This is a genomic window from Nocardia sp. NPDC055029 (assembly GCF_053608525.1).
The window spans coordinates 10930-67526 of sequence record NZ_JBSGVQ010000034.1; the positions used below are offsets into that span (position 1 = coordinate 10930).

Annotated in this window: 53 protein-coding genes and 1 pseudogene (1 of these 54 running past the window's edge); 19 read left to right on the top strand and 35 right to left on the bottom strand. The window is 69.8% G+C overall.

Going from position 1 to position 56597, the window contains the following annotated elements; translation table 11 throughout:
* Positions 1-176: 176 nt before the first annotated feature.
* The 7 genes from ACWF9G_RS25410 to ACWF9G_RS25440 all read right to left on the bottom strand — a co-directional run bounded on the left by ACWF9G_RS25410 (position 177) and on the right by ACWF9G_RS25440 (position 7455).
* Positions 177-2624 (bottom strand): primosomal protein N', encoded by a 2448-nt coding sequence (locus ACWF9G_RS25410; RefSeq protein ID WP_452518346.1) that lies wholly within the window; start codon positions 2622-2624, stop codon positions 177-179.
* Between the two features lie 14 nt (positions 2625-2638).
* Positions 2639-3850: a methionine adenosyltransferase gene (gene metK / locus ACWF9G_RS25415; protein WP_378847045.1), complete on the bottom strand. Its 1212-nt coding sequence runs from the start codon at positions 3848-3850 to the stop codon at positions 2639-2641.
* Positions 3851-4053: 203 nt separating this feature from the next.
* On the bottom strand, positions 4054-5271 hold the full coding sequence (gene coaBC, locus ACWF9G_RS25420; protein WP_452518348.1) for a bifunctional phosphopantothenoylcysteine decarboxylase/phosphopantothenate--cysteine ligase CoaBC: 1218 nt from the start codon (positions 5269-5271) through the stop codon (positions 4054-4056).
* Positions 5272-5299: 28 nt separating this feature from the next.
* Positions 5300-5620: a DNA-directed RNA polymerase subunit omega gene (gene rpoZ / locus ACWF9G_RS25425; protein ID WP_378847075.1), complete on the bottom strand. Its 321-nt coding sequence runs from the start codon at positions 5618-5620 to the stop codon at positions 5300-5302.
* On the bottom strand, positions 5607-6191 hold the full coding sequence (gene gmk, locus ACWF9G_RS25430) for a guanylate kinase (protein WP_189023620.1): 585 nt from the start codon (positions 6189-6191) through the stop codon (positions 5607-5609). The genes rpoZ and gmk overlap by 14 nt, the downstream gene beginning before the upstream one ends.
* A 5-nt stretch (positions 6192-6196) precedes the next feature.
* Entirely contained in the window at positions 6197-6517 is a 321-nt protein-coding gene (gene mihF / locus ACWF9G_RS25435; protein ID WP_030203531.1) for an integration host factor, actinobacterial type, read from the bottom strand.
* 347 nt (positions 6518-6864) lie between these two features.
* The gene (locus ACWF9G_RS25440; protein ID WP_452518350.1) at positions 6865-7455 is read right to left on the bottom strand and encodes a TetR/AcrR family transcriptional regulator; all 591 of its coding nucleotides are present in this window, start codon (positions 7453-7455) and stop codon (positions 6865-6867) included.
* A gap of 30 nt (positions 7456-7485) precedes the next feature.
* Here ACWF9G_RS25440 and ACWF9G_RS25445 point away from each other — a divergent pair, with 30 nt between their 5' ends.
* The gene (locus tag ACWF9G_RS25445) at positions 7486-7833 is read left to right on the top strand and encodes a DUF6463 family protein (RefSeq protein WP_452518351.1); all 348 of its coding nucleotides are present in this window, start codon (positions 7486-7488) and stop codon (positions 7831-7833) included.
* A gap of 36 nt (positions 7834-7869) precedes the next feature.
* Here the strand turns inward: ACWF9G_RS25445 and ACWF9G_RS25450 are convergent, their stop codons facing one another.
* The 3 genes from ACWF9G_RS25450 to ACWF9G_RS25460 all read right to left on the bottom strand — a co-directional run bounded on the left by ACWF9G_RS25450 (position 7870) and on the right by ACWF9G_RS25460 (position 10432).
* Positions 7870-8526: a response regulator transcription factor gene (locus ACWF9G_RS25450; protein ID WP_452518353.1), complete on the bottom strand. Its 657-nt coding sequence runs from the start codon at positions 8524-8526 to the stop codon at positions 7870-7872.
* Positions 8517-9641 (bottom strand): sensor histidine kinase, encoded by a 1125-nt coding sequence (locus ACWF9G_RS25455; RefSeq protein WP_452518355.1) that lies wholly within the window; start codon positions 9639-9641, stop codon positions 8517-8519. The genes ACWF9G_RS25450 and ACWF9G_RS25455 overlap by 10 nt, the downstream gene beginning before the upstream one ends.
* A gap of 140 nt (positions 9642-9781) precedes the next feature.
* Positions 9782-10432, bottom strand: coding sequence for a DedA family protein (locus ACWF9G_RS25460; protein ID WP_452518356.1), 651 nt, complete (start codon positions 10430-10432; stop codon positions 9782-9784).
* A gap of 155 nt (positions 10433-10587) precedes the next feature.
* Here ACWF9G_RS25460 and ACWF9G_RS25465 point away from each other — a divergent pair, with 155 nt between their 5' ends.
* Positions 10588-11682 (top strand): serine hydrolase domain-containing protein, encoded by a 1095-nt coding sequence (locus tag ACWF9G_RS25465; RefSeq protein ID WP_452518358.1) that lies wholly within the window; start codon positions 10588-10590, stop codon positions 11680-11682.
* 73 nt (positions 11683-11755) lie between these two features.
* Here ACWF9G_RS25465 and pyrF read toward each other — a convergent pair whose 3' ends face one another.
* From pyrF to pyrR, 7 genes are read right to left on the bottom strand one after another with little or no spacing between them, the layout of a single operon-like run.
* On the bottom strand, positions 11756-12580 hold the full coding sequence (gene pyrF / locus ACWF9G_RS25470) for an orotidine-5'-phosphate decarboxylase (RefSeq protein ID WP_452518421.1): 825 nt from the start codon (positions 12578-12580) through the stop codon (positions 11756-11758).
* A gap of 1 nt (position 12581) precedes the next feature.
* Positions 12582-15944, bottom strand: a complete 3363-nt coding sequence (gene carB / locus ACWF9G_RS25475; RefSeq protein WP_379308313.1) for a carbamoyl-phosphate synthase large subunit — start codon at positions 15942-15944, stop codon at positions 12582-12584.
* Entirely contained in the window at positions 15944-17059 is a 1116-nt protein-coding gene (gene carA / locus ACWF9G_RS25480; protein ID WP_379308312.1) for a glutamine-hydrolyzing carbamoyl-phosphate synthase small subunit, read from the bottom strand. Before carA ends, carB begins: the two co-directional genes overlap by 1 nt.
* Positions 17056-17562, bottom strand: a complete 507-nt coding sequence (locus ACWF9G_RS25485; protein WP_189023641.1) for a PH-like domain-containing protein — start codon at positions 17560-17562, stop codon at positions 17056-17058. The genes carA and ACWF9G_RS25485 overlap by 4 nt, the downstream gene beginning before the upstream one ends.
* A gap of 13 nt (positions 17563-17575) precedes the next feature.
* Positions 17576-18874, bottom strand: coding sequence for a dihydroorotase (locus ACWF9G_RS25490; protein ID WP_452518360.1), 1299 nt, complete (start codon positions 18872-18874; stop codon positions 17576-17578).
* Complete coding sequence (locus ACWF9G_RS25495) at positions 18871-19827, bottom strand: aspartate carbamoyltransferase catalytic subunit (protein WP_379308310.1); 957 nt, start codon at positions 19825-19827, stop codon at positions 18871-18873. Before ACWF9G_RS25495 ends, ACWF9G_RS25490 begins: the two co-directional genes overlap by 4 nt.
* The gene (gene pyrR, locus ACWF9G_RS25500) at positions 19824-20456 is read right to left on the bottom strand and encodes a bifunctional pyr operon transcriptional regulator/uracil phosphoribosyltransferase PyrR (protein ID WP_229739509.1); all 633 of its coding nucleotides are present in this window, start codon (positions 20454-20456) and stop codon (positions 19824-19826) included. Before pyrR ends, ACWF9G_RS25495 begins: the two co-directional genes overlap by 4 nt.
* Positions 20457-20791: 335 nt before the next feature.
* On the opposite strand from pyrR, the gene ACWF9G_RS25505 reads away from it, so the two are divergent.
* Both ACWF9G_RS25505 and ACWF9G_RS25510 read left to right on the top strand, forming a co-directional pair.
* Positions 20792-21610, top strand: coding sequence for an SDR family oxidoreductase (locus tag ACWF9G_RS25505; protein WP_379308309.1), 819 nt, complete (start codon positions 20792-20794; stop codon positions 21608-21610).
* A gap of 248 nt (positions 21611-21858) precedes the next feature.
* Complete coding sequence (locus ACWF9G_RS25510) at positions 21859-22149, top strand: hypothetical protein (protein ID WP_379308308.1); 291 nt, start codon at positions 21859-21861, stop codon at positions 22147-22149.
* An 11-nt stretch (positions 22150-22160) separates the two neighbouring features.
* Here ACWF9G_RS25510 and ACWF9G_RS25515 read toward each other — a convergent pair whose 3' ends face one another.
* Both ACWF9G_RS25515 and ACWF9G_RS25520 read right to left on the bottom strand, forming a co-directional pair.
* Positions 22161-23096, bottom strand: a complete 936-nt coding sequence (locus tag ACWF9G_RS25515) for a MerR family transcriptional regulator (RefSeq protein WP_452518362.1) — start codon at positions 23094-23096, stop codon at positions 22161-22163.
* Positions 23097-23101: 5 nt separating this feature from the next.
* On the bottom strand, positions 23102-23893 hold the full coding sequence (locus ACWF9G_RS25520) for a helix-turn-helix domain-containing protein (RefSeq protein WP_452518364.1): 792 nt from the start codon (positions 23891-23893) through the stop codon (positions 23102-23104).
* A gap of 43 nt (positions 23894-23936) precedes the next feature.
* Between ACWF9G_RS25520 and ACWF9G_RS25525 the strand changes: the two genes are divergently transcribed.
* The gene (locus ACWF9G_RS25525; RefSeq protein WP_379308305.1) at positions 23937-24320 is read left to right on the top strand and encodes a hypothetical protein; all 384 of its coding nucleotides are present in this window, start codon (positions 23937-23939) and stop codon (positions 24318-24320) included.
* 168 nt (positions 24321-24488) lie between these two features.
* On the opposite strand, the gene ACWF9G_RS25530 is transcribed toward ACWF9G_RS25525, so the two are convergent.
* From ACWF9G_RS25530 to ACWF9G_RS25540, 3 genes are all read right to left on the bottom strand, one after another.
* On the bottom strand, positions 24489-25277 hold the full coding sequence (locus ACWF9G_RS25530; protein ID WP_452518366.1) for a MerR family transcriptional regulator: 789 nt from the start codon (positions 25275-25277) through the stop codon (positions 24489-24491).
* A gap of 29 nt (positions 25278-25306) precedes the next feature.
* Positions 25307-25813 (bottom strand): VOC family protein, encoded by a 507-nt coding sequence (locus ACWF9G_RS25535; protein WP_452518368.1) that lies wholly within the window; start codon positions 25811-25813, stop codon positions 25307-25309.
* Positions 25814-25917: 104 nt separating this feature from the next.
* Positions 25918-26820 (bottom strand): EamA family transporter, encoded by a 903-nt coding sequence (locus tag ACWF9G_RS25540; RefSeq protein WP_379308302.1) that lies wholly within the window; start codon positions 26818-26820, stop codon positions 25918-25920.
* 146 nt (positions 26821-26966) lie between these two features.
* Between ACWF9G_RS25540 and ACWF9G_RS25545 the strand changes: the two genes are divergently transcribed.
* Complete coding sequence (locus ACWF9G_RS25545; protein WP_452518370.1) at positions 26967-27857, top strand: RNA polymerase sigma-70 factor; 891 nt, start codon at positions 26967-26969, stop codon at positions 27855-27857.
* A gap of 15 nt (positions 27858-27872) precedes the next feature.
* Here ACWF9G_RS25545 and ACWF9G_RS25550 read toward each other — a convergent pair whose 3' ends face one another.
* Positions 27873-29399, bottom strand: a complete 1527-nt coding sequence (locus ACWF9G_RS25550; RefSeq protein WP_452518423.1) for an FAD-dependent monooxygenase — start codon at positions 29397-29399, stop codon at positions 27873-27875.
* A gap of 284 nt (positions 29400-29683) precedes the next feature.
* Between ACWF9G_RS25550 and rox the strand changes: the two genes are divergently transcribed.
* Together rox and ACWF9G_RS25560 are read left to right on the top strand one after the other, a co-directional pair.
* Positions 29684-31141, top strand: coding sequence for a rifampin monooxygenase (gene rox / locus ACWF9G_RS25555; RefSeq protein WP_452518372.1), 1458 nt, complete (start codon positions 29684-29686; stop codon positions 31139-31141).
* 10 nt (positions 31142-31151) lie between these two features.
* Positions 31152-31775, top strand: coding sequence for an alpha-ketoglutarate-dependent dioxygenase AlkB (locus ACWF9G_RS25560; protein WP_452518373.1), 624 nt, complete (start codon positions 31152-31154; stop codon positions 31773-31775).
* A gap of 52 nt (positions 31776-31827) precedes the next feature.
* Here ACWF9G_RS25560 and ACWF9G_RS25565 read toward each other — a convergent pair whose 3' ends face one another.
* The gene (locus ACWF9G_RS25565) at positions 31828-32403 is read right to left on the bottom strand and encodes a TetR/AcrR family transcriptional regulator (RefSeq protein ID WP_452518375.1); all 576 of its coding nucleotides are present in this window, start codon (positions 32401-32403) and stop codon (positions 31828-31830) included.
* Between the two features lie 98 nt (positions 32404-32501).
* Between ACWF9G_RS25565 and ACWF9G_RS25570 the strand changes: the two genes are divergently transcribed.
* The 4 genes from ACWF9G_RS25570 to ACWF9G_RS25585 all read left to right on the top strand — a co-directional run bounded on the left by ACWF9G_RS25570 (position 32502) and on the right by ACWF9G_RS25585 (position 39461).
* Entirely contained in the window at positions 32502-33467 is a 966-nt protein-coding gene (locus ACWF9G_RS25570; RefSeq protein ID WP_452518377.1) for a quinone oxidoreductase family protein, read from the top strand.
* A gap of 138 nt (positions 33468-33605) precedes the next feature.
* The gene (locus ACWF9G_RS25575; RefSeq protein ID WP_452518379.1) at positions 33606-35579 is read left to right on the top strand and encodes a UvrD-helicase domain-containing protein; all 1974 of its coding nucleotides are present in this window, start codon (positions 33606-33608) and stop codon (positions 35577-35579) included.
* 63 nt (positions 35580-35642) lie between these two features.
* A complete protein-coding gene (locus ACWF9G_RS25580) occupies positions 35643-36839 on the top strand; it encodes a serpin family protein (protein WP_452518381.1) in 1197 nt (398 codons plus the stop codon).
* Between the two features lie 105 nt (positions 36840-36944).
* Positions 36945-39461, top strand: coding sequence for an NERD domain-containing protein (locus tag ACWF9G_RS25585; RefSeq protein ID WP_452518383.1), 2517 nt, complete (start codon positions 36945-36947; stop codon positions 39459-39461).
* A gap of 139 nt (positions 39462-39600) precedes the next feature.
* On the opposite strand, the gene ACWF9G_RS25590 is transcribed toward ACWF9G_RS25585, so the two are convergent.
* A complete protein-coding gene (locus ACWF9G_RS25590; protein WP_379308293.1) occupies positions 39601-40176 on the bottom strand; it encodes a TerD family protein in 576 nt (191 codons plus the stop codon).
* A gap of 319 nt (positions 40177-40495) precedes the next feature.
* On the opposite strand from ACWF9G_RS25590, the gene ACWF9G_RS25595 reads away from it, so the two are divergent.
* The 3 genes from ACWF9G_RS25595 to ACWF9G_RS25605 are packed head-to-tail and all read left to right on the top strand — an operon-like array spanning position 40496 to position 43608.
* On the top strand, positions 40496-41851 hold the full coding sequence (locus ACWF9G_RS25595; protein ID WP_452518385.1) for a hemolysin family protein: 1356 nt from the start codon (positions 40496-40498) through the stop codon (positions 41849-41851).
* Complete coding sequence (locus ACWF9G_RS25600) at positions 41844-42860, top strand: hemolysin family protein (protein ID WP_452518387.1); 1017 nt, start codon at positions 41844-41846, stop codon at positions 42858-42860. Before ACWF9G_RS25595 ends, ACWF9G_RS25600 begins: the two co-directional genes overlap by 8 nt.
* Before the next feature lie 28 nt (positions 42861-42888).
* Positions 42889-43608 (top strand): PP2C family protein-serine/threonine phosphatase, encoded by a 720-nt coding sequence (locus ACWF9G_RS25605; RefSeq protein ID WP_379308290.1) that lies wholly within the window; start codon positions 42889-42891, stop codon positions 43606-43608.
* Here ACWF9G_RS25605 and ACWF9G_RS25610 read toward each other — a convergent pair whose 3' ends face one another.
* The 5 genes from ACWF9G_RS25610 to ACWF9G_RS25630 form a co-directional block, all read right to left on the bottom strand.
* Entirely contained in the window at positions 43609-44007 is a 399-nt protein-coding gene (locus tag ACWF9G_RS25610; protein WP_452518389.1) for a helix-turn-helix domain-containing protein, read from the bottom strand.
* Positions 44008-44138: 131 nt separating this feature from the next.
* Positions 44139-44405, bottom strand: a complete 267-nt coding sequence (locus tag ACWF9G_RS25615) for a YciI family protein (protein ID WP_379310269.1) — start codon at positions 44403-44405, stop codon at positions 44139-44141.
* Positions 44402-44917, bottom strand: a complete 516-nt coding sequence (gene nusB, locus ACWF9G_RS25620) for a transcription antitermination factor NusB (RefSeq protein WP_189023664.1) — start codon at positions 44915-44917, stop codon at positions 44402-44404. Before nusB ends, ACWF9G_RS25615 begins: the two co-directional genes overlap by 4 nt.
* A gap of 2 nt (positions 44918-44919) precedes the next feature.
* Positions 44920-45483, bottom strand: coding sequence for an elongation factor P (gene efp / locus ACWF9G_RS25625; protein ID WP_379088395.1), 564 nt, complete (start codon positions 45481-45483; stop codon positions 44920-44922).
* A gap of 49 nt (positions 45484-45532) precedes the next feature.
* Positions 45533-46654 (bottom strand): M24 family metallopeptidase, encoded by a 1122-nt coding sequence (locus ACWF9G_RS25630; protein ID WP_379310270.1) that lies wholly within the window; start codon positions 46652-46654, stop codon positions 45533-45535.
* Positions 46655-46829: 175 nt separating this feature from the next.
* On the opposite strand from ACWF9G_RS25630, the gene ACWF9G_RS25635 reads away from it, so the two are divergent.
* The 4 genes and pseudogenes from ACWF9G_RS25635 (at position 46830) to aroB (ending at position 51043) form a co-directional block, all read left to right on the top strand.
* A complete protein-coding gene (locus ACWF9G_RS25635; RefSeq protein WP_452518392.1) occupies positions 46830-47297 on the top strand; it encodes a prepilin peptidase in 468 nt (155 codons plus the stop codon).
* Positions 47298-47481: 184 nt separating this feature from the next.
* Positions 47482-48690, top strand: coding sequence for a chorismate synthase (gene aroC / locus ACWF9G_RS25640; RefSeq protein WP_379310286.1), 1209 nt, complete (start codon positions 47482-47484; stop codon positions 48688-48690).
* A gap of 146 nt (positions 48691-48836) precedes the next feature.
* A pseudogene (locus ACWF9G_RS25645) lies at positions 48837-49319 on the top strand (shikimate kinase); the annotation flags it as partial.
* A 608-nt stretch (positions 49320-49927) separates the two neighbouring features.
* Positions 49928-51043, top strand: coding sequence for a 3-dehydroquinate synthase (aroB, locus tag ACWF9G_RS25650; RefSeq protein WP_452518393.1), 1116 nt, complete (start codon positions 49928-49930; stop codon positions 51041-51043).
* Positions 51044-51093: 50 nt separating this feature from the next.
* Here aroB and ACWF9G_RS25655 read toward each other — a convergent pair whose 3' ends face one another.
* The 5 genes in view from ACWF9G_RS25655 to alaS are tightly spaced (at most 49 nt apart) and all read right to left on the bottom strand, a layout consistent with a single transcriptional unit that may run on beyond the window.
* Positions 51094-51540 carry a B-4DMT family transporter gene (locus ACWF9G_RS25655; RefSeq protein WP_379310273.1) on the bottom strand — a complete coding sequence of 149 codons (447 nt, stop codon included), beginning with the start codon at positions 51538-51540 and terminating at the stop codon, positions 51094-51096.
* Between the two features lie 49 nt (positions 51541-51589).
* Positions 51590-52396 (bottom strand): shikimate dehydrogenase, encoded by an 807-nt coding sequence (locus ACWF9G_RS25660; protein ID WP_452518395.1) that lies wholly within the window; start codon positions 52394-52396, stop codon positions 51590-51592.
* Positions 52389-53945: an endolytic transglycosylase MltG gene (locus tag ACWF9G_RS25665; RefSeq protein ID WP_452518397.1), complete on the bottom strand. Its 1557-nt coding sequence runs from the start codon at positions 53943-53945 to the stop codon at positions 52389-52391. Before ACWF9G_RS25665 ends, ACWF9G_RS25660 begins: the two co-directional genes overlap by 8 nt.
* Positions 53942-54508 carry a Holliday junction resolvase RuvX gene (gene ruvX, locus ACWF9G_RS25670; protein ID WP_379310276.1) on the bottom strand — a complete coding sequence of 189 codons (567 nt, stop codon included), beginning with the start codon at positions 54506-54508 and terminating at the stop codon, positions 53942-53944. The genes ACWF9G_RS25665 and ruvX overlap by 4 nt, the downstream gene beginning before the upstream one ends.
* On the bottom strand, positions 54508-56597 hold the 3' portion of the coding sequence (gene alaS / locus ACWF9G_RS25675) for an alanine--tRNA ligase (RefSeq protein WP_379310277.1). It continues 577 nt past the right edge of the window; 2090 of the gene's 2667 nt are visible here — the last part of the coding sequence; the start codon falls outside the window, past its right edge; the stop codon is at positions 54508-54510. The genes ruvX and alaS overlap by 1 nt, the downstream gene beginning before the upstream one ends.

Genomic DNA, 56597 nt, shown 5'->3' on the forward strand with positions numbered 1-56597 from the left:
CGCGGCCTGCGAATCCGACGGACACTCGTCGCCCGAGCCCACCCGGTCACCGCGCCCGCAGCCCGAGCACACGCCGGACAGCCGATGGCGACCGGGCCCGCGGCCTGCGAATCCGACGGGCGCTCCTCGCCCGAGTTCGGCCGGTCACCCACGCCGACGACCCGGGCGCGCGCCGGTCAGCCGATGTCGACCGGGTCGACCTGCACCCGTAGCGGGGCGTCGGATCGATGGGAGCTGCGGACCGCCTGGGCAGCGGTCAGGGCGCGAGCCAACGGCCCACCCGCGGACCGGCCGACCCGCAGCAGCATGCGTTCGACCTCCGCCGGAGAGTCGCTGCCGGAGAACGGTTTCCGTGCCGTCGGCGGCAGCGGAACAGGACCGAGCACCTCGGTGCCGTCGGGCAGCGCCGCCGCATCAAGGAACTCCGCGATGGAGGCGGACGTGCCGTCGACGGCAGCCAGCCGCACGGCGGGCGGGAACCCGACCTCGGCGCGGGCCTCGAGCTCGGCGGCGGCGTGGTGCACAGGGTCCCAGCGGACCAGTGCCTGGACAGTGGGCAGGGCGGGCTCCGCCATCACGATGACCTGTCCGCGCGGCCGGACCAGAGCGGCGGCGCCCATCCAGCGGCGCAGCGTGTCTTCGCTCGCCCGCAGGTCAGCCCTGCCGAGCAAGGCCCAGCCGTCGAGCAGCAGCGCCACCCCGTAGCCACCCCGCACGAGCGGTTCCGCGCCGACCGTGGCGACGACCACCTGGGCGCCCGGCTCTACGGTGTCGAGGACTTCCCCGCCACCGGAGCCCCGGATCGGCACGCCGGGAAACGCCCGGCCGAGTTCTTCGGCGGTGCGTGCCGCACCGATCACCATCGCCCGCAAGGCGCGCGCCCCGCAGGCCTGACAGCGGAAGGCGGCCTCGGTGATGCCGCACCACTTGCACTGCGGGCTCGCCGCCTGTCCGTCCGCGGACTGCGGCAGCGACAGCGGCCCGTTGCAGTGCCTGCAGCGGGCAGGCGTCCGGCATTTCGCGCAGGCCAGCGAGGGGACATACCCGCGCCGGGGCACCTGGACCAGCACCGCGGCGTTCTCCTTGAGCGCCGCGCGGGCGGCCGCGAAGGCGACGCCGGGCATCCGCACCGCCCGCGCCAGCGCATCGCGTTCCAGGGCGAAGTCGGTGTCACCGGGCGCGCTGATCCGCGGCATCACTTCGCGCAGCACCTGTCGCTCGGCGAGAAGGTCACGGGCCCAACCGGATTCGACAACGGCCTGGACTTCGGCGGTGCGGGCGAAACCGGCGGCGACGAAGGCCGCGCCCGTCTCGTGAGCACGCAGCATCGCCACCTCGCGCGCATGCGGATACGGGGCACGCGGCTCGGCGTAGGTGTCGTCGCCGTCGTCCCAGATGGCGATCAGCCCGAGATCGCGCGCGGGCGCGAACACCGCGGCCCGAGTGCCGACCACGATGCGGGCCTGACCGCGCAGCACCGCCAACCAGCGCCGGTAGCGTGCCGCGGGCCCCAGCCCCGCCGACAATCCGACAGCCGAATCCCCCACCAGCTGAACACATTCGGCGAGCAGCCGATCCAGGTCACGCTGATCCGGCACCATCAGCACCGCACTGCGCCCACCGGCCGCCACCGTCGCGGCGAGTTCAGCCAGGCGCGCCGCCCAGTCCTCGCCGGGCAGCGCCTGCCAGGCGGCGCGTGCCGCCCTGCGCTGCCGCAGCGCGCTGACGAACGCCTCGCCGTGCGTATACCGCCCCCACGCCGACGTGTCGACGCTCGGTTCCGTTACGGCGCTGGACTTTTCACCGTCCGAACCAGATGTTGTCGGCCGCTGCTCCGTCCCCGGCCGCTGCTCCGTCCCAGCCCGCTGCTCCGTCCCGGCCCGCTGCTCCGTCCCAGCCCGCTGCTCCGTCCCAGCCCGCGCTCTGTGCTCGGCACGCGATTCGGCGTTCGGCCCTTGATCGTGAGCGGACGATTCTCGCGCTGCCGGCGATCCCGATGGCACCCGTTCGCCGGGCAAGGCGTCGGTGGCGGCATCAGCCCCGGACTGCCGCAGCTGAACCCCGGACCGCTCGCTCATCGGCTGCTGACCGCGACCGTCTGCCAGTACCTTCGAGGTCGCCGATGGCGTCGGCTCGTCCACATCGGCTGCGTCGGCTGCGTCGGCTGCGTCGGCTGCGTCGGCTGCGTCGGCTGCGTCGGCTGCGTGCGCATCGGATATCGATTCCGTTGCGGCAGTGGACTTCTTGGCTGTCCCCGCTTCCGTGCGGGCATGGCGGGGTGGGATGGCCAGGCGCAGGACGTCGGCGCGGGTGCCCGCGTAGCGGGCGGCGACGGTGGTGGCCAAGCGCAGGATTTCCGGGGTGAGGACGCGTTCCGGGGAGACGACGCGCTCGAGCTTCACCATCTTGCCGGTGTGGTCGCTGCGCGGGAGCCGCTCGAGCAGGTACCCGTCGACCAGGCGGCCCGCGAAACGCACCCGGACCCGCACGCCCGGCTGCGCGATCTCGTCCAGGTCCGGTGGCACCAGGTAGTCGAAATCGCGGTCCAGGTGCGCAGGCGACAGCAGCGGGAGCACCCGAGCGATCGGGCGTCCCGCTGCTGTCGTTGTGTCGTCCGCTGCCACGCGGGCGGTGAGTCTTACAGGCCGACGGCCGCGCGCAGCTTGTCGGCGCGGTCCGTGTGCTCCCAGGGCAGGTCGACATCGGTGCGGCCGAAGTGACCGTAAGCCGCGGTCGGCGCGTAGATCGGGCGCAGCAGGTCCAGGTCGCGGATGATCGCGCCCGGACGCAGGTCGAAGACCTCCGAGATGGCGGCCGAGATGCGGACCGGGTCCACCTTCTCGGTGCCGAAGGTCTCGACGAACAGGCCGACCGGGGCCGCCTTGCCGATCGCGTACGCGACCTGCACCTCGACCCGCTCCGCCAGACCGGCGGCAACGACGTTCTTGGCGACCCAGCGCATCGCGTAGGCGGCCGAGCGGTCCACCTTCGACGGGTCCTTGCCGGAGAACGCGCCGCCACCGTGGCGGGCCATGCCGCCGTAGGTGTCGACGATGATCTTGCGGCCGGTCAAGCCCGCGTCGCCCATCGGGCCGCCGAGCACGAACTTGCCGGTCGGGTTGACCAGCAGCCGGATGTCGGAGGTGTCCAGGCTGGGCAGCTCCAGGTCACCGACGACGGCGTCGAGGACCTTCGCGCGGATATCGGGCGCGAGCAGGTTGTCCAGGTCGATATCGGCCGCGTGCTGGGTGGAGATGACGACCGTGTCGAGGCGGACCGGGCGGTCACCGTCGTATTCGATGGTGACCTGGGTCTTGCCGTCGGGACGCAGGTACGGCAGCACGCCGGACTTGCGGACCTCGGTGAGCTTGCGCGAGAGCCGGTGCGCGAGCGCGATCGGCAGCGGCATCAGCTCGGGGGTGTCGGTGGTGGCGTAGCCGAACATCAGGCCCTGGTCACCGGCGCCCTGGCGCTCGATCGCGTCGTCGGAACCGCCGACGCGCGCCTCGTGCGAGGTGTCGACGCCCTGCGCGATGTCGGGCGACTGGGCACCGATCGCGATGTTGACACCGCAGGAGTTGCCGTCGAATCCCTTTGCGGAGGAGTCGTATCCGATCTCGAGGACCTTCTCCCGGACGATCCGCGGGATATCGGCGTAGGCCGAGGTGGTGACCTCGCCCGCCACATGGACCTGACCCGTGGTCACCAGGGTTTCCACCGCGACCCTGCTGCTCGGGTCCTCCGCGAGCAACGCATCGAGGATGGAATCGCTGATCGCGTCACAGATCTTGTCCGGGTGACCTTCGGTCACGGACTCACTGGTGAATAGCCGACTACCTGTCGTACGCACAGTTATTCCCTCTCCCTCAACGGGTACTCGTTCCTTATCAAGACTATTCCAAACCACCGACGAGGTGGCGCAGTGCACACAGACTGTCCTGGACTGTTCACCGAACCGGCGAAGCCGCCCACAGACCGCGCCCGTACGCAGTACACTGCGCGACGATCATTGCAGCGCAACAGATCTCGCGAAGTAGGTGGACCGTACCTCGGTCAGCGCAGCAGCGGGACGAGCGCGTCGAGCACCCGGCTGGCCAGCAGCGCCTTCGAACCGTGATCCAGGGCCTGTTCGGTGCCGTCGGCGCCGAGCAACCAGCCGTCATTGGTGTCGACCTCGAACGCCTTGCCCTCGCCGACCGCGTTGACCACGAGCAGGTCGCAGCCCTTACGGGCCAGTTTGGCGCGGGCGTGGGTGAGCACGTCACCGTTGTCGTCCCCGGTCTCGGCGGCGAAGCCGACGATCGCGGTGCCTACGAGCCTGCCGTCGGTGCGGGCGTCGACCAAGCCGGCGAGGATGTCCTCGTTCTTGGTCAGCGGGATCACGTCGGGCTCGTCAGCGCCCTTCTTGATCTTCGCCGCGGCGACGTGGGTCGGCCGGAAATCGGCCACCGCGGCCGCCATGATCACCGCATCGGAGCCGAGCGCGTGCTTGTCGACCGCGGTCTTGAGCTGCTCGGCGGTGGTGATGTGGACCAGGTCGACGGCGGCGGGGGGCGCGAGTTCGATGGTGTTGCCCGCGATCAGCGTCACCTGGGCGCCACGCTGGGCGGCGACCCTGGCCAGGGCGTAGCCCTGCTTGCCCGAGCTGCGGTTGCCGAGGAAACGCACGGGATCGAGCGGTTCCCTGGTGCCACCGGCGGTGATCACCACGCGGCGACCGGTCAGGTCGCGGGGCAGCGCGTCGGGACGTTCGAGCAGCAGCGAGGCCAGGCCGAAGATCTCCTCCGGCTCGGGCAGCCTGCCCGGACCGGTGTCGGTGCCGGTGAGCCGGCCCGACGCGGGTTCCATGACATTGGCGCCGTGCGCTCGCAGCGTCGCGACATTGGCCACCGTCGCCGGATGCTCCCACATCTCGGTGTGCATCGCGGGCGCGAACAGCACCGGACATCGAGCCGTCAGCAAGGTGGCGGTGAGCAGATCGTCGGCGCGCCCGTGCGCGGCGCGCGCCATCAGATCCGCGGTGGCGGGGGCGATGACGACCAGATCGGCCTCCTGACCGATCCGGACATGCGGAACCTCGGGCACGTCGGCGAACACGCCGGTGTGCACCGGCTGGCCGGACAGTGCCTCGAAGGTCGCCTTACCGACGAACTGCAGGGCCGACTCGGTGGGAATCACCCGCACCTGATGGCCGGTCTCGGTGAACCGGCGAACGAGGGCACACGCCTTGTAGGCGGCGATGCCCCCGCTGACCCCGACGACAATCCGCATGGTCTCTACGCCTCCGGAAAAGAGATTGTCACTCGCCCTCGGTGTGCTCGAGCAGGTCGGAGTGGATTTCGCGCATGGCGACCGACAGCGGCTTCTCCTGCAGGCCGGGCTCGACCAGCGGGCCGACGTACTCGAGGATGCCGTCGCCGAGCTGGTTGTAGTAATCGTTGATCTGACGCGCGCGCTTGGCCGCGTAGATCACCAGGGCGTACTTGGACGACGTGCGCTCGAGCAGCTCGTCGATCGGCGGGTTGGTGAGGCCGATCGGGGTGTCGTACGCGGGCGCGGCTGCGGTGTCCGTACTCACTAGGGGAGGCTCCTGCGGGGTTAGTGGGTCAAGAACTCGAATTTGTGCTAACGAATAACGATACCAACTGCTCGCAGGCGGTCGTCACTTCGGCGTTCACGATCACCGTGTCGAACTCGTCACAGGCCGCCAATTCGACCCGGGCGGTCTCGAGCCTGCGCTCGATCACCTCGGGCGTCTCGGTGCCACGCGAACGCAGCCGTGAGACCAGTTCCTCCCAGCTCGGCGGGGCGAGAAACACCAGCAGCGCTTCCGGCATCGCCTGCCGGACCGACCGTGCGCCGGCCAGGTCGACTTCGATCAGTACAGAATGTCCGGCGGCCAGTGCTTCCCGCACCGGAGCCGCGGGGGTGCCCGATCGCTGCAACCCCCCGTGGATGTCCGCCCATTCGAGCAGTTCGTCCGCCTCGATCATGGCGTCGAATTCCGCTCGGGAAACGAAACGGTAGTCACGGCCGTCGACTTCCCCGGGCCGGGGGGCCCGGGTCGTCGCCGACACACTGAAGACCAGTTCGGGCAGGCGTTCCCGCACGCACCGCACGACCGTGGACTTACCCACGGCCGAGGGGCCGACCAGTACAACCAGCCGACCCTTCCGCGTGTGTTCGACCACCTGTATCAGGAGTCGAAGTCGAAGCGAGCCAGCAGCGCCTTGCGCTGACGGTCGCCCAGGCCACGGAGACGCCGGGTAGGGGCGATCTCCAGCTCGGTCATGATCTCGGCAGCCTTGACCTTGCCCACCTTCGGCAGAGCCTCGAGCAGCGCAGAGACCTTCATCTTGCCGAGAATCTCATCGGATTCGGCGTCGGTGAGGACCTGCTTCAGGTTGGTACCGCCACGCTTCAGGCGCTCCTTGAGCTCCGCCCGAGCACGGCGAGCGGCAGCCGCCTTCTCCAAAGCAGCGGCGCGCTGCTCGTCAGTCAGCTGGGGAAGGGCCACGGTTCCTCCGTCTCATCGTTCATTGCTAGATCTACCGCCGGTTACCCGGACGGTCTGTGCGACCGTACCCACGACGCCCGCCGATTGCGAACCCGACCCCCAGGTCAGGGCAGGATTACGGATGCCGTATGGGGCGCGCGGGCCCGATGCGGTGACCACCGATTCCTCCGCACCGATCGTACCGCCGAAATCGAAAAATGCACCCCTACCAGCGGTTTTACCGATATGGGCGATGTTAGCCATCAGGTAGCGCGCGGTGTGGTCATCAGCACGGCAAACCCGGTGATGCCCGACCAGGGACTTTCCCGAAATTCCCCGCGTGTCGCTGGATTTCGTACCGCGTGTCGTCAAGATCGGGAACGGAACCGCTCCAGAACCGCGCCGGTGGCGGTCGCGGTCACCTCGTCGATCCAGTCGGGAATCGGTGCCGCGCGGGCGATGTAATCGCGCACCAAACCGTACGGAATCGCCTTCACCGCGGCCTCGGCCAGCGCCGCCGCGCGCTCGTCGGCGGTCCCGAATTCGGTGACCACGGCAGCGAGCAGGGCCGCGTTCATCGCGTCGTTCACGGTGGCGATCTGCGCCCGCAGATCCTCGGGCCTGACATCGAGCAGTTCGTCGCGATGGAACATCTTCATCGCTCTGGCCTCGGTCGGGTTGGCGCGGCAGTACCGCGGCAGATAGGTGGCCGCGGCGAGCAGCGGTGACGGCCCGGCCAGCGCGGCGAGCAGGCCGACATGGAAGCGCCGGATCGAGCGCAACCACAGCCGGGCGAGCAGTTCGTCACGTGAGGCGAAGCGCACATAGATCGACCCCGTGTGCACGCCGGCGGCCTTGCTGATCGCAGTGATCGCGGGTCGGGTGATCGCCGGATCGACCAGCAGGTCGCGGGCCGCGTCGAGCACCTGATCGTCGGTGAAGAGACGGGGTCTTGCCACCGGCTCAGCCTAGTGGCACAGTTTATGAATATGAATTCAAGAACTGGTTTTCCGCTGGCCGGGGCCGCAGTGGTGTTCATCGCCACCGTCCACACGATCATGGGTGTCGTCCTGCTCGCTGCGGGCGATCAGGACACCGAGCTCTCGTTCTGGTTCACCACGTTCGGTGTGGTCGGGATCGGTCTCGGGGTGGCCATGATCGAGCTGGAGCGAGCGCGCGGTTTCGTGCCCGCATCGGTGCTCGTCGCGCTCGCCGTGACGACGCTGGTCGGGTTGGTGTACATGCCGGTGTCGGGATTCCTCACCCTGCTGGTGCCGCTCGCCGTCGGCGCGGCGGGCTGGTGGCGTGGGCGGATTCCCGCCTCGGCCGAGGTGTGACCTGGCCCGGTCACACCGGCAGCCCCCGATCACGGTCTAGGCGTCGACGGCGCCCGCGCGCAGATGCTGCAGGATGGCGAGAACCCGGCGATTGTGGGCCTCGCCCACGGGCAGGTCCAGCTTGGTGAAGATCGCGTTGATGTGCTTCTCGACAGCGCTGCGCGTGACGAACAGCTGCTGACAGATCGCCGCATTACTCAGGCCCTGCGCCATGAGTTCGAGCACCGCGCGCTCGCGCTCGGTCAGCCGGTGCAGCGGCGCATCGGCGCGGTTGTGCAGCAACAGCTGCCGCACCACCTCCGGATCGAAGGCGGTGCCGCCCGCGCCGACCCGCTCGACCGCGTCGAGGAACGCGCCGATCGCGGCGACCCGATCCTTGAGCAGGTAGCCGATGCCGCCGGTGCCGGTCAGGAATTCGGCCGCGTGCCTGCGTTCGACGTACTGCGAGAGCACCAGGACCGCGATCCCCGGCTGGTCCCGGCGGATCTCGAGCGCCGCCCTGATGCCTTCGTCGACGTGATCGGGCGGCATCCGGACATCGGCGATGACGAGGTCGGGCGGGCGGACCCGCACCGCGGCCAGCAACTCGGTCGCGGTGCCGACGGAGTCCACGATTTCGTGTCCCTCGGCGGTCAGCAGCTGAGCCAGGCTCTCGCGCAGCAGCGCGGAATCCTCGGCCAGGGTTATCCGCACGGAACCTCCACGGTGACGATGGTCGGACCGCCCGGCGGGCTGTCCACCCTCATCGTGCCGTCCAGCGCGGTGACGCGGGTGGCGATGCCGGCCAGCCCGTGGCCGCCGGGGTCGGCGCCGCCGTTCCCGTCGTCGCGCACACGCAGGCGCACGAGCGGCCCGTCGCGTTCGACGCCGACGGCGATGGTCTCGGCCCCGGAATGCTTGATGGCGTTGGTGATCGCCTCGCTCGCGGTGAAATAGCAGGCCGATTCGACCGGTCGCGGCGCACGTTCGGTGAGCGCGTAGTCGAGCCGGGTCGGCAACGGTGTCCGGTCGGCCAGGGCTTCGAGCGCGGCGTGGAGTCCGTCGCGGGCGAGCATCGCCGGGTAGATCCGCCACGACACCTCCCGCAATTCGTCGAGGATGTGCCCGGTCTCGGTGATCGCGCGCCGGTGCAGCTCGCCACGCCGGTCCTCGTCGGCTTCCCGCTCCACCCGGCCGAGCAGGATGGACAGCGCGACCACCCGCTGCTGCACGCCGTCGTGCAGGTCTCGTTCGATGCGTCGTCGTTCGTCGTCGATCACCTCGATCACCTCGGCGCGCGTGGTGGTCAGCTGCGCCACCCGCTGCGCGAGTTCGTCCTGGCCAGGGCGGGTGCTCCGCCGCAGACACCAGGCCTCGGCTCGCACGACCCCGAGCAACCCCTGCACGGCGAGGAAGCACAGCACCGCTCCCGGCAATGCCAGCACCATGACGCTCGCCCAGGTGACCTGCCCCGGTTCGGTCGCGTCGATGATCGGCACGGCGGCACCGGTTGCCGCGCCGTAGACCACGGCCACCGCGACGACGACCCCCAGACCGGACAATGCCAGGACCAACGCGCCGAGCGTCCCGACGAGCGCGCGGGCCGCCAGATAGCCCGCGGCCCGCGGCCCCCTCGGCACGCCGTTCGAGCGCACGCCGAGCAGCCGGGTGAGCCGCCGCCGCTCCACCGAGGCGATCCGGTCGGTCAAGCCCGCCGAGATCGGCGCGGCGAGCACCCCGAGCAGGTCGAGCGGCACGGTGACCACGCCGAGCAGATACCCCGCGATCGCCGCCGCGGCGCGCGACGAGCGCGGGGAGGAAGAGCTCATCATCCGATCCTCCCGTGCCACACCCACATCGACGTGCGCGGATCGCGCCAGGATGTGCTCATCGCCCAATTCTCGCGTGTCCCGGCCACACCGACCGGTAGTCACACCGCGGTCGGGCCGGTTCGGCCTGCGCGGGAATCTCATCGCCCGGCGGTCGACTGCGCCCGCGGCTGACGCAGACGCCGGAGGACGAACACGGACGCGGCGACGAGCACGACGACGATCACGGCCTTCTGCAGGATGCCCGCGTAGGTCTCGACGAGGTGCCAGTTCTCGCCGAGCGCGAACCCCGCGAACACGAAGATCGCGTTCCACAGCAGGCTGCCCGCGGTGGTCAGCAGGGTGAAGCGGCCGAGGGGCATCCGTTCGACACCGGCGGGGATCGAGATCAGGCTGCGGAAGATCGGGATCATCCGGCCGAAGAACACGGCCTTGTCGCCGTGGCGGGCGAACCAGTCCTCGGTGCGGTCCAGGTCGGACAGGCGTACCAGCGGCAGGCGGTCGACGATGCGGCGCAGGCGGTCGCGGCCGAGGGCGGCGCCGAGGCCGTAGAGGGCGAGGGCGCCGACGACCGAGCCGAGTGTCGTCCACAGCAGGACCTCGGCGAGGCTGAACCGGCCGCGGCTCGCGGTGAAGCCGGCCAGCGGCAGGATCACCTCGCTGGGCAGTGGCGGGAAGAGGTTCTCGAGTGCGATGGCGATGCCCGCGCCGAGGCCGCCGAGCTGTTCCATGAGCTGGACCGCCCATCCCGCGATGCCGGTGAGTTCGGTCGAAGTGGCTGTCGTTTCCATGCTTTCGACGCTAGGAAGCGGGCGCCTGGCGATCAGTAGCGTCAACCATCCGATCGGCAGGGTGCGACCGCAGTCCAGGGGTGGGGTTTTCCGCACCCCCATCGCGGGGCTCACACCCTCGTCGTCGGCGCGGAGCGTGCCTAGCGTGGAAAGCTATGCGACAGAAACTGTTTCGTGCCTCTGTGGTCGTTCTGGGCACCGTGCTGACGGCCACGCTGGTGGCCGCCACCGTCCTCGTGACGGCGCGTTGGCAGGTCGTCGGGGACACGGTCGAGGCCGGTGCGCGCTGGAACGACACGGATGTGGTGCTGCGGGTCTCCGACGAGGAGCGGCAGCGGGAGTGGCAGTACGCCGGCAGCGGGCAGTCCACGCCGGATCCGCACAGCCGATTCCGGATCGGCAGCATCACCAAGACCTTCGTCGCGACCGTGGTGCTGCAACTGGTCGACGAGGGCAAAGTCGACCTGGACGGTTCGATCGCCGCGCAGCTGCCCGACCCGATTCCCGGCGGGAACCGGATCATGGTGCGGCAGTTGATGAATCACACCAGCGGGCTCTACGACTACATGAAGGAACCCGGCATGTCGACGAATCGGTGGCGCGGCGACGACCGGTTTCGCAGTCACGCGCCCCGCGATCTGCTCGCCACCGCGGTGCGCCACGACCCCTCTTTCGAGCCGGGCGCCCGCTTCCGGTACTCGAACACCAACTACATCGCGCTCGGCCTGCTCATCGAGCACGTGACCGGGCGCCGCTACGGCGACGAGATCCGCGACCGCATTCTCACTCCCCTGCGGTTGACCGCCACCACCGTTCCCGGCGACGATCCCCGTATCCCCGCGCCCGCGCTCACCGCACACCGCGACATCGACGGCGTCGGCCGTGTGGACGTGACCGACATGAACCCGTCGCTGGACTGGGCCGCAGGCGAGATGATCTCCACCACAGCCGATCTCGACGCGTTCTTCGCGGCATTGCTGGGTGGCCGCCTGATCAGCCCCGCCGCGCTGGGCCGGATGCGCGAGACCGTCCCGATGGGCATGGGATTCCACTACGGCCTCGGCCTGCAGCGTTTCGATCCACCGTGTGGTGACGATCTGTGGGGGCACGGCGGTGAGCTGCTCGGTTACGTCACGTATGCGTTCCGGTCGACCGACGGCCGCGCACTGACGATGGTCCTCGGCTCAGCGGCCTCGTCGGACGCGTTGTCGCTGTTCGCCACGGTCACAGCGACGTACTGCCTCGCCTGATCGTGGGGCGTGACCAGCGGAAAACGACGAGGCCGGGGCGGCGTGTCGCTGCCCCGGCCTGTCGCGTCGATCGTCACCGCTGCAGGAAGGCGAACTCCTCCCGCAGCTGAGCCATCTTGTCGCACAGCGCCGTCACCGACGGGCCCGCGTTGAGGACCTCGCGCGACACATTGGGCACCACGGCCGCCAGGTTCGCTTCCGGCACCAGGGCGCGGATCGAGTCCGCTCCCCCGCCCTGCGCGCCGACACCGGGCATCAGGATGGGGCCGTTGAGGGCCGACAGGTCCGGCGCCTCGGTGAGTGTCGCGCCGACGACCACGCCGACGGAGCCGAAGCCGTGGCCCGCGTTGCGCGCCGCCGCCTCGTCGACCATCGTCTGGGCGATCGTGCGCCCGTCCGCGGCGGTGATCCGCTGTAGTTGCGCCCCTTCAGGATTCGAGGTCGCCGCGAGGACGAACACGCCGCGATGGTTGGCCTTGGCCAGGCTCAGCGCCGGGTCGAGCGACCCGAAACCGAGGTAGGGCGAGACCGTCACCGCGTCGGAACCGAGGGGTCCGTCACCGAGCCAGGCGTGCGCGTAGGCGTCCATGGTGGAGCCGATGTCGCCGCGCTTGGCGTCGGCGAGCACCAGCGTGCCCGAGCCGCGCAGCACCTCGATGGTGCGTTCGAGCACCGCGAGACCGCCGGAACCGTAGGTCTCGAAGAACGCGACCTGCGGCTTCACCAGCGCGACGCGGCCGTCGAAGGCCTCGACGCAGATCTCGGCGAACGCCTCGAGCCCGTCGACGTCCTCGGTGAGCCCCCACGCCCGGAGCAGGCCGGGGTGGGGGTCGATGCCGACGCACAGCGGGCCGAATTCCCGCATGGCGTGCTGCAACCGGTGACCGAAGCTGTGCATGTCAGCCACGCAGCACCGAGTGCAGCTGCTGCAGCGAGCGCACGCCGATGCCGCCGTTGATGCTCGCCTCGATGCCCTGCACCGCCGCGGCCGCGCCCTGCACGGTGGTGATGCACGGGATGTTCGCGCCCACCGCGGCGGTGCGGATCTCGTAGCCGTCCACGCGGGGGCCCGAGTTGCCGTAGGGGGTGTTGAACACGATGTCGATCTCGCCGTCGCGGATCTGCTCGACGATCGAGGCCTCCGGCATGCCGGTCGCCGGGTCGGTGGCTTCCGGGTCGGAGTGCTTGCGCACCTGCTCGCACGGAATGCCGTTGCGGCGCAGGGTTTCCGCGGTGCCCTCGGTGGCGAGGATGCGGAAGCCCAGGTCGTGCAGGCGCTTGATCGGGAACACCATGGCGCGCTTGTCGCGGTTGGCGACGGAGACGAACACGGTGCCCTCGGTCGGCAGCGAGCCGTAGGCGGCGGCCTGGCTCTTGGCGAAGGCGGTGCCGAAGTCGGCGTCGATGCCCATGACCTCGCCGGTGGACTTCATCTCCGGGGAGAGCAGCGAGTCCACGCCGGAGCCGTCGGCGCGACGGAACCGGTGGAAGGGCAGCACGGCTTCCTTCACCGCGACCGGCGCGTCCAGCGGCACGTGGCCGCCGTCGCCCTCGGGCGGCAGCATGCCTTCCTTGCGCAGGTCGGCGATGGTGGCGCCGAGCATCACGCGTGCGCAGGCCTTGGCCAGCGGCACCGCGGTCGCCTTGGAGACGAACGGCACCGTGCGGCTCGCGCGGGGGTTGGCCTCGAGCACGTAGAGGATGTCGTCCTTGAGGGCGTACTGCACGTTGAGCAGGCCCTTGACGCCGATACCCTTGGCCAGCGCGATGGTGGAGCGGCGCACGGCCTCGATGTCGCTGCGGCCCAGGGTGATCGGGGGCAGCGCGCAGGCGGAGTCACCGGAGTGGATGCCCGCTTCCTCGATGTGCTCCATCACGCCGCCGAGGTAGACCTCCTCGCCGTCGCACAGGGCGTCGACGTCGATCTCGATGGCGTCTTCCAGGAAGCGGTCGACCAGCACCGGGTGCTCCGGGTTGAGCTCGGTGGCGCGGGAGATGTAGCCCTCGAGCGAGGTCTCGTCGTAGACGATCTCCATGCCGCGACCGCCGAGCACGTAGGACGGGCGCACCAGCACCGGGTAGCCGATCTCGGCGGCGATCTTCTTGGCCTGCTCGACCGTGGTGGCGGTGCCGTACTTGGGCGCGGGCAGTCCGGCGGCGACGAGCACGTCACCGAATTCGCCGCGGTCCTCGGCCAGGTCGATCGCGGCCGCGGAGGTGCCGACGACCGGCACGCCGGCGTCGGTGAGCCGCTGTGCCAGGCTCAGCGGGGTCTGGCCGCCGAGCTGCACGATCACGCCGGCGACGGTGCCCGACTCGGTTTCGGCGTTGTACACCTCGAGGACGTCCTCGAAGGTGAGCGGCTCGAAGTAGAGGCGATCGGCGGTGTCGTAGTCGGTGGAGACGGTCTCGGGGTTGCAGTTGACCATCACGGTCTCGTACCCGGCAGCCGAGAGGGTCTGTGCCGCATGGACACACGAGTAGTCGAACTCGATGCCCTGACCGATGCGGTTGGGGCCCGAGCCGAGGATGATCACCTTGTCGCGCTCACGCTGCGGCGCGACCTCGGACTCCGCGCCGGGATCCAGCTCATAGGAGCTGTAGTGGTACGGCGTCTTGGCCTCGAACTCGGCGGCACAGGTGTCGACGGTCTTGTAGACCGGGCGCACGCCGAGGCGGTGGCGCAGCGAGCGCACACCGGCCTCGCCCGCGAGCTCGGGCCGCAGGGCGGCGAGCTGACGGTCGGACAGGCCGTAGTGCTTGGCACGGCGCAGCAGATCCTCGTCGAGCACGGGCGCGTCGAGGACTTCCTGACGCAGCGTGACCAGCCCGGCGACCTCGGCGACGAACCACGGATCCACACCGGAGGCCAGCGCGACTTCCTCGATGGACGCGCCGAAGCGCAGGGCCCGCTCGACCTGGTAGATGCGGCCCTCGGTGGGCACGCGCAGGTCGGCGAGGATGGCCTCGATGGCCTCGCGCACCGACGCGGGGTCGCTCGGGTCCTGCGCCGCCCACTGACCGTCGTCGGTGGTCCAGAAGCTGGCGGCCTTGGTCTCGAGCGAACGCAGCACCTTGCCGAGGGCCTCGGAGAAGTTGCGGCCCATCGACATCGCCTCACCCACCGACTTCATGGTGGTGGTCAGCGTGGCGTCGGCGCCGGGGAACTTCTCGAACGCGAACCGCGGCGCCTTCACGACGACGTAGTCCAGGGTCGGCTCGAAGCAGGCCGGGGTCTCGCCGGTGATGTCGTTGACGATCTCGTCGAGGGTGTAGCCGATGGCCAGCTTGGCGGCGATCTTGGCGATCGGGAAGCCGGTGGCCTTCGACGCCAGCGCCGAGGAGCGCGACACGCGCGGGTTCATCTCGATGACGATCAGGCGACCGTCCTTCGGGTCGACCGCGAACTGGATGTTGCAGCCGCCGGTGTCGACGCCGACCTCGCGCAGGATGGCGATGCCGAGATCGCGCATCTTCTGGTACTCGCGGTCGGTGAGCGTCATGGCCGGGGCGACGGTGACCGAGTCACCGGTGTGCACGCCCATCGGGTCGACGTTCTCGATCGAGCAGACGATGACGACGTTGTCGCGGCCGTCGCGCATGAGCTCGAGCTCGAATTCCTTCCAGCCGAGGATGGACTCCTCGATCAGGACATTCGCGGTCGGCGACGCGGCCAGGCCGCCACCGGCGATGCGGTCGAGGTCCTCGTCGTTGTAGGCCATGCCCGAACCGAGGCCGCCCATGGTGAACGACGGGCGCACGACGACCGGGAAGCCGAGTTCGGCGACGGTGTCGCGGACTTCGTCCATGGTGTAACAGACACGGCTGCGGGCACTCTCGCCGCCGACCTTGGCGACGATGTCCTTGAACTTCTGCCGGTCCTCACCACGCTGGATGGCGTCGAAGTCGGCGCCGATCAGCTCGACGTTGTACTTCTCCAGCACACCGCGCTCGTGCAGGGCGACCGCGGTGTTGAGCGCGGTCTGCCCGCCGAGGGTGGCCAGGATGGCGTCGGGGCGTTCCTTGTCGATGACCTTCTCGACGAACTCCGGGGTGATCGGCTCCACGTAGGTGGAGTCGGCGAACTCGGGGTCGGTCATGATGGTCGCCGGGTTCGAGTTCACCAGCGATACACGCAGTCCCTCGGACCGCAGCACCCGGCACGCCTGGGTACCGGAGTAGTCGAATTCGCACGCCTGGCCGATCACGATCGGGCCAGAGCCGATCACCAGGATGTGCTTCAGATCCTCGCGGCGAGGCATCAGGCTCCTTCCATGAGACCGGCGAAACGGTCGAACAGGTATGCGGCGTCGTGCGGGCCTGCGGCGGCCTCGGGGTGGTACTGCACCGAGAAGGCGCGACCGTCGAGCAGTCGCACACCCTCGACGGTGCCGTCGTTGGCGCAGATGTGGGAGACCTCGGCCTTGCCGAACGGGGTGTCGAACACCTCGCCCTTCTCGCCTTCCAGCGCGAAGCCGTGGTTCTGCGCTGTGATGGAGATGCGGCCGGTGCCCTCTTCGACCACTGGGATGTTGATGCCGCGGTGGCCGAACTTCATCTTGTAGGTGTCGCGGCCCAGTGCCCGGCCCAGGATCTGGTTGCCGAAGCAGATGCCGAACAGCGGGATCCCGCGCTCGAGCACGCCCTGGGTCAGCGCGATCGCGCCGGTCTGGGTGGCCGGGTCGCCGGGGCCGTTGGAGAGGAACACGCCGTTGGGGTTCAGCGCGAGGATGTCGTCGAGGGAGGTGTTCGACGGCACCACGTGGGTGCGGACACCGCGCTCGGCGAACATGCGCGGGGTGTTGGTCTTGATGCCCAGGTCGACCGCGACGACGGTGAAGCGGTGGTCCCCGACCGGCTCGATCGTGTACATGCCGTCGGTGCTGACCTCTTCGGCCAGGTCGGCGCCGAGCATGGAGGGCTGACCGTTGACCCTGGCCAGCAGCTCGTCGTCACCGGCGAGGGCGGCACCGGAGAAGATGCCCGCCTTCATCGAGCCGCGGGTGCGCAGGTGACGCACGACCGCGCGGGTGTCGATGCCGGCGATGCCGACCACGTTCTGCTTGTCGAGCTGGTCCTGCAGCGTGCCGGTGGCGCGCCAGTTGGACGAGATCGGCGAGGGGTCGCGCACGGCGTAACCGGCGACCCAGATCTTGCCGGACTCGTCGTCCTCGTCGTTCCAGCCCGTGTTGCCGATCTGCGGGGCGGTGGCCACCACGATCTGGCGGTCGTAGCTGGGGTCGGTCAGGGTCTCCTGGTACCCGGTCATCGCGGTGCAGAACACCGCCTCGCCCAGGGTCTGGCCCTCGGCGCCGAAGGCGGTACCGCGGAACACGCGGCCGTCCTCCAGCACGAGGGCTGCCTTCACTTTGCTCATTCGTCGTCTCCCGTCGTCGCCCTGGTCGCATCCGCGGTCCATGCCGGGTACACCGTCTTGTCGTCGCCCCGGAATCCGGTATCGATCTCGGTTCCGGTCGGCAGTGTCCAGCGAATTACCAGCACACCATTCTCTGTCATCACTTTGCCCGCGTGTCCGCGTTCGGTGCGCACGGCCGTGACGGATTCCTGCGGAATCCAGATCGGCGTCGCCCCGTCGCGTTCGAGCAGGATTCCGCGTTCGAACCGCGTCAGTTCCGCGGTTGCCCGGAATCCCAGGTCACCGACCGCGATCCGGTCCTGCCAGCTGGGCGCGATGGTGCTGCCCAGGTAGAGGCCGGTGGTCGGTTCCAGTAGTTGCGCGCCCAGCTCGGCGGGCACCGTCGGCAGTTCGCCGATCCGTGCCTGCTGCCGCGCGGCCTTCTTCTGCCAGGCTCGGTACATCAGCCACAGGCACAGGAGGAACAGGGCAAGACACCCCAGTACCCACAGAGTTCTTTCCACGTTCCTGGCCCTCCTAGATCCCGGCAGCCTTGCCCTCGCGGGCAGTTACCCGGCCGCGCAGCACGGTGGCTGACACCTGGGCCGGGAACGTCATGTCCTCGAACGGCGTGTTGTTCGAGATGCTCGCCAGTTCGGCGCCGTGCACCGTCCACTCGGCGTCGGGGTCGATCAGCGTCAGGTTGGCAGGCTCGCCGACCGCGATCGGGCGGCCGTGGTCGTCGAGGCCGACGATCGCGGCGGGCTTCTCGCTCATCACCCGTGCGACACCGCGCCAGTCGAGCAGGCCGGGCTGCACCATCGTCTGCACGATGATCGACAGCGCGGTCTCGAGGCCGAGCATGCCGGGGCGGGCGGCGGCGAACTCGCAGCACTTGTCCTGCTCGGCGTGCGGGGCGTGGTCGGTGGCGACGCAGTCGATGACACCGTCGGCCAGTGCCTGGCGCAGGGCGGCGACGTCGGCGGACTCGCGCAGCGGCGGGTTCACCTTGTTGACCGCGTCGTAGGTCTCCAGGCGCGAGTCGTCGAGCAGCAGGTGGTGCGGAGTGACCTCGGCGGTGATCGAGATGCCCTGGGACTTGGCCCATTTCACCAGTTCGACGGTGCCCGCGGTGGAGGCGTGGCAGATGTGCACGCGGGCGCCTGCATCGCGAGCAAGCAGCGCGTCGCGGGCGACGATCGACTCCTCGGCGGCGCGCGGCCAGCCGGCCAGGCCGAGGCGGGCGGCGTTGGGGCCCTCGTGCGCGACGGCGCCCTTGGTCAGGCGCGGCTCCTCCGCGTGCTGGGCGATGAGCACGCCGAGCGAGTTCGCGTATTCGAGCGCACGGCGCATGATCAGCGGGTCGTAGACGCAGTGGCCGTCGTCGGAGAACATCCGCACCTGGCCGATACCCGCCGCCATGGTGCCCATCTCGGCGAGCTGCTTGCCCTCGAGTCCGACGGTGACCGCGCCGACCGGGAACACGTCGACCAGGCCGACCTCCTGGCCGCGCCGCCACACGTGATCGGTGATGACGTGCGAGTCGGCGACCGGGTTGGTGTTGGCCATCGCGAACACCGCGGTGTAACCGCCGAGTGCGGCTGCGGCCGAACCGGTTTCGATGGTCTCGGTGTCTTCGCGACCCGGCTCGCGCAGGTGGGTGTGCAGGTCGACGAAGCCGGGCAGCAGGATCTGGCCGTTGCCGTCGATCACCTCGGCGTCGGCCGACGCCTCGATGCCAGTGCCGATCTCGGCGATGACGGTGCCGCGCACCAGCACGTCGACCGGCTCGCCTTCACCGTATGGCCGGACATTCTTGATCAGCAATTCACTCACGCCGCCACCTCCTGGGTGCCGACGAGCAGCCGGAACAACACGGCCATCCGCATGTGCACTCCGTTCGTCACCTGTTGCAGGACTGCCGCTTTCGGCGAATCGGCGACCGCCGACGCGATCTCCATGCCGCGCAGCATGGGACCGGGGTGCAGCACCACCGCGTCGTCGCCGAGCACGCCGAGCCTGCGCTCGGACAGTCCGTAGTTGATCGAGTATTCGCGGGCCGACGGGAAGAATCCGCCGTTCATCCGCTCGGCCTGCACGCGCAGCATCATGACCGCGTCGGCGCCGGGCAGTTCGGCGTCCAGCGAGGTCGCGACCCGGCACGGCCAGCTGTCCACGCCCACCGGCAGCAGGGTGCGCGGCGCGACCAGCACCACTTCGGCGCCGAGGGTGTTGAGCAGGAAGACGTTCGAGCGGGCGACCCGGCTGTGCAGGATGTCGCCGACCAGCACGATCCGCTTGCCCTCGATGTCGCCGAGGCGCTGACGCAGGGTCAGCGCGTCGAGCAGCGCCTGGGTGGGGTGCTGGTGGGTGCCGTCGCCCGCGTTGATGATGGAGGGCGCGGCGCGGTTCTCCTCGCGCGCCCACTGTTCCATCCAGCGCGCGATCTGGTGCGCGGCACCGGAGGCCGGGTGGCGCACGATCAGCGCGTCGGCGCCCGCCGCGTGCAGGGTCAGCGCGGTGTCGCGCAGCGATTCGCCCTTGGAGACCGAGGAGCTCGACGCGCTGACGTTGATCACGTCGGCGCTCATCCACTTGCCCGCGACCTCGAAGGACACCCGGGTGCGGGTGGAGTTCTCGTAGAACACCGTCATCACGGTGCGGCCGCGCAGCGTCGGCAGCTTCTTCACCTCGCGGCCGAGCAGGGCCTGTTCGAAGCGCTCGGCTTCGTCGAGGAGTTCGGTGGCGGTGGCCCGGTCGAGATCGGCGACCGTCAACAAATGTTTCACGCCTGCGCCTCCTGGTGCAGATACACACCGTCGTGTCCGTCGTGTTCGGTCAGCAGGACCGAGATGTCCTCGGCGCGCGAGGTCGGCACGTTCTTGCCCACGTAGTCGGCGCGGATCGGCAGTTCGCGGTGACCGCGGTCGATGAGCACCGCCAGCTGCACCGCGCGGGGGCGGCCAAGGTCGCGCAGGCCGTCGAGGGCCGAGCGCACGGTGCGGCCGGAGAACAGCACATCGTCGACGAGAACGACCAGGGCGTTCTCGATCCCGCCGTCGGGCACCGAGGTGCGCTCGAGCGGGCGGTGCGGACGGCTGCGCAGGTCGTCGCGGTAGAGGGTGATGTCGAGCGAGCCCAGCGCGGGCCGCACGCCGGAGAATTCCTCGATCTTGGCGGCGAGCCGGTTGGCGAGGGTGGTGCCGCGGGTCGGGATGCCCATGAGAACCACCCGCGGTGCGTCGGCGTCGCCGGAATCGAGGGCGGTCTTCTCGATGATCTGATGCGCGATGCGCGCGACGGTCCGGTGCACATCCGATGGCGACAACAGCTCGCGCCCGGCTGCCACCCACTCGGGAGTGTGCCGCTGCGATGTTTCGCCCGCGCCGGTTTTGGCCGCCCGTTCGGGCACAGCCATGCCGACCTCCTTCCCCGCCTCACCGGACGGTCCGTTAAAGGATGCCTAACTCGCGCTCCACCCTATCAGCGTCCGAACCCACCTTTGACCAGGTCGTCCCGCTTGTGAGCGCCGCCACGGGGTGCGCGCGGATGGCGCGCGTGCGTCCGCCGTCACACTCGGACTGAAAGTCCTGCGAGCGCGGAGGTTTGAACGCCGGACCGGATCATCCGCCATCGCAGCTGCCGTACGGCGCGTGACGGCATTCACGTCCGATCCGACCCGAGCCCGGCCACTTCGTCGAACCGCCGGGTATTCGGTTGCAGGCAATACGGGTACCGGGTGCAATCGGGAGTATGGCATCGGAGGCGTTGGCAGGGCGGGTCGCCGTGGTGACCGGCGTGAGCCGCCGGAACGGGATCGGGTTCGCGGTTGCACAGCGGCTGGCAGCGGAGGGTGCCGCGCTGTTTCTTACGCACTGGGCTCCGCACGACGCACAGCAGCCGTGGGGCGCCGAGGACCCGGCGGCATTGTGCCGTGAGCTCGGAGCAGTGACACGGGTCGCGGATATCGCCGTCGATCTGGCTGAACCGGAGGCTGCGGAGCGGGTGATCACCGAGGCGGTCGGCATCTTCGGCCAGGTCGACATTCTCGTCGCGAACCATGCGCGCAGTGGTAGCGACGGGAGCCTGTTCGTCGTCGATGCGGCGATGCTCGACGGGCACTGGGCGGTCGACGCCCGGTCGGTACTGCTGCTGACCCAGGCGTTCGCACGCAGCTACCGCGGCGAGGGCGGTCCGGTAGGTGATCGCGGTCGGGTGATCTGGATGACCTCGGGGCAGCACCTCGGTCCGATGCGGACGGAAATCGCGTATGCCGCGGCGAAATCGGTGCTGGCGGGCCTCACAGCCACGGTCGCCGACGAACTGATCGAGCGCGGAATCGTGCTCAACACGGTCAATCCGGGTCCGGTGGACACCGGGTATCTGTCGGCGGCGACAACCGATCGGGATCTCGGAGTCGTCGAGGAGGTACGGGCCGCGTTCCCGCGCGGCCGGGTGGGAGCCCCCGACGACCCGGCGCGGTTGATCGCGTGGTTGGTGTCCGACGACGCCCGCTGGGTGGTCGGCCAGGTGATCGACTCGGAGGGCGGGTTCCGGCGCTCCCGCTGGTGAACTCGCTTGTCGGCCTCCCGGGTGCCGACTACACTGTGATGCGCACCACAGCCGGTAGGACGGATGTGGTGTTGCCGTTCAGCGTAAGCGTGGTTCGATCGGAGCGCCGGGCCACGGTGGTTTCTCGCGACCCTCTCTCGATGAGCCGGGGCTGCCAGTCGCTCCTCTCTTGCTCGACCGCTGGATCTGGACCGCGGGCGGGCGATTTCGCGGGATCTTGGCGTACCTTTCGGCAAGGAGATGACGTTATGGCTGTTGTCGTCGAACTCGATTTCACCGGCGCGACGATGGAGCAGTATGACCAGGTCTTGGAGAAGATGGGGTTCAAGCCAGGGGGGACCGGCGGGCCGGGGTTGATCTTTCATCTGGCCAGGAAGACCGATGACGGGTTTCACGTCACCGATGTGTGGGAGTCCGCTGGCCAGTTCCAGGAGTTCGCCCAGACCACCATCGGGCCGCTGACCCAGGAGGTCGGCCTCACCACCCAGCCCACCGTCACCATCCACGAGATCTACAACTATCTGACCCAGGGAAGCTGAGGCGGTCGAGGTCAGGACGTTGCCGCGCGCAGCGCCTGCGCGAACCACGTGAACACCGGGGTCAGATCCGGTTGCCCTGGCCAGCCGTTCACGATGCCGAGCAACCGCCAATAGCGCTGCACGCGTGGGTCATCGGCGATTTCGAGCCGTTCGAGGATCCAGTGCCGGAGCGCCGGGTCGTCGGGGCGGTCGAAGGTGCTCGCGTAGCGGGCCGTGAGCGCGTCGAGCACCGGGATCGCGGCCGCGGAGCCGGGGGCGATGTCCGCGGTGACGGCGGCACCGACCTGGGTGCGGACGGCTTCGGTGAGGTCGTGGTGCAGGCCGGTGGTGTCGCCCGCGGCGCGTTCCCTGGCCTGGTACTCGGCCATGCGCCGGACGGCGTCGCGGAAATCGTTGTCCTGCACCAGTTCCGCGAGTTCCATCCAGGCCGCGAGCTGGTCGGGCGTCGGATCGTCGGGCAAATCGGGCATCGCGGCGCGGACGAGGTCGACCATGGCGGGGTTGGCGGCGTAGCGGCCGAAGGTGTCGTCGACGAAATCCTGGATCAGGCGGTGTCGTTCGGCGGCGGACAGGGTGGCGAGTCGGTGCATGAGATCCATCTCCGGTGGGGTGGGTTCCCGGGCGGCCACCGCGCGCAACACCGCTCGTCGGACCCGCAGGGTTCGGATCTCGACGTCGAGCGCGTCCGCGTGCGTCGCGGCGACCTCGGTCATCGAGGCCTCGCGGGCGAGCACGCGGCGCACGGTGGCGAGGTCGATGCCGAGGGTGCGCAGGGTGCGGACCAGTTCCAGGCGAGCGAGGGCGGCGGTGTCGTAGCGGCGGTGGCCTGCCGGGTTGAGTGTGGTCGGCGCCACGATGCCGCGGTCGGCGTAGAAGCGGATTGCCTTGACCGTCAGTCCGGTCCGTTCCGCGATCTCCCCGATCGTGAACAGCGTGTCGTCGTCCATGTCGCTCAGCGTGCCGTCTCCCCTCGGGGGAGAAGCAAGCCCGAATCGTCGACGACGATGCGAACGCCCGCGCCGAGCAGGTCGGCGGCGGTCAGGCCGAACATGGCGTGGAAGGTGTCGCTGAAATGAGAGGGGCTGGCGAACCCGGCATTCGCCGCGGCCGTGGTGAGGTCGGCGCCGTCGGCCACTGCCCGGCCGACGGCGAGCATGCGCGCCCAGACTCGGTAGCGCCGGAAGGTCGTGCCCGCTTGGGCGGAGAACAGGTGCAGCAGACGGGATTTCGACAGGTGGACCGCAGTGGCGAGTTGATCGGCGGAGATCGCGGCGGCCGGATCGGCGCACAGGATGGCCGTGGCGGCGGCGATTCGGGGATCGATGTCGGGCCTGCCCGCGCCGCACGCGAGATCGAGGACGGCGGCGGGCGCGGAGTCGGCGGCACGGCGGATCAGCGCGGCCTCCTCGCGGTGTCCGAAGCCGAAACCGCCTGCCTGTTCGAGCATCCGGTCCCGGCAGGCGGCGGCGCGCGGTGAGCCGGAGTCGAGGTAGCAGAACAGCATTCGCCCGTCGGCGACGATCCGGTGCGGGGTACGCGGGGGGACCAGCACACTGCGGATCGCCCGGGCGCCGAGCGCGTCCGCGTGCACCGTGAACGATGTTTCCAGCCCGACCGCCAGGCATGCCACCGACCCGGAATGCCGGTCGAGTCGCAGCGACGGGCCGAGGTAGATGGCGTGCCCTGCCCCCAGCCACACCGTCGCCGGGGTACTGCACGTTTCCGGAAGTGGCGCTGCGCCCATGCAGGCAATGCTTGCACGACAGGTGTCGAATGAAGGAGGGGACATGGTCGGAGAAATTGTCGGCGCGGTGCTGCTGGTTGGTGTGGGTCTGGTGCATGTGGTGCCGGGCGTGGTCGCGGTGGCGCCGGGGCGCGCGGCGGGGGTCTACGGCACGGCGATCACGAACCGGGATCTCGAGCTGTTGCTGCGTCATCGCGCGGTGTTGCTCGCCCTGGTGGGTGCCGGATTGATGGTCGGTGCGTTCGTGCCACCGGTGCGGGCGGTGACCATCGCGGCCGGGATCATCAGCACCAGTTCGTTTCTCGTGCTCGCCGCCGTGGTGGGACTCGGCGATCTCGGCGCCCCGACGAAGCGGGTCGCACGGGTCGATGTGGGGGCTCTTGCCGCACTGGTCGTCGCGGCGCTGCTGTTCGGCTTCGCCGGGTGACGCCGCGAAATCCGCTGCGACACGGGCTACCCGACCTGGCCCACGGCTCCCGAGATGACCGCCGAGTGACATCGTCTACGAACTCCGGCGCGACAGTCGCGGCGACCCCCGCTGACCGCTTCCTCGAGGACCCGGCGAGATCATCACTGTGACAGCTCATTCGGCGCACTATTCCCAGGTCGCCGTGTCCGGGTCGACGCCGTGCGCTCGCGCGTTGGCGTCGATGAGCGCACTCAGCCAGGCGGTCAGTCCCGGCTCGATGGCGTCGTAGAACGCGGTGTAGTCCGGATCGGTCATGTAGTGCCTGCCGAGACACACCTGCATTGCGTGGGTGCAGTCGAAGTAGACGGCGATCGAGGCGCGATGCCGTTCGGCGAGCGCGGCGGCGCGCGGGCTGCCGGGGGTGACACCCGAGCGCAGGGCCGCGGCCAAGTCGGCGTGCAGGGCGGCGGTGTCGTCGGTGATGCGCCGCCACTCCCCCGCCGACCTGGCCGCGGCGCGTTCGGCGTACTGGGTCCACTGCGGGGTGTCACCCCACCGTTCGCGAGCCTCGTCGACCCAGGACGGCTGCCAGTCCGCACCGAAGATCGCGACCTGATCCTGCGCGGACAGCAGGATCCCCGATTCCCTCGCCTCGATCATCCGGTCCATGGCCGCGGTCATCCGCTGCAGGCGCAGCGTCTTGGCGTGCAAGGCCTCGCGTTGACGGCGCAGCGTGACCATGGCGTCGGCGGCGGGCGCGTCCAGCAGCGCGCCGATCTCGTCCAGTGCCACGCCCAGTTCCCGGTAGACGATGACGCGCTGGGCACGGGCCAGGTCCGCCGCCGTGTACAGGCGGTAGCCGGCGGCGGTACGGTCGGACGGGTGCACCAGCCCGACCGCGTCCCAGTGGTGCAGGGTGCGCGTCGTGACGCCGAGCAGTTCGGCCGCGGCGCCGACGGTGAGCGGTTCGGACACGGCATCCAGTGTGCCGTGCCCGATGACCGTCACAGCTCGGGTGCCTCGATACCGATCGAGCGCAGGTGCGCGGCCTCCGGGCTGTCGGGGTCCCATGGCCGCGCGGCCGTCATGACGACCCGGATGTTCTCCGGGGTGCGGACCTCCAGCTCGATCGAGTTCCACGGCATGAGCCGCGGACCGGTCGTGCAGCCGGGTGACATCGCTTCGCACGCGGCGGCGATCGCGTCGATCTCGCCGAGTACGCAGGAGAAACTCACCGTCATGGCGGGTGTGTCGTCCCGCTGTTCGCCCGAGACCAGCAGGACGTCCTGAAAGGTCCAGCGGCGCAGATGGGTCAGCTGACCGGGGACGGAGAACAGGTCGAAGAAGCCGAGTGCGCTGACCCAGAAGTCCGTCGACACGGTCAGATCGACCGACGGCACGGTGACGAACATCGGCATGCCGTAGATGCCGTGGAACGGTTCGGGAGCCACGGCGCCGGGACCGGGAACGGGGACCGGGCTGATCTCGAAAGCGGGAAATGGTGTGCTCATCCGGGCATCGTCGACCCTTACGCAACGTGAGGGTCAAGCCGTCGCACCGCCTGCCGCGCATCGCGAGCGCGACGCCGACCGGTTGGTCACCGCCCGCCATCGCGCTACAGCGGCGCGGGCGGTTCCGGCGCGGGCTGGCGGGTGGGCAGGGCACTGACCGTCAAGGCCAGCATGACCAGCGCGATACCCGCCAGCTCCGGGATCGTGAGCCGCTGGCTCAGCGCGAGGGCACCGACGACAGTCGCGGTCGCCGGGAGCAGCGCGAGCAGCAACGCGAACCGCGCCCGGCCGACCGCGGTCAGGACCACCTGGTCGAGGGCGTACGGCACCGCACTCGACAGCACGCCGACGCCGAGCCCGAGCAACCAGGTGCGCGGGTCGGCGAACACCGCGGCGTCGATGGCCAGTTGCGGGATCAGCACGACCGGTGCGAGCAGTCCGGCCGCGGCCGCCATGCCGACGGCGAGGGAATCCTGTCCGTCGCCGCTGTCGGCGACACGCTTACCGACCAGGATGTAAGCCGCCCACAGGATCGCCGAGGCGAGAGCGAAAGCCACACCGACCGGTTCGGCATCCAGTTGCACACCGGCCAGCAGCACCACACCGACGGCGACCAGCACCACCGCGACGAAGTCCCTCGCCCGGCGCGAGCCGAGGGTGGCCACGGCCACCGGACCGAGGAATTCGATGGCGACCGCGGTGCCGAGCGGAATCCGCGCGATCGCCTCGTAGAACACGATGTTCATCGACACGGTGACGATGCCGAACCCGGCCGCCACCGCGATCCCCCGCCGCGTCCACCGGCTGCGCCACGGCCGCCGCCAGGCCAGCAGTGCCACCCCGGCGGCCGCGGCGCGCAGCCACGCGACGGTCGCCGGTTCGGTGGTGCCGAACAGGAAAACGCCCAGTGCCGCACCGACATACTGCGACGTCGCGGCGACGACGAACACCAGCGGCACCGACCAGCCGGGCAGCATGGCACGGCTCGGCCGCTCGGTCGTAGACATCGCGCTCACTCCAGGAGTAATCCACAGCCCACCCCGGATTTCAACGCGAGAATGGGACGTGACCCAGCCCACTCCCCCGACATGTCACACGACGGCGCGGTGCGGCGTCTCATGGGCAAGACAGCCACCGACAGACAGGACCACCCATGACCGAGGGAATGGACCCGGCGACCGAGGCGTTCGTGACGCACCGCAATCTGCTGTTCACGGTCGCCTACGAGATGCTCGGTTCGGCCGCCGACGCCGAGGACGTCCTGCAGGAGACGTGGCTGCGCTGGGTCGACGTCGAGCAGGCCGACATCCGTGACCAGCGCGCGTACCTGGTCCGGATCACCACCCGCCAGGCCCTGACCCGGCTGCGCACGCTCGGCAGGCGCAAGGAGACCTACGTCGGGCCGTGGCTGCCCGAGCCGCTGCTCACCACGCCGGACATCGCCGAGGACGTCGAGCTCGCCGACAGCGTGTCCATGGCGATGATGCTGGTCCTCGAGACGCTGGCGCCGGTCGAGCGCGCGGTGTTCGTCCTGCGCGAGGTGTTCGACCTGGCCTACGACGAGATCGCCGCCGCCGTGGACAAGACCCCGGCCGCGGTGCGCCAGATCGCGCATCGGGCGCGGGCCCATGTCGCCGCGCGCAGGCCGCGCGGGACGGTGTCCTCGGCGGAGAGCAGGCACGCGCTCGAGGCCTTCGGGCGCGCGGTCGAAACCGGTGACTTGCAGGGCCTGCTCGACCTGCTCGCGCCCGACATCGTGCTGCTCGCCGACGGCGGCGGCGTGGTCAAGGCCGTGGTGCGCCCGATCGTCGGCGCCGACCGGGTCGCCCGGCTGATGGCTGCCGGGCTGCCCCGGGTCGGCGGCCAGGTCTCGACCGAACTGGTGCAGATCAACGGCGCTCCGGCGCTGGTCATCCGGATCGACGGGATGCTCGACAGTGTCGTCGCGACGCGGATCGACGACGGGTCGATCACCGGTCTCTACGTGGTGCGCAATCCCGAGAAGCTGTCGCGGATCGAGCAGGCGACCGCCGTCGCCCGCTGATCCGCGACCGCTTCGTCAGGGCTGTCCGACCCAGCGGTCGAGCGCGTCCCGCAGGGCCGGGGTCGCGGTGTCGGCGGCTTCGTCGACGGCCGCGGCCCAGCCGACGAAGGCGTCGGGCCGGATGAGGAGCGCGTCGGCCGGACGATCCTCGGTTTTGGCGGTGACGATCTCGATTCGCGGCTCCCGCGCCCTGGCGAGCTCGCGCAGGTCAGCGCGATCGGCGAGGTCGAGGAAGACGGGCCTGGCGGTGTGCAGGAGTTCCGCGACGCTGGTCGTGCCTGCCTCTGTGAGCAGCGTGAGGTCGGGAGCGAAGGTGCCCGCCAGCGGGTGCGGATCTGCGCCGGGCATCGGGTAGCGGACGTCGCCCGCGGAGATCATGCCCGCCAGGCGGCGCAGCGCGGGTTCGTCGGCGAACAGTTCCTGGAAGACCGCGCGCAGGGCATCGGCTGCCTCGTCCTGGCCGCGGCGCAGCGCCGCCTGTGCGCGAGTCTGCTGCAGCGCCCGGCCCGCCGCCGCGTGCCGTTCGTCGTGGTAGGTATCGAGCAGGCCGGACGGCGCCCAACCCCGCACGGTCGCAGCCAGTTTCCACGCCAGGTTGACCGAGTCGAGCATGCCGACATTGAGCGCGGTACCGGTGGCGGGGAGCAGATGGGCGGCGTCACCGGCGAGCAGGATCCGGCCCGCCCGGTAGCGGTCGGCCCGCCGTGCCTGGAACTGGTAGCGGGACAACCGGATCGGCTCGCCCAGCGGCAGCTCCGAGCCGAGCACGCGGCGGGCGCTGTCACCGAGTTCGGCGAGCGTCATCGGGTCGTCGTTGTCGTATTCGGTGAGATCGTCCTCGGTGGTCTGGAAGAACATCGTGCGCACCGCCGGGTCGACCGGCCCCATCGCGAAGACGCCGCGCTCGGTGCGGGTGAAGCCGGGACTGATCGGGCCGTGGCCCGGGACGTCGAGGCCGCCGTCGTCGAGGACGGTGACCGAGTCCGGCACCGTGACCACGCCGAGGCGGTTGACCTCGGGAAAGGTGTTGCCGGGGAACGGGATCGCGGCCAGTTCCCGGATCCGGCTGCGTCCGCCGTCGCAGCCGACCAGGTACTGCGTGGTCACCTGGTACGGCCCGTCCGGTCCCTGCACGTCCACGGTCACCGCGCTGTCGTCCTGGCTCACCGCGACCACCTCGTGCCCGCGGCGGATCTCGGCGCCGAGTTCGACGGCGCGCTCGGCGAGCAGTTCCTCGACGCGCGCCTGCGGAATCCCCATCGCGTCCATGGGAACGTCGGCCAGGAGGCTGAAATCGACATGCATGCCGCCGAAGGGGAAGATCGGCGCCGGGATCGGGCTGCCCACCGCGGCGAAGCGGTCGAGCAGGCCGCGGTATCGCAGCACATCCAGGATCCGGCCGCCCAGTCCGCTCGCCTTGTGCGCGGTGCCCGGCTCCGCACGCCGCTCCAGCACCACGGGCCGCACACCGGCCAGGGACAGCTCCCCGGCGAGCATCAGTCCGGCAGGGCCCGCGCCGACAACGATCACGTCGGTCTTCATCTCACGCACTGCGTTACTCCCGTTTTTCGCTGGTCCGAACATCGACGTGCGATTGTGCAGGACGACCGGGGTCTTGCCGCAAGCCCCCGGGTCGGCTATACCTTGGAAGGGGCAAGGAGCGCTGGGCGTTCCGATTCCCCCTTCTCCCGCGCGCAGCGGCCGTCGCCGAATTCGCGGTTCACAGAACGCCGTCGAAATTCGCTTGTGGCAGGAACCGGGGTACCGCACAATGGGCAGCCGATGCCAGGACCTGCGGAAATCCGGATTCAGCGAAGGGGTGGTTCATGGTCGACGTGATCATCGCCGGGTGCGGGCCGACCGGTGCGATGCTGGCCGCCGAACTGCGGCTGCACGATGTGCGGGTACTGGTTCTGGAGAAGGAACCCGAGCCCGTGTCGTCGTTCGTCCGCATCGTCAGTCTGCATATGCGCAGCCTCGAGCTGATGGCGATGCGCGGACTGCTCGATCGCTTGCTCGAACGCGGGCGGCAGCGTCCGGTCGGCGGCATCTTCGCCGCCATCGCCACACCCACGCCGGACGGCCTGGATTCCACCTACGCCTATCAGCTGGGCATCCCGCAGCCGGTCGTCGAACATCTGCTCGGAGACCATGCGATCGCGCTGGGCGCGCGGGTCCGGCGTGGTTGCGCGGTGGCCGGTTTCGAGCAGGACGACGAGGGGGTGACCGTCGAACTGACCGACGGGGAGCGGCTGCGTGCGCGGTATCTCGTCGGCTGTGACGGGGCGCGCAGTACGGTGCGCAAACTACTCGGCGTCGGCTTTCCCGGCGAGCCCTCGCGGACCGAGACGTTGATGGGTGAGATGGAAGTCGGTGTGCCGCTGGAGGAGATCGCCGCCCAGGTGGCCGAAATCCGCGCGACCACTCCGGCGTTCAGTCTCGGCCCCTTCGGCGAGGGGATCTATCGCGTCGTCGTCCCCGCTGTGGGAGTCAGCGAGGATCGCGCGGAGCCGCCCACCCTCGAGGATTTCCGGCAAGGGTTGCGCGCGATCGCCGGAACCGATTTCGGTGTGCACTCCCCGCGCTGGTTGTCCCGCTTCGGCGATGCCACCCGGTTGGCCGAGCGGTATCGGATCGGTCGGGTGCTGCTGGCCGGCGATGCGGCGCACATCCACCCGCCCGCCGGCGGTCAGGGCCTCAATCTGGGCGTTCAGGACGCGGTCAACCTCGGCTGGAAACTGGCCGCGCAAGTCAACGGCTTGGCGCCGGAAACCTTGCTGGACACCTACCAGGCCGAACGTCATCCGGTCGCCGCTGACGTACTGGACAACACCCGCGCCCAGGTGCAGCTGTCGTCCACCGAACCGGGCGCGCGGGCCGTGCGCCGGCTGCTCACCGAACTGATGGACTTCGACGAGGTGAACCGCCATCTGATCGAGAAGATCGCCGCGATCACCATCCGCTACGACTTCGGCGATGGCCCCGACCTGCTCGGACGCCGCCTGGGCGATATCGACCTGAAGCAGGGCCGCCTCTACGAGCGACTGCATCGGGGCCGCGGCCTGGTGCTCGACCGCACCGAACGTCTGTCCGTCGAGGGCTGGTCGGACCGGGTCGACCTCATCGCGGATCCCACCGCGGCACTGGATGTTCCGGCCGTCCTGCTCCGGCCCGACGGCCACGTCGCCTGGATCGGCGAGCACCAGCCCGGCCTCGACGACCACCTCGCCCGCTGGTTCGGCAATCCCACCGCTAATACGAACATACGTTCGAACACGGGGTAGACTGGCGGGCATGTCGCTGCCCCTGCAAGGTTCACTGTTCGACGGTGATGCGGTTGCGCTGGGTTCGATCGAGACGATCCGGCGCACCCAGCTCGACGTGACGGCCTGGGTGGATGTCCTGCCCGGCTGGCTCAGCGGCGCGAGCACCGTCTTCGAGCGCCTGGCCGAACGCGTGCCGTGGCATGCCGAGCGCAGGCCCATGTACGACCGGGTCGTCGACGTGCCCCGGCTGGTGTCGTTCTTCGGCGAGAACGACCCGCTACCCGACCGGATCCTGGTCGCGGCACGAGAGGCCCTGACCGACCATTACGCCGCCGAGCTCGGCGAGCCGTTCCGCACCGCGGGCCTGTGTTTCTACCGCGACGGCCGCGACAGCGTCGCCTGGCACGGCGACACGATCGGCCGCGGCGCCACCAACGACACCATGGTCGCGATCGTCTCGGTCGGCGCACCGCGCGCACTGCTGCTGCGACCACGCGGCGGCGGGGCCAGCCTGCGATTCACCGTGGGCCATGGCGATCTGCTGGTGATGGGCGGCGCGTGCCAGCGCACCTGGGAGCACGCGGTTCCCAAAACGTCACGGCCGGTCGGCCCGCGGATCAGCATCCAGTTCCGCCCGCGCAACGTCCGGTGATCCCCGCCCTGCTGCGGGCACCGGCCGACGAAACACCGCGAGCAGAAGCGGATTACGGCGCGCTCAGCACCGAGTGCACCAGTTCCCGCACCCCCGCGCGCAGCCGGTCGACCTCACCAGCCCTGGCCATCTGCTGCGCGAGTTCCCCGCCGATGATCGACAGCAGCAGCGCGCCCACCGTCTCGGCGTCGATCTCCGGGCGGACCTCGCGCAGCAACCCGGTGATGTGCTCGGCCCAGAACGCGTGGAATTCCGCACTGCGCGGATGCGGGGGCATGGCCTTGTAGGCGGCGATCAGCTCGACGTCGGCGGTGACCATGGTCGTCATCGCGTCGAAGAAGGCGAGTAGCCGATCGGTCGCAGGCGCGCCGGGCCCCAGCGGCGGCGGCCCGCCCTGCACCGCCGCCATCATCTCGGCCGCCCCCTCGGCCACCAGCTCGTACAGCAGACCGGCCCGGCTGCCGAAGCGATGGAAGATGGTCCCTTTGGCGACGCCCGCGGCCGCGGCGACCCGATCCATCGTCACGCCGGCCGCACCGTGTTCGGCCAGCAGCGCGGCGGTGGCCTCGAGGATCGCTCGACGGTTGCGCGCGGCGTCGGCGCGTTCGGTGGGGCGTGGGTCGGGCATCGCATCGCTTTCTCGGCACCGGCCGATCCGTTGACAAGTTGACCGCCGGTCCATATCGTTCGATTTATCTGGACCGGCAGTCAACTTATGGAGTTCTGATGCAGGCAATCGTAATGACCGAGACCGGCGCACCCACGGTGCTGGTGGCGCGCGACGTCGACGAACCGCGACCGGGCAACGGACAGGTCGTCATTCGCGCCGAGGCGATCCCGGTCCTCTATCCGGAGACCCTGGTGCGGGCGGGCGCGTTCCCGTTCCCCGCGCCGCTGCCCGCGGTGTTCGGGTTCCAGGCGGCGGGGACGATCGTCGAGCTCGGCGTCGGCGTGGACCCGGCCCTGCTCGGCGCCCGGGTCGTCACCGACACCGGCGGTTTCGGCGCGTACGCCGAACTCGTTGTCGCCGAGCAGGGTTCGGTGATCGTCATCCCGGACGGGCTGACCACCGAGCTCGCCGCCGCGACCCAGATGCCGGGGTCGGTCGCCATGGCCCTGGTCGCCACCGCGGCCCTCACTCCCGGCGAGACCGTACTGGTCGAGGCGTCGGCCACCGGCGTCGGCAGCTGCCTCACCCAGTTGTGCGTGGCACGCGGCGCGCGGGTGATCGCCACCGCGGGCGGGGCGGACAAGGCTCGCCTTGCCCGCGCACACGGCGCCGCCGAGGTGATCGACCATGCCGTGCCGGGCTGGGCCGATCGGCTGCGCGAACTCCTGGCGGGCGACACCGTCGATGTCGTGTTCGACTCGATCGGCGGTGACTCGCTGACCCCGCTCCTCGACGTCATCACCCCGCTCAGCGGCCGCATCCTCAGCTACGGCTGGCTCTCGGGCGCTCCCGCCCAGATCGGTGCCGTCGACCTCATCCTGCGCGGCCTCACCCTCACCGGGTGCGCGGGGACCGCGTGGCTCGGCGAAGTCGCGCGGCAACGGCCCGCCGCACTGGCGGCCGCCGCGCGGAGTGAGCTGGCCGTCGGGATCGACTCCGTGCTGCCGCTGACCGATGCCGCTGCCGCGCATCGCAAGCTCGAGGAGCGGACCGCGCTCGGCACGGTGCTGTTGCGACCATAGGCGGCGTAGACGTGCGCCGCGTTGCTCTCGTCGCCGGTCCGCCGATGCGGGATGTCTCCTACGAAACCACTTCTGCTACTGGGTAATTCACGCATACTCGATGGGGCGGAGTACGCGGACCAAGCAGGGGTGGCCGACATGACGTCCAGCAATGATCGGGAAATTCTGCGCCGGCGCGGCGAGCAGATGCTCGCGGAAACCAGCGGGGAGTTGTCGGGGCGATCGCGCACTGTCTACATCACGTTGCTGATGGCGGGGCTGCAGCGGTGGCGGCTGCTGCTGCATCGCACGCAGCCGGCGCCCGCGGGGCGGTGTGACGCGCTGCTGATCGGGCAGGGCGGTGTGCTCGCTCTCAATGTGGTCGACGAACTGCCCGGCGAAGCAGAGGTCCGGCGGCTGCGGGCGCATGCCGAGCAGTTGTTCACCGGGGTGGCGATCGGGCCGAATCGCAACGAGTTCGTGCGGGAGACAGTCGAATTGGTGTTCGTGCTGCCGCCGGGACGGTCCGCGGGCGTGGACGGCCGGTTCGTCGTGTGCACCGACACGACCGTCCACCGGTTGACCGGACGGCATTCGGTGATGCCTGCCCGGTTGGCCGGTGAGCTCGCCGAGCACACCGCCCGGCGCGACTCCGACTATCGACCGATGCCGCAGCTCGTCCCGGCGCCGGAGCCGGTCGAGGTGGCGGGTCTGCTCGAGGTGGAGTCGCTGCGCACCGACCATCTCGCCGGTGCGCTGGCCACACCGTTCCCGACGTGGACAGCGTTCCTCGACCCCGCGCAGAATGCGCTGGTCAGCCGGAACTACAACGGTCCGGCGCGGATAGTCGGGCCCGCGGGGACCGGGAAGACCGTGCTGGCTCTGCATCGCATGGCCCATCGTGCCCGGCGCAGCACCGGGCCGCTGCTGTTCACGACTCTGGTGAAGAACCTGCCACCCTGTCAGGAGTCCGCCTTCGCGCGCCTGCTCCCCGACGCGGCGGGCCGCGCGACCTTCACGAATCTGCATTCCTGGGCGCAGGAGTTCCTGTCGGGCAGAGGTATTCGCCGGGTGATGGAGCTCCCCCGCACCGAGACGGCGTTCAACCTGGCGTGGATGCACGTGGGCCGACCGGGCCCGTTGGTCGCCATCGAATCCGATCGCCGCTACTGGCGGGAAGAGATCGATCGGGTGATCAAAGGGCGCGGCATTCCCGCCACCGAGGCGGGCTTCGCCCAGTACGCCGCGGTGGATCGGCGTGGTCGGCGCGTCGGACTGCGTACCAGCCAGCGCAGACACGTGTGGGCCTTGTACGAGGAATACGAGTCGATCCGCTCCGAGCGGCAGTGCTTCGACGGGAACGACATCATCTCCGCCGCGCTCGATGCCCTGCGCGCCGAGCCACTGGACCGGCCCTACGCGATGGTCGTCGTCGACGAGGTTCAGGACATGACCGTGCAGAGCGTGCGTTTGGTCCATGCGCTCACCGGCGGCGAGCCGAACTCGCTGTTGTTCGTCGGTGACCGGCAGCAGCAGATCTACGCGGGCGGCTGGCGGTTCGCCGACGCCGGCATCACCATCGTCGGGCGCAGCGAACGGCTCACCAGGAACTACCGCAACCGGCGCGCCATCCTGAAACTGGCGGCGAGCCTTCCCGGAGCCAGGCCGGTCGAGGACAGCGAGACGCGCGAACCGCAGGCGATCGACCTCACCGACTCGGTATTGCCGGACGGCAACGCCGAACACTGGGTCTGCACCCGCGCCGAGGTGGGCCAGCAGGTCCGCAGGCAGCTGGATCGCATCGTCGCCGAGGGAATCTCGTTGTCGGACACCGCCATCATCACGATCACGAACGCCGAAGCGGATTACCTGCTCGGCCTGCTCCGCCGATGGGGGATCCCCGCGCAGAACCTGGTCGACTACCGCTGCGCCGAACAGGACACCGGCGTCAAGGTCGGCACCGTCTACCGCGCCAAAGGTCTGGACTTCCGTGCGGTCATCCATCCCTTCACCGAGCCCGCGCCGCCGACCACCGAGGCCGAGCGGGAACGCTACGAGCTGACCATGCGTCAGCAGTTCGTCGCGGTGACACGGGCCAGGGACTATGTGTGGCTGGGCATCGTGCGGGACTGACCGACGGCGCGACGGCGGGGACAGAGGCTGCGGAGTGTCGGGGTCTGGTCGTAGGATCCGGGCATGGGGAGTTCACTGATGGGGCAGGTCCGTTCGTCGAACCAGCTGACAGCGCGGTGGTGCCGGACGTTCGGGGGCGAGGACGCGGTGGTGTCGGCGGCCGGGTTGTGGCCGTTGCTCGCGGTGCTGGCCGGTGCCGCGAGCGGGCAGGCCAGGGCCGAGCTGGCCGCTGCGGTGGGGGTTCCGGCGGAGCAGGCCCAGGCGGCGGGGCTGGCGATGTTGGCATCGCTGGACGCGTCGCGGGAGGTGTCGACGGCGATCGGTGCCTGGGTACAGCCAGGACTGCCGTTGCGCGACGACTGGGTCGCCGGCCTGCCCGCGGGCACCGTGGGGACGCTCGACGACCCTGCCGCACTGGACAAGTGGGCGCGGGAGAAGACCGACGGGTTGATCGAGAAGTTCCCGGTCCCGATCACCGAGAGCACCCTCTTCGCACTGGCGACCGCGCTGCTGGCGCGCACGCGCTGGGCGACGCCGTTCGACGCGATCCTGTACACGCCCGAAACCGGTCCGTGGCAAGGGCATCGGGGCCCCGGTCTGTACCGCAGCACCTATCCTGATGGCAGCGTTGCGGTCCTCGGTGACGAGGTGACGCGGGTGATCGTCACCGGCCGTGGCGAACTCGATGTCCACCTGCTCATCGGCGCGGGCGCTCCACAGCAGGCGGTCACCGCGGGCCTCGCCGCGCTCGACGGTGCTGTTCCGGTGCGCACCGACCTCCCCGTCGGCACGACCGCGCCCTGCCTGACCGTCGAGCGGCGGGAAACCTACGGTGGCCATGATTCCGTGGCGCTGACCTTGCCGCCGTTCGAGGTCGCGGCCACCCACGACCTCACCGACCACGCCGCACTGTTCGGCCTTTCCGCCGCGCTCGACCAGAACCGAGGCCACTTCCCCGGGCTCAGCCCCGCGCCGCTGGCCGTGGAGGCCGCAGGCCAGAATGTCGTCGCCCGGTTCGACGCCACCGGATTCGAAGCCGCCGCCGTCTCCGCAGTCGCCATGGCGCCGGGCGGCGTTCCGCAGCGGAGCTGGTCGACGATCACCTCGGTGCGCATCGACCGGCCCTTCGGGTTCGTCGCGGTGGACCGGCCGACGGGACTGGCCATCGTCGCAGGTCAGGTGACCCGGCCACCGCTGGAATGGGTCCGGCCCACAGGCGCGGAACCCCCGCCGGGGCGGTTCCCCGGCGCCCCGTGGTGAGAGCGGTAATCGTGATTGCCGATCCCGTTGCTCGGCAACGGGATTCGGTTTCGATGGCGTAGGTCGTATCCTGGTAGAGGTCCGCAATCGGTTACGCAGGGGGTCGTGGTGATCGTCGTTGTCGCGGACGAAACCGAACTCGAAGGCGCAGAAGAGGTCGTCGGCGCGGCGATCCGGGACTTGGCGTCCGCGGTGGGTGGCGTCGCGGTGTTCCGGTGCCATGTGCCGGAGAGCCGGGGCGGATCGGTCGAGGTCGACGCGCTGGTGTGCACGCCGCAAGGCGCCACCGTGGTGGAGGTGAAGGGGTTCACCGTCCGCCAGGACGGCACGCTGGCCACCCCGCCCAACGGGCCGTGGACGGTCGGCGGCGAGGAGGCCGCGCTCTATCACGCGGTGCGCGTGCCGAATCCGTTCGTCCAGGTCCGGCGGCAGGTATTCGCGGCGAAGAACCTGCTGCAGCAGTCCGGGATCTTCGGGTGGGTGAACGCGGTGGTCGCGCTGGTCCCCCAGCCGGGATCGCAGGTCACCCTCGAAGAGGCCCGCATCGCCGACGGATACCGCGCCGTCCTCGTCCACCGCGACGACTCGACGGCGCTGCACGACTACTTCCACGCCGAGACCGGGCGCACGGTCCGGATCAGCGTCAACGATGTCCGCAGGGTGTTCGCGGCACTGAATCTCAGCCACCTGCTGCCCAGCCGGGTCGCCTTGGCGGATCAGGGTTTTCCCGCGCGGCTCGATCCGTCGACCACGAGCCGGCCTGCCGCGCCTGCCTCGATCGAACTCGGTGACGCCGAGGAGACGGACGCTGCCGCGGGGTCCGGGGAGAGTGGTTTGTCGCGGGTGAGTACACGGCTCGCGCAGGCGAGTACGCCCGCGTTTCTCGCCGCGATCGATCGTCTCGCGCATCGGCCGCGCGCATCGGCAGCCTCGGCTGAGGTGCCCGGGGCGACGCACGGTCACGAACAGCGCTCTCCCGAACAAGAATCCGGTGCCGAGGAGCGATCCGAGACGGCGTCCGCGCCGGAAAGCGCCGAGGTGTCCGCAGGCGACACGGCCGGTGCGGTTTCGCCCTTGGCGGGATTGGTGAGTGTTCCTGCCGCAGCGGAGGATTCACAGGATCCCGCTTCGCAGAACACCTCGGCCTCGACAGAAGCCCCCGACGACAGCGCAACTACCGCACCGTTGCTGGATCACGACGCCGCGAGTGAGGCCTTCGCAGCGGAAACCGCTGTGGTTCCATCGGCCAGCACGGGTGAAACCGAGCCTTATGGCGCCGACGACGCATCGGGTGGTGAAGTGACAGAGGCGGATTCGAGTGCCGATACCAATTCCGACGATGCTGTTGATCTCCAGAGCGAGCCTGCCGGCGACGAGTCAGTCGAGGGAGACGACGACGCGAATACTCCGTCACCCGACGAAACAACCGCTGCGGCAGCGGACCCGAGCGAAGGCGACACAGACGAAGACACCCCTGTCGCTGCCCAGCCGACCGGCGTCGAATCGGCTGGTGTTGTGTCACTGACGAAGTCAGCCGCAGAACCTTCGGATGACACCGACGACGACTCGGCCGCCGACGGCAGCGCCGCGAGCGAGGTTGTGAGCAGGGAGATTCCGCCCGAGAACGATCCCGTCGGCGCACCCGAGTCGCAGGGATACGACGATCCGGACTACGAGCCATGGCCCGCGGACGAGGAACCGGAATACTCGGACCTCGAAGCGCCGAGTGCCGAGTACGCGGCGCCCGCCGCCGCAGCCGCGGTCGGCGCCGCTGCCGGGGTAGCCGGGGCCGCCGCGGCATGGTCGTCCAGTTCGTCGCACGACCCCGATCCGGCACACCGCGGCACCGCACAATCGGCGGAGCAATTCGACAGTTCCGCGCATTGGACCGACTGGGTCGAACAGGATCCTCCGGCGCGGCCGACCGCGTCGAGCCGGTCGCGGGAGCGGGCACAGAACAAGTCGACCGGGCCGTCACGGCTCGAACGGTGGCGCAATACCCCGGTGCGGGAGCGGGGGGAACGCAAGCAACCCCGGATCCGGATCGGTCCCGGCGTGGGATTGATCCTGTTCATCGTGCTGTTCGGGGTGGGATTCTTCGCGATCACCGCGGTACAGGCGAGCCGGTTCGAGATGTCGGACTACGACCGGATGTGCGGCGACCGGAAACCGTTCCCGAACGCCGCCGAATACCAGCGCGACGGCGCGCGGCCGATCTACCTGTCGGGTGATCTCGCCACGATGGTCGCCACCAGCGAGTCCAGCGCCTGGCATCCGAGCGACACGTCGTCGGTCCAGCTCATCGCGTGCATGCAGCAGGTGAGCCTGGGCGATCTCGTCCAGACCTGCCAACTCCCGCCCGCCCCAGGCACTCCCATCGGCCGCACCGTCAACCTGTTCCGGGCGACCTACGAGATCACCGTCTACGAACTGCGCACCGGACGCGAGGCAGGGCGAGCGATCATGATCGGCGAACGCTATTCCGCCGACCCAGCCAACACCGACCCCGACCGGTGCCGCGCGGCCGCCGATGCCCCGGACATCCTCGGCCGCCGCCTCGGTCAGCCGTCGACCGCACAGGTCACCGGCTTCCTCGCACCACTGGTCCGCGCGGACCGCTGAATCGAGTTGACCTCGAGTGCACTCGAGGTAGCAAGATCACCGTCGTGCCCCGCGCACACCCGACACCACGCCACCCGGCGTCGGTCGTGCCTCCGCCGGTTTCCCGTACACCCACCGGCGGAGGCCGTCGGGATCACCGTCAGAGGTTGACGCCGAAGTCCCGGGCGATGCCCTCCAGACCGGAGGCGTAACCCTGGCCGATGGCGCGGAACTTCCACTCCGCGCCGTTGCGGTACAGCTCACCGAAGACCATGGCGGTCTCGGTGGACGCGTCCTCGGACAGGTCGTAGCGAGCCAGTTCCGCACCGTTGCTGCGGTCCATCACGCGAATGTAGGCGTTGCGCACCTGCCCGAAGGACTGGCTGCGGTTCGCGCCGTCGTAGATCGAGACCGGGAACACGATGGAATCGATCGTCGCCGGGGTGTTGGCCAGATCGACGTTGATCACCTCGTCGTCGCCCTCGCCCTCACCGGTCCGGTTGTCACCGGCGTGCTCGATCGCCCCCTCCGGCGACTTGAGGTTGTTGAAGAAGACGAAGTGCCCGCTCGAGACGACCTTCTTGTCGGCGCCGAGCCCGATCGCGCTGGCGTCGAGATCGAAGTCCGTTCCGGTGGTGGTCCGCAGGTCCCAGCCGAGGCCGACCGCGACCGCGGTGAGGTTCGGCGCCGCCTTGGTCAGTGAGACATTGCCACCCTTGGACAAACTGACACCCATACCGATATCTCCCATCGATCGTGTCGGCACGAAAGGTGCCGACCATTCGCACACTAACACGTGCCACTGTCTGGTTTCCCGGAAGCCGGCGGAGCCGGAAGCCGAAACAAGCTGGCGGATAGGCGAATTGGTGAGCAGCGTCGCGACCGCTCGGTACGCGAAGTCGCACCGGCAACCATACAGTGGCACGTGTTAGTGTGATGCGTATGCCTGATGGTGAATCAGACCAGGAGGGATCTCGCGGCACGCGCGAACCTCGACCTCCCGGGTACACGGCCGCTGAGCGATCCCGCCGCGGCCCCTCGGACGAGGCCGACGCATGCTGACCGTCCTGGGCGTCGTCGCCGGTGTCGCTGTCGTCCTGCTCATCACCGCGTTGACGGGGTACTTCGTCGCCCAGGAATTCGCGTACATGGCGGTGGACAGATCGCGGCTCAAGGCACGCGCCGAGACCGGTGACAGTGCGGCGGGGCGTGCGCTGGCGGTGACCCGGCGGACCTCGTTCATGTTGTCCGGCGCCCAACTCGGTATCACCGTGACCGGTCTGCTCGTCGGCTATGTGGCCGAGCCGTTGATCGGGCGCGGGCTCGGCGAGCTGCTCGGCGGGGTCGGCGTGCCGGTAGCCGTCGGCGTGGCTGTTGGCACCGTGCTCGCCATCGTGTTCTCCACCCTGGTGCAGATGCTGTTCGGCGAGCTGTTCCCGAAGAATCTCGCGATCGCCCGGCCCGAGCCGGTGGCGCGCCGGCTGGCTCGCTCGACGACGGCCTACCTCCGCGTATTCGGCTGGCTGATCCGGCTTTTCGATCAGTCGGCCAATATTTTGCTGCGGTTGCTGCGGATCGAGCCGGTCCACGATGTGGAGCATTCGGCGACCCCGCGCGACCTCGAGCACATCGTCGCCGCCTCTCGCGAGGCGGGCGAACTGCCCAGGGAGCTCTCGACGCTGCTGGACCGGATCCTCGATTTTCCCTCGGAGAACGCCGAGCACGCGATGATTCCGCGGGCCCAGGTCGACACCGTGCCGGTGGACGAACCGGCCGAGCAGGTCCTGGCTCGCATGGGTTCGGGACACACGCGATACCCGGTCGTCGGCACCAGCAGTGACGACCTGCGCGGCGTCATCCATCTGCACGACCTGCTCGACGGGCCGGTGACCGGCACCGCGGGAGACCGGATGCGTCCGGCACTGCTCGTCCCCGAGTCGCTGCCGCTGCCCGAGGTGTTCACCCGGCTCAGTGCCGCGAACGAAGAGATGGCCTTGGTCGTCGACGAATACGGCGGGTTCGCCGGCATCGTCACCGTCGAGGACATCGCCGAGGAACTCGTCGGTGAGATCGCCGACGAACACGACTCCGGGACCGCCGAGATCATCGCCGATGGTGAAGGCTGGCTCGTCGCCGGTGACCTGCATCTCGACGAAGCCGAACGGCTGCTCGACCTCGAACTGCCGCACGGTGACTACGAGACCATCGCGGGTCTGGTCATCAGCGTGTTCGGCGGGCTGCCGCAGGTGGGCGACCAAGTGGAAATCGCGGTGCCCTCCAGCGGCGCCGACTTCCTCGTCGAACAGCCCCCGGCGGCGCGGACGGTTCTCGCCGAGGTCAGGGCGGTCGGTAGACACGTGCCGTCGTCGGTGTCGCTGACCCTCCGATCCGAACGAGGCGGCGATGAGTAATCCCTGGGTTGTCGTCGCGTTCACGATCGCGCTGATCGCGGCCAGCGCGTTCTTCGTCGCCGTCGAATTCGCGCTGATCGCCGCCCGGCGGCATCGGCTCGAAGACGCCGCGCCGACCAGCAGGGCCGCACGGGCCGCGTTGCGCGGTTCGGCCGAGTTGCCGGTCTTGCTCGCCGGTTCCCAGCTGGGCATCACCGTCTGCACGCTGGCGCTGGGCGCGATCACCAAACCCGCTGTGCATCACTGGATCACCCCGCTGATCGAGCACCTCGGGGCACCGCTGTGGGTGGCCGATGTCGCGGGTTTCGTGCTGGCGCTGATCGTGGTGACCTTCCTGCACCTGGTGATCGGCGAGATGGCGCCGAAGTCGTGGGCGATCGCGCACCCAGAGAAGTCGGCTACCCTGCTCGCACTGCCGATGCAGCTGTTCATGACCCTTACCCGACCGGTGCTGGTCGCACTGAATCACGCCGCCAACTGGTGCCTGCGCAGAGTCGGCGTCACCCCGGTCGGCGAAGTCGACGCCGGACAGAATCCGGCAGGCCTTCGGCACCTGGTCGAACACTCGGCGACCGTCGGCACCCTCGACGAGCGCTACCGCGGAAACCTGACCAGCGCACTGGAACTGGAACAGCTGACCGTCGGCGACACCGTCGCACCGAACACCGCGCCGAGCGCTGTGCCGCCGAACGCCGATACCGCAGCGATCCAGGCCGCCTCGCGCGCTACCGGCCACCTGCGGTTGCTGGTCCGCGATCGCGACGGCGTGCGCGGTGTGGTCCACGTCCGCGACAGCCTCACCGCCGCACCCGGCACCACCGCGGGCGAGCTCATGCGGCCGGTGCTCGAAATCGCCACAACGGTGCCCGTGTACGAGGCGCTGCGCACGATGCGCGAAACCCGCAGCCACCTGAGCCTGGTCACCAGCCCTGACAGTGCGGAGCTGGTCGGTCTGCTCACGATCACCGATGTCCTGGAACGGTTGTTGCAGTCCGCTGCCGAAATCTGATCCACCTCCACCGAACGAAGGTGTCCTCGTGAACACACAACTGACCCACGCGACACGCACTCATCGCGGCCTGGTCCGGGAGGGCAACGAAGACTCCGTCCATGCCGGGCCCCGTCTGCTGGCGCTGGCCGACGGGATGGGTGGCCACGCCGCGGGCGAAGTCGCCTCCGGACTGATGATCGCCGCGCTCCTGCCCCTCGAGCACGACCACGAGGGAGAACTGCTCGACCGTCTCGAGCAGGCTGTCCTGCGCGGCAACAACGCCATCGCCGAGCAGGCGGCCCGTTCGACCGAGCAGAGCGGCATGGGCACGACGCTCACCGCGATGCTGTTCGACGGCACCCGGTACGGGCTGGCACATGTCGGGGACTCCCGTGCCTACGTCCTGCGCGCCGGCGAACTATCCCAGATCACCCACGACGACACCTTCGTGCAAAGCCTCGTCGACGCGGGCCACATCACCGCCGAACAGGCCAGAACCCATCCTCGCCGGTCGCTGATCCTGCGCGCGCTCACCGGCGATCCGGTCACCCCGACGCTGGTGCTCGGCGATGCCGAACCCGGCGACCGATACCTGCTGTGCTCGGACGGATTGTCCGACGTGGTCACCGAGGAGAAGATCGCCCAGTTCCTGCGCTCGGCAGGCACCGTGGCCGGGTGCGCCGAGCAACTGGTCGAACTCGCCCTGCTCAACGGCGGCCCGGACAACGTCACCGTCGTCGTCGCCGATATCACCGCCGGCGACTGATCACAGGATCGGCAGGTCCGGTGGGAGCTGTATGGCGACCGCGATCAGCGAGTGCACGCGGGTGGCGATGATGTTGAGCAGTCCGTGGATCTCGACGGGCGCGGTCTCGGTGACGGTCTGCAGGTTCCGCAGATCGTCATCGAGGCGTGCGAGGACTTCGTTCATATCCCGGGGGCCGCTGTTGAGCGCGGTCGCGATCTCCTCCAGCGGTATGCCTTGCGCTTCGAGACGCTGGATGAGGTGGATGCGTTCGACATCGGCGGGGTTGTAGAGGCGGTAGTTGCCTGCGCTGCGTTGGGCAGGCGCGAGCAGACCGATGCCGGTGTAGTGATCGATTGTGCGCGTACTGACTTCGGCGCGGGCGGCGAGCTCACCGATCTTGAGCAAGGCTTCGGTCATCACGGCCTCCTTCCGCAGCAGAAGCTAACCATACAGCGGCACGTGCTACCGTCGCCAATGCCGAACCGGACGTCCGGTGAAACGGAGACAGCCGCGCATCCTCGAGGATGCGCGGCTGTAGTGGAGAGATTTCACGCCGAGACGGCGATCTCCCATTCGTAGATCGTCAGTTCCGACGCTCCGGTGGTGTGGACCGGGTCGCTGTGCGCGATTGCCGTTGCGGCGTCGAGGCTTTCGGCCAGGACGACGTAGGCGCCACCGGTGCCGTCGGTGAACCGGCCGCTCTCCTGCAGCTGGCCCTTGGCGAGCAGCTCCTGCAGGAACGCGCGGTGCGGTTCGACCACGGACTGGTCGAAATTCGGTGTGCGCATGACCATCACGAGGTACTTGTTCGTCACGACCGGTCCTCCGGCGCGGGACGCGCTGCCCTGGTGGCTGCCGCGGCGGCGCGCACCTGCGGCGCCACCTGTACGACCTGGCCGAGCACACCGTTCACGAACGACGGGGAGTCGTCGGTGGACAGCTCCTTGGCCAGCTCGACGGCCTCGTCGACCGCGACCACCGGGGGAACGTCGGTGGCGTGGAACAACTCCCACACCGCGATCCGCAGAATCGCCCGGTCGACGGCAGGCAGGCGGGACAGCGTCCAGTCCTGCAGGTAGCCCTCGATGGTGCCGTCGACGCGGTCCAGGTCGTCGGCGACGCCTTCGACCAGGACCGAGGTGTAGGCGTGCACGGGGGCCACGCTCTGGTCGCGGGTCGCGAGGTCAGCGCGTTCGGCGAGCAGATCGGAGACGTCGACATCGCGCGCCTCCGCCTCGAACAGCAGGTCGACGGCCCGGCGGCGCGCCTTGTGGCGCGCGCCCAGCTTCTTGAACGAGCCCTTCTTGTCTGCCGGCGAGTCCGTCACGATCAGGCGTTGACGCGGCCGAGGTAGCTGCCGTCGCGCGAGTCGATCTTCAGCTTGTCACCGGTGTTGATGAACAGCGGGACCTGGACCTCGGCGCCGGTCTCGAGGGTGGCGGGCTTGGTGCCACCGGTGGAGCGGTCGCCCTGCAGGCCGATGTCGGTGTGCTGCACGACGAGCTCGATCGTGACGGGGAGCTCGACGAACAGCGGCGCGTCCTCGTGCACGGCGACCTGCACGCCCATGTTCTCCAGCAGGAAGCGCGCACCCTGACCGATGGTGGCCTCCGGGATGGAGATCTGGTCGTAGGTGTCACCGTCCATGAAGATGTAGTCGGTGCCGTCGTGGTACAGGTAGGTCATGTCGCGACGGTCGACGGTCGCGGTCTCGACCTTGACGCCCGCGTTGAAGGTCTTGTCGACGACCTTGCCGGACACGACGTTCTTCAGCTTGGTCCGCACGAAGGCGGGGCCCTTACCCGGCTTCACGTGCTGGAATTCGACGATCTGCTGGAGCTGACCGTCGATCTTCAGCACAAGGCCGTTCTTGAAGTCGCTGGTGTCCGCCACTGTCCTCGGATCTCCTCGTTCGTTTACTGCGGTCTCTGGGGGACCGGCGTCACTCGACGACGGTCAGGTCCTTGCTGGTGAGGGTGAGCAGGTCCGGGACCCCTTCGCGCACCACGAGCGTGTCCTCGATCCGGACCCCGCCGCGGCCGGGAAGGTACACACCTGGTTCGACGGTCACCGCCACGCCAGCAAGAAGTGTACCGGTACTCGTTTTCGCCACTCCCGGCGCTTCGTGGATCTGCAGCCCGACCCCGTGTCCGAGGCCGTGCACGAACTGCGGGCCGTAACCCGCGTCCTCGATGACGACCCGGGCGGCCGCGTCGACCTCGGCGGTCTCGGCGCCCGGTTTCAGCGCCTCCCTGCCCGCCGCCTGCGAGCGGGCGACCAGTTCGTAGATCTCGCGCTGCCAGTCCTCGGGCGCACCGAGCACGAGCGTGCGGGTCATGTCGGAGTGGTAGCCGTCGACGACGGCGCCGAAGTCGAGTTTCACGAAGTCGCCGGTGGCCAGCACCGCGCCGGTCGGGCGGTGATGCGGAACGGCGGAGTTCACGCCTGCGGCGACGATCGTCTCGAACGAGACGGCTTCGGCGCCGTGCTCGAACATCGCCCATTCGAGGTCGCGGGCCACCTGGCGTTCGGTGCGGCCGGGCCGGATCAGGCCGCGCTCCAGCAGGCTCGCCAGGCCCGCGTCGGCCGCCGCGCAGGCCGCACGCAGCTGGGCGATCTCGTAGGGGTCCTTGACCATGCGCAACTGCTCGACCAGCCCGTTGGTCGGCACCAGTTGCAGCCCGGTCCGCTGCTCCTGGAACGACTGGTGTTCGGCGACGGTCACCACATGGCTCTCGAAGCCGACCCGGCCGAGCTGCCATTCCCCGCCCAGCTCGAGGATGCGGCGCGCGGTGGCCCGGGAGATCTCGGCCCGCAGATCGGGCACCTGCTGGGCCACCTGGGCGGAATAGCGGCCGTCGGTGCCGATGACGGTGCGGTCCTCGGCGCCACGCATGTCCCAGGAGTGCACGAGCAGCACGGCATTGGATCCGGTGAAGCCGGTCAGGTAGCGGATATTGACCAGATCGGTCACCAGCAGCGCGTCGACGCCATTCTCCACCAGCAGGTTACGCAGGGCGCCGCGTCGTGCCGCGTGATCGGGACCCGTGTAGTCAGCACACATGGGTCAACGCTACCGCCGAACGAGCGACACGTCGGCACCGAACCCGGCACTTTTCGCAGGGTGGACGCGTCTGTCGGCGTCGTAACTGGAGACGGTGTTGTCCACATCGCCCGGAGTTGTCCACATTCGCGGTCGAGGTCTCGATCCGGTGGCCAGGGCGCAGCACGATCAATCCATGACCACTGCCGCGTTCTGCCTGCTCATCGCCTGGTGCCTGCTGCTCGGCGTCCTCGATATCCATGCCCGTCGGCTCCCCAACGCGCTCACCGGCGCCGGTGCCGCCGCGGTGTTCCTGTATGCCCTGTGCACCGACAGCCTGGCGACGGCGGTGATCGGGGCCGCGTTGCTGACGATGCCGTACCTGGTCACCCATCTGCTCTCGCCCGCCGCGCTGGGCGCGGGCGACGTGAAACTCGCGGTGGGATTGGGCGCCGCCGCCGCGCTCGCCGGGCCGCCCGCCTGGGTGTGGGCCGCGATCGCCGCACCGCTGCTCACCGCGACGGCCGCGGCGGTGGTGCTGGGCAGCCACTGGCTGCGTTCGGTGCTGGGACATGTAGACGCACGGTCGGCGCCGTCCCGGCGCGTCGTGCCGCACGGTCCGGCCATGTGCCTGGCCACCGTGACCGCGATGGCGCTGGCATGACCACCGCGACGCGCCGAACCGATCACGCACCTGGCGCGGGCACCCGATGACGTTCCGGAGCGGGTCGATGCAGCACGATCGGGCCGGTGGCCGCCATCGCGCTGCCCCGCGCACCACCGACGTGCCGCTCGTCACGTCGGACCGCGTGCCCGCCTACGCGCGTCGACATGGGAAGATGGTCGGCGTGTTGCGCTGGATAACTGCCGGAGAATCCCATGGTCCCGCTCTCGTTGCCCTCCTGGAAGGGATGGTCGCCGGAGTCGAGGTGACATCGGACGATGTCTCCGCACAGCTCGCGCGCCGTCGGCTCGGTTACGGGCGCGGCGCCCGGATGAAGTTCGAGGCCGACAAGGTCACGCTGGTCGGTGGGGTGCGCCACGGCCGGACCATGGGTGGTCCGGTCGCGATCGAGATCGCCAATTCCGAGTGGCCCAAGTGGACCGAGGTGATGTCGGCCGACCCGGTCGACGAGGCCGAGCTCGCCGGAATGGCACGCAACGCGCCGCTCACCCGTCCGCGCCCCGGGCATGCCGACTACTCCGGCATGCTCAAGTACAACTTCGACGATGCCCGGCCGATCCTCGAGCGGGCCAGCGCGCGCGAGACCGCGGCCCGCGTCGCGGCGGGCACCGTCGCCCGTAACTTCCTGCGCCAGGCCTTCGGCGTCGAGGTGATCTCGCATGTGGTGTCCATCGGCACCGCGGCCAACACCACCGGTGTCATCCCCGGCCCGCGCGATCTCGACGCGATCGATGCCAGCCCGGTCCGCGCGTTCGACGCCGACGCCGAAGCGGCCATGATCGCCGAGATCGAGGCGGCCAAGAAGGACGGCGACACCCTCGGCGGCGTCGTCGAGGTGATCGTCGACGGCCTGCCCATCGGGCTCGGTTCGTTCACCAGCGGCGAGCAGCGGCTCGATTCGCGCCTGGCCGCTGCCCTCATGGGCATCCAGGCGATCAAGGGCGTCGAGGTGGGCGACGGTTTCGAGACCGCGCGCAGGCGGGGCAGCCAGGCACACGACGAGATGCGTCCCGGCCCCGACGGCGTGCTGCGCTCGACCAACCGGGCAGGCGGCCTCGAGGGCGGCATGACCAACGGCGAAGCCCTGCGGGTACGTGCCGCGATGAAGCCGATCTCGACCGTGCCGCGCGCGCTGGCGACCGTCGACATGTCCAGCGGCGAGGAAGCCGTCGCCATCCACCAGCGCTCCGACGTGTGCGCGGTGCCCGCCGCGGGCGTGGTCGCCGAATCGATGGTGGCGCTGGTGCTGGCGCAGGCCGCGCTGGAGAAGTTCGGCGGCGACTCGCTGACCGAGACCCTCGACAACATCACCAGTTACGTCAAGCGGATCGGCAACCGCCCGCACGTGCCCGCGGACAGCCGCACGTCGTGACCGGGCAGGGGCAGGAGGGGGCCGCGGAGGACAACGACGCGGGCCCCCCATCGACTGTCGGCACCGAAGGGTCCGTCGGCGACTCGCCCAGCACGGTCGGCGAGACCACGAACACCGAGCAGGCGGCCGCACCTCGCGCGCGCGTCGTGCTGGTCGGGCCGCCCGGCTCGGGCAAGTCGACGATCGGGCGCAAGCTGGCCAGGGAACTCGGGGTCGAGCTCTACGACACCGACGCGGGCATCGAGGCCGACACCGGCCGCACCATTCCCGAGATCTTCGCCACCGACGGCGAGCCGGAGTTCCGCCGGATCGAGGAGGAGGTGGTGCGCCGGGCCGTGCTCGAACACGACGGCGTCGTCTCTCTCGGCGGCGGGTCGGTGCTGTCGGCGCAGACCCGCGAGGTGCTGCGCGCGGCGACCGTGGTCTACCTGGAAATCAGTGTGGGCGAAGGACTTCGGCGCACCGGTTCGAGCAACGCCAGGCCGCTGCTCAACGGCACCGATCCCGGCGCCAAGTACCGCGAGCTGATGCGCATCCGGCGCCCGCTCTACCGCGAGGTGGCCACGGTCCGGGTGCGTACCGACGGGCGCAGTCCCGGCCGGGTGGTGCGGATGATCCTGGCCAAACTCGGCCTGGAATCGGTGCGCACCGACCTCGAGGCCGAGCGCACCGCCGGTGGAACCGGCTCCGCCGCTTCGGGTTCGGTCACCAGCAGGCCCGGTATCGGCAGCAACCGGTCAAGGGCGCGGCGACGCGCCAGGGCGCGCGCCGCGGCCGCCCGCAGGGCGAACGAGCAGAACGCGATCGACCGGACCGGTTCGGCGACAACACGATCCGGAACCGACACCGCACAGGCCGGTGACGCCACAGCCACCCGAGGCAGCACACCGCAGGGTGAGACCGCCGGTGCACGGACGACCGGTACCCGACGGTCGCGGCGGACCAGATCCCGTCGTGGCGGTGTCCGCATCCGCTCGGCCGCGGGGACGAACCGCGACGCCGACGGCAGGGCGGCAACGCGCGCGGCGGGCACCGAGCAGTCCGGTGCGGCATCGCCGGATCGCCCGGCGGGCCAGCGCACCGGCACACCGGCGCCGACCGGGCAGCGGACCGGAGCCGGCCAGCCCGGCGAGGCCGACCGCGCGGCGACGCAGGCCGATCGCGCGCGGCGCAACAGGCCGCGGCGACGCGGCGGCAGACGCAAGAACAACGACCAGAAAGAATCGGAGCAGCGCACGTGACAGAGCCGACCACCATCCAGGTCCGCACCGCCGACCCGTACCCGGTGATCATCGGCCGCGGGCTGCTCGGCGACCTCGTCGAGGCGGTCACCGCGGGCAACGCCGTGCGGACCGTGGCGATCTTCCATCAGCCGCCGCTGGCCGAAACCGCCGAGGTGGTGCGCAAAGCACTGGCCGACACCGGGATCGACGCGCACCGCATCGAGATCCCCGATGCCGAGGACGGCAAGGACCTGGCCGTGGCCGGGTTCTGCTGGGAGGTGCTCGGCCGGATCGGGCTGACCCGCAACGATGCCATCGTGAGCCTCGGCGGCGGCGCGGCCACCGACCTGGCCGGCTTCGTGGCCGCCACCTGGATGCGCGGCGTGCGCATCGTGCACGTGCCGACCACGCTGCTGGCAATGGTCGACGCGGCGGTCGGCGGCAAGACCGGCATCAACACCGAGGCGGGCAAGAACCTCGTCGGCAGCTTCCACGAGCCCAGCGCCGTGCTGGTCGACCTCGCCACCCTCGAGACGGTCCCCCGCAACGAGATCGTGGCGGGCATGGCCGAGATCATCAAGGCGGGCTTCATCGCCGACCCGGCGATCCTCGACCTCATCGAGGCCGACCCGGAGGCCGCCCTCGATCCCACCGGTGACGTGCTGCCGGAACTGATCCGGCGGGCCATCCAGGTCAAGGCCGACGTCGTCGCGGCCGACCTCAAGGAGTCGAGCCTGCGCGAGATCCTGAACTACGGGCACACCCTCGGCCACGCCGTGGAGCGCCGCGAGCGCTACCGCTGGCGCCACGGCGCCGCCGTGTCCGTCGGCCTGGTCTTCGCGGCCGAGCTGGGCAGGCTGGCTGGTCGTCTCGACGACGCCACCGCCGACCGGCATCGCACCATCCTGGAGAGCGTCGGCCTGCCGGTCACCTACGACGGTGACGCGCTGCCGCAGCTGATGGACGCGATGCAGACCGACAAGAAGACCCGCTCGGGTGTGCTGCGTTTCGTGGTGCTCGACGGCCTGGCCAAGCCCGGCCGCCTCGAAGGACCGGATCCGTCGCTGCTGGCGGCGGCCTACTCGGCGATCGCCCGCGAAGGCTCCACCGGCGGTCCCATCCTGCTCTGAGACGTGTCGTGCCCGGCAGGAAAACCTGCCGGGCACGAACACCACGGGTCTCAGGTGGCGGGCGCGAACTCCGGTTCGGTGACGGGAGCAGCGGATTCGGTGGTGCGCCGCGCGCGGCGGCGACCGAACGCGACACCGGCCAGCGCGGGCAGGAAGATCAGCAGCATGATGAACGAGGCCGCGGACGTCAGCTCGAACAGCGCCCCTGCATCGCCGAGTTCGATCCCCGGCACCTGATCGAGTACCCAGCACACCGCGCCGCTGGCGAGCCCGGCGACGGCGCCCGCGGCCAGCCAGCGCACGGTGAGATCGGCGGCACTACCCGAACGGCCGTCGCGCACGCCCCAGGCGACGACGACGGCCACGATCACCACGAGGCAGCCCGCCCGCCAGATCGTGCCGTAGGTCGGCGCGGACGCCATCGCGAATCCGAGCAGCAGCCGTAAGGCGACGACCAACGCGCCGAGAACGGTGGCTCGCAACACCCAAGCGGTCATGAGCAACACCTTAACCGGTAAAAACTAGAACAGGTATCAATTCTGCGGATCAGGCGAGCGCCGCGGCCATCTCCGCGCGCGGCGCGGGCAGACCGGTGAACTGCTCGACCTGACCGTAGGCCTGGTTCAGCAGCATCTGCAGCCCGCTGACGACCGTGTGCCCGGCCGCCTCGACCGCGGCGGCCAGCGGGGTCGGCCACGGGTTGTAGATCGCGTCGAGGACCACCGGCGCGACGGCGACGGCCTCGGCGACAGCGGCAGCCGCCTCGGCGGGCACGGTGCTCACGACGGCCCCCGCCGACGCGCACACCGCGCGCACCCGCTCCGCGTCGAGCGGCACGACCGACGGCCGCATGCCGAGCTGTTCGGCCAGCGCCACCGCACTGCGGGCCCGGCCGGCATCGCGCGCGACCACGGTGACCGTCTTCGCGCCCAGTTCCGACAACGCGAGCAGCGCGGGTCGTGCCGTGCCGCCGGCACCGAGCACCACCGCCTCGTCGATCGCCTCGACACCGCCGCCGCGCAGGGCGCCGAACACGCCGTCGACGTCGGTGCAGTCCGCCCGCCAGCCGGTCTCGGTGCGGACCAGGGTGTTGGCCGAGCCGACCAGCACGGCCCGCTCGGTGCGCTCGGCGGCGAAGGCCAGCGCCGCTTCCTTGCCCGGCATGGTCACCGACAGCCCCACCCATTCCGGGCCGAGGCCGCCGACGAGTCCGGGCAGCTGCGCGGCATCGCATTCGACGCGCTCGTAGGTCCAGTCCAGGCCGAGGGCGCGGTAGGCGGCCAGATGCAGCTGGGGCGAACGCGAGTGCGCGATCGGCTTGCCGAGCACCGCCGCCTTGCGACGCTCAGCCACCGTAGGGCTTGGAGCTGTCGAGGATGCCGCTGCGCTGCGCCTGGGTGACCAGTCGCAGGTGTTCCTGATAGCTGTCGGTGAACAGGGTGGTGCCCTCCTTGTCGACGGTGACGAAGTACAGCCACTCCCCCGGCTCCGGATTCTCCATGGCCCGCAACGCGTCCAGCGACGGTGCCGAGATCGGAGTCACGGGCAGGCCCTGCATCGCGTAGGTGTTCCACGCGGTTTCCCTGGCGCGGTCGGCGTTGGTGGTCGCCACCTCGGTGGTGTCGAGGGTGTAGTTCACCGTCGAGTCGAACTGCAGCATCTGGTCGACCTTCAGCCGATTCACGATCACCCTGGCCACTTTGCCCATGTCCTGCGGCTTCGCCTCACGCTCCACCAGGGAGGCGGCGATCAGGGTCTGGTACGGCGTCAGGCTCGTGGTGAGGCCCGACTGCAGCAGTCCGGTCGACTCGTAGCGCTGCACGCTCGAGGTCACCAACTGCCGCAGGATCTGCTGCGGGGTCCCGCTCGGGTCGAAGTCCCAGTTGCCCGCCGCGATCAGACCTTCGAGCTGCCTGGAGCGGTCCGGGGATTCCCGCACGCCCTTCATCGCCCATTCGGGCACGCCGAGTCCGGCCAGGTCCATACTCTGGCCCGCGGCGTCGAGCTGTTCGTAGGTCACGCATTTCTTGTCGGTGCCGTAGCAACTGGCCTGGGCGACCTTGCGGTAGATGCCGTCGTAGCGCCCACCGGTGTTCGCGTCGTGCTTGTCGTGCAGCAACCGGCCCTCGGAGACGGTCACGTTGCCGACTCGCGACTTCCCGCCGACCAGCGTGGCGACGGCGTCGGCGGCCGGGCTGTTCACGCCGACCGCGTAGTACCCGGGCTGCACGCTGTTCATCCCCGCGTTCCGCACGGCCGCTTCGTAGAAGGCTTCGCGGCTGGCGACCACACCCCGATCGTGCATGGCGCCGGCGATCTGCGTCGCGGTGTCACCGGAGTGCACCTGGACGACGACGAGCGCACCGGCAGGGCCCGCGAAATCCGCGGGCGGGGCGAAGCTGCTCATCAGCTTGTAGCCGGCGAAACCGGCGGCGGAGACGAACAGCACGACCAGCACCGCGCCGACCGCCCAGAGGTTGCGGCGGCGACGTTTCCGCTCGGCCGCCTTGCGCGAGGCGATCCGCGATCGCTTGCTCCGCCCCGAGGTCGCCTTGCTGCGGCCCGAGGCCTCCTTGCCCCGGCCAGAGGCCTCTGTGCCCCGCACACGGTCGGCCTTGGGACCTCCGGCAGCGCCCGCCCGGCCCGCGGGTGGACGCCGACGGGGTGCCGCAGCGGCCGGTTCCGGTTCCGGCTCGGGCTCCGGCTCGTCGTCGTAGACCTCGTCCTCGTAGCGCGGGATGACATCGGTGCCGTCCTCGTCGTCCCAGCCGGGGGGCTCGGCCGCTGGCGGCTCGTCGCGCGCCGTGCGGGCGTCCAGGCCCCAGTCGTCGCGCCGGGGGTAGCGCCGATCAGCTTCCCGCGCCCGGTAGCGTTCCTCGGCCCTGGCCCATCGGTCGGTCATGCATCGTCTCCGACCACGCTCGCCGTGTCTGCTGCGTCCTTCAACACCGAACTCCGCTCGTCCAACCATCCTTGCAGGATCGACACGGCTGCCGCCTGGTCGATCACCTGCCGCTGGCCACGTGCGCGAACTCCGCTGTCGCGCAGCGCACGTGCAGCAGACACCGTAGTCAAACGTTCGTCGGAAAGGCGTATCGGAATCGGGTCGATCACCCGGCGCAACTCGCGGGCAAACTTGCGCGCGATGGTGGCCGCTGTTCCGTTTTCACCGCGCAACGTGCGCGGGAGCCCGATGATAACCTCGACGGCTTCGTACTCCTGCACGATGTCGGCAATTCTTTTGATGTCGGCGGGTGGACCGGCCGCGCGCCCACCGGATTTCGCCGGTTTGGCGCGCGGCACGGTCTCCACCGGAGTCGCGAGTATACCGTCGGGGTCGCTCGACGCGACCCCGATCCGCACGCTGCCGACATCGATGGCGATGCGACGGCCCCGTCCGGGGTCGGTCGCCGCGTCCGGACGGTCGGCCGGGTCCTGTTCGGCTGGACCAGCAGTGGCTGGCATCAGCCGGCGAGTTCGGCCACCCGGGCACGGACCGCGGCCAGACCGGCCGGGATACCCGACGGATCCGAACCCGAGCCCTGCGCCATCTCCGGCTTGCCGCCACCGCGACCGGCGATGCTCGGGCCGAAGCTGCCGACCAGATCGCCCGCCTTGATGCCGAGATCCTGGGCCGCCTTGTTGACCGACACCACGAACGGCGCCTTGCCGTCGGTGTTGCCGAGCAGCACGACCACCGCGGGGTCGCTGCCGAACCGGCCACGGATGTCGGTGGCCAGGGTGCGCAGGTCGCCGGCGGCGACGCCCTCGGGCGCCGCGGCGGCGACCAGCAGCAGCGAGCCGATCCGCTCGGCCTGCTCGACGAACGTGCCCGCCGAGGACAGCACCGCGGCGATCTTGGTGCGCTCGAGTTCCTTCTCGGCCACCTTGAGCCGCTCCACGAGCTGCTCGACGCGGCCGGGCACCTCGTCCGAGGGCACCTTCAGCGAGGACGCGACACCGGCCAGCAGCGCGCGCTCCTTGGCCAGGTACCGGTAGGAGTCCAGGCCGACGAAGGCCTCGACGCGACGCACACCCGAACCGACCGAGGACTCACCGAGCACGGTGATCGGGCCGATCTGCGAGCTGTGCTCGACGTGCGTGCCACCGCACAGCTCCATCGAGAACGGGCCGCCGATCTCCACGACGCGCACCTCGTCGCCGTAGTTCTCGCCGAAGAGGGCCATCGCACCCATCTTCTTGGCGTTGGGCAGGTCGGTGACGAAGGTGTTCACCGGGAAGTTCGCACCGACAGCGTCATTGGAGACGGCCTCGATGTCGGCCTTCTGCTGGTCGGTCAGCGCACCCTGCCAGTTGAAGTCGAAACGCAGGTAGCCCGGCTTGTTCAGCGAGCCTGCCTGCACGGCGTTGGGACCGAGCACCTGACGCAGCGCCGCATGGACCATGTGCGTGCCGGAGTGGCCCTGGGTGGCGCCCTTGCGCCACGCCGGATCGGCCTGCGCGAGCACGACATCGCCCTCGGTGATCTGGCCCTGCTCGACGGTGGCCTTGTGCACCCACAGCTTCTTGGCGATCTTCTGCACGTCGTTGATGCGCAGCTTCAGACCGGAGGCGGTGATGGTGCCGCGGTCGGCGATCTGGCCACCGGCCTCGGCGTAGAGCGGGCTGCGATCGAGGATGACCTCGACGTCATGACCGGCCTGCGCGGCGGGCACCCGCACGCCGTCGGCGATCAGGGCCAGTACCTTCGCCTCGGAGGTGAGCTCGTCGAAGCCGGTGAACTCGGTGGCGCCGCGGTCGACCAGTTCCTTGTAGACGGTCAGGTCGGCGTGCGCGTGCTTGCGGGCCTGGGCGTCGTCCTTGGCGCGCTTGCGCTGCTCGGCCATGAGCGAGCGGAAGCCTTCCTCGTCCACCGAAAGGCCCGCCTCGGCGGCCATTTCGAGGGTGAGGTCGATCGGGAAGCCGTAGGTGTCGTGCAGCGCGAAGGCGTCCGAACCGGTGATCTGCTTGCCGCCCTTGGACTTCACCGCGGTGGCGGCATTGTCGAAGAGGGTCTCACCGGTGTTCAGGGTCTTCAGGAAGGCGGTCTCCTCGCCGACCGCGACGGTTTCGATGCGGGCGAAGTCGGTGCCGAGTTCCGGGTACGACGGCGACATCAGGTCGGAGACGACCTTCATCAGCTCGGCCATCACCGGCTTCTCGGCGCCGAGCAGGCGGGCCGAGCGCACGATGCGGCGCAGCAGGCGGCGCAGCACGTAGCCGCGGCCGTCGTTGCCGGGGTTCACGCCGTCGGCGATCAGCATCGCCGAGCTGCGGACATGGTCGGCGATGACGCGGAAACGCACGTCGTCGGCGTGCTCGACGCCGTAGGAACGGCCGGTCAGCTCCTCGGCCTTGTCGATGATCGGGCGCAGCAGATCGGTCTCGTAGACGTTCTCCACACCCTGCAGGAGCATGGCGACGCGCTCGACGCCCATCCCGGTGTCGATGTTCTTCCTCGGCAGCGAACCGACCGGCGGGTGACCCAGCTTGGGGCTCAGCTCACCGCGGATGTCCTGCATGAAGACCAGGTTCCAGATCTCGAGGTAGCGAT

What these genes read in the sequence shown, in the direction of transcription:
- coaBC (WP_452518348.1), bottom strand. Translation starts at nt 5,271, where the DNA reads ATGCGGATTGTCGTCGGGGTCAGCGGGGGCATCGCCGCCTACAAGGCG.
- ACWF9G_RS25445 (WP_452518351.1), top strand. Translation starts at nt 7,486, where the DNA reads ATGAATTCAAGAACTGGTTTTCCGCTGGCCGGGGCCGCAGTGGTGTTC.
- ACWF9G_RS25455 (WP_452518355.1), bottom strand. Translation starts at nt 9,641, where the DNA reads ATGAGCTCTTCCTCCCCGCGCTCGTCGCGCGCCGCGGCGGCGATCGCG.
- ACWF9G_RS25460 (WP_452518356.1), bottom strand. Translation starts at nt 10,432, where the DNA reads ATGGAAACGACAGCCACTTCGACCGAACTCACCGGCATCGCGGGATGG.
- ACWF9G_RS25465 (WP_452518358.1), top strand. Translation starts at nt 10,588, where the DNA reads ATGCGACAGAAACTGTTTCGTGCCTCTGTGGTCGTTCTGGGCACCGTG.
- pyrF (WP_452518421.1), bottom strand. Translation starts at nt 12,580, where the DNA reads ATGCACAGCTTCGGTCACCGGTTGCAGCACGCCATGCGGGAATTCGGC.
- carB (WP_379308313.1), bottom strand. Translation starts at nt 15,944, where the DNA reads ATGCCTCGCCGCGAGGATCTGAAGCACATCCTGGTGATCGGCTCTGGC.
- carA (WP_379308312.1), bottom strand. Translation starts at nt 17,059, where the DNA reads ATGAGCAAAGTGAAGGCAGCCCTCGTGCTGGAGGACGGCCGCGTGTTC.
- pyrR (WP_229739509.1), bottom strand. Translation starts at nt 20,456, where the DNA reads ATGGCTGTGCCCGAACGGGCGGCCAAAACCGGCGCGGGCGAAACATCG.
- ACWF9G_RS25505 (WP_379308309.1), top strand. Translation starts at nt 20,792, where the DNA reads ATGGCATCGGAGGCGTTGGCAGGGCGGGTCGCCGTGGTGACCGGCGTG.
- ACWF9G_RS25510 (WP_379308308.1), top strand. Translation starts at nt 21,859, where the DNA reads ATGGCTGTTGTCGTCGAACTCGATTTCACCGGCGCGACGATGGAGCAG.
- ACWF9G_RS25515 (WP_452518362.1), bottom strand. Translation starts at nt 23,096, where the DNA reads ATGGACGACGACACGCTGTTCACGATCGGGGAGATCGCGGAACGGACC.
- ACWF9G_RS25520 (WP_452518364.1), bottom strand. Translation starts at nt 23,893, where the DNA reads ATGGGCGCAGCGCCACTTCCGGAAACGTGCAGTACCCCGGCGACGGTG.
- ACWF9G_RS25525 (WP_379308305.1), top strand. Translation starts at nt 23,937, where the DNA reads ATGGTCGGAGAAATTGTCGGCGCGGTGCTGCTGGTTGGTGTGGGTCTG.
- ACWF9G_RS25535 (WP_452518368.1), bottom strand. Translation starts at nt 25,813, where the DNA reads ATGAGCACACCATTTCCCGCTTTCGAGATCAGCCCGGTCCCCGTTCCC.
- ACWF9G_RS25540 (WP_379308302.1), bottom strand. Translation starts at nt 26,820, where the DNA reads ATGTCTACGACCGAGCGGCCGAGCCGTGCCATGCTGCCCGGCTGGTCG.
- ACWF9G_RS25545 (WP_452518370.1), top strand. Translation starts at nt 26,967, where the DNA reads ATGACCGAGGGAATGGACCCGGCGACCGAGGCGTTCGTGACGCACCGC.
- ACWF9G_RS25550 (WP_452518423.1), bottom strand. Translation starts at nt 29,399, where the DNA reads ATGAAGACCGACGTGATCGTTGTCGGCGCGGGCCCTGCCGGACTGATG.
- rox (WP_452518372.1), top strand. Translation starts at nt 29,684, where the DNA reads ATGGTCGACGTGATCATCGCCGGGTGCGGGCCGACCGGTGCGATGCTG.
- ACWF9G_RS25560 (WP_452518373.1), top strand. Translation starts at nt 31,152, where the DNA reads ATGTCGCTGCCCCTGCAAGGTTCACTGTTCGACGGTGATGCGGTTGCG.
- ACWF9G_RS25565 (WP_452518375.1), bottom strand. Translation starts at nt 32,403, where the DNA reads ATGCCCGACCCACGCCCCACCGAACGCGCCGACGCCGCGCGCAACCGT.
- ACWF9G_RS25570 (WP_452518377.1), top strand. Translation starts at nt 32,502, where the DNA reads ATGCAGGCAATCGTAATGACCGAGACCGGCGCACCCACGGTGCTGGTG.
- ACWF9G_RS25575 (WP_452518379.1), top strand. Translation starts at nt 33,606, where the DNA reads ATGACGTCCAGCAATGATCGGGAAATTCTGCGCCGGCGCGGCGAGCAG.
- ACWF9G_RS25580 (WP_452518381.1), top strand. Translation starts at nt 35,643, where the DNA reads ATGGGGAGTTCACTGATGGGGCAGGTCCGTTCGTCGAACCAGCTGACA.
- ACWF9G_RS25590 (WP_379308293.1), bottom strand. Translation starts at nt 40,176, where the DNA reads ATGGGTGTCAGTTTGTCCAAGGGTGGCAATGTCTCACTGACCAAGGCG.
- ACWF9G_RS25595 (WP_452518385.1), top strand. Translation starts at nt 40,496, where the DNA reads ATGCTGACCGTCCTGGGCGTCGTCGCCGGTGTCGCTGTCGTCCTGCTC.
- ACWF9G_RS25600 (WP_452518387.1), top strand. Translation starts at nt 41,844, where the DNA reads ATGAGTAATCCCTGGGTTGTCGTCGCGTTCACGATCGCGCTGATCGCG.
- ACWF9G_RS25610 (WP_452518389.1), bottom strand. Translation starts at nt 44,007, where the DNA reads ATGACCGAAGCCTTGCTCAAGATCGGTGAGCTCGCCGCCCGCGCCGAA.
- ACWF9G_RS25630 (WP_379310270.1), bottom strand. Translation starts at nt 46,654, where the DNA reads ATGTGTGCTGACTACACGGGTCCCGATCACGCGGCACGACGCGGCGCC.
- ACWF9G_RS25635 (WP_452518392.1), top strand. Translation starts at nt 46,830, where the DNA reads ATGACCACTGCCGCGTTCTGCCTGCTCATCGCCTGGTGCCTGCTGCTC.
- ACWF9G_RS25655 (WP_379310273.1), bottom strand. Translation starts at nt 51,540, where the DNA reads ATGACCGCTTGGGTGTTGCGAGCCACCGTTCTCGGCGCGTTGGTCGTC.
- ACWF9G_RS25665 (WP_452518397.1), bottom strand. Translation starts at nt 53,945, where the DNA reads ATGACCGACCGATGGGCCAGGGCCGAGGAACGCTACCGGGCGCGGGAA.
- ruvX (WP_379310276.1), bottom strand. Translation starts at nt 54,508, where the DNA reads ATGCCAGCCACTGCTGGTCCAGCCGAACAGGACCCGGCCGACCGTCCG.